We start from the raw sequence: 57,671 nt of genomic DNA, 5'->3' as shown, positions 1-57,671 counted from the left end.
AAAATTAATCGATTTGAACTATATAGAATAGGGCTATACTTTTGAGGCATCAATTCAGCAGAAATCTCAAAAACCCTTACCTATATGAGCAACGAGAATCCATATCAGAAACTGACCACTGCCTCTGGCAAACCTTATTACGAGCACGAAAACAGCATGACAGCCGGTCCACGTGGCCCGATCCTGCTCGAAGATTTCATCCTGCACGAGAAACTGGCGCACTTCAACCGCGAGCGTACACCAGAACGTGTCGTACATGCCAAAGGCTCCGGTGCCTACGGTACCTTCACCGTTACCCACGACATCACCAGATACACCAAAGCCAAGCTGTTCAGCGAGATCGGCAAAGAGACACGCGTGTTCCTGCGCTTCTCCACAGTGGGCGGAGAGAAAGGCAGTGCCGACTCGGAGCGTGACCCGCGTGGCTTTGCTGTGAAATTCTATACCGAAGACGGTAACTGGGACCTGGTAGGTAACAACACACCCGTGTTTTTCATCAAAGATCCGAAGAAATTCCCCGATTTTATCCATACACAGAAGCGTGACCCACGCACCAACACCAAAAGTGCGACCATGATGTGGGACTTCTGGTCACTGAACCCGGAGAGTCTGCACCAGGTGGTGATCCTGATGAGCGACCGTGGCACACCGGCTTCCTACCGCCACATGCACGGTTTCGGCAGCCACACCTTCTCGTTCATCAACAAGGAGAACGAGCGCTTCTTCGTGAAATTCCACTTCAAGACACTGCAGGGCATCCAGAACTTCACTGACTCCGAGGCCACTGTCATGAAAGGTCAGGACCCAGATCAGGCGCAGCGTGACCTGGTGGAATCAATTGACCGCGGCGACTTCCCGCGCTGGGCGCTTAAAGTGCAGATCATGCCGGAGGCGGAAGCCGCTACCTACAAGTGGAATCCGTTTGACCTGACCAAGGTATGGTCTCAGAAGGACTATCCACTGATCGATGTGGGTGTGCTGGAACTGAACGAAAATCCGGATAACTATTTTGCACACGTAGAGCAGGCCGCTTTCGCACCGGCTCACCTCGTGGACGGCATTGGCTTCTCGCCTGACCGCATGCTACAGGGCCGCATTCTGTCGTACCCGGACGCGCACCGCTATCGCATCGGGGCTAACTACGAGCAGATTCCGGTGAACCGTTGTCCGTTTGCGGTGAATAACTACCAGCGCGACGGTGCCATGCGTGTGGACGGCAATGGCGGCAGCGCTCCAAACTACTTCCCGAACTCTTTCGACAACATCAAGGCGGACGAAAGTTACAAGGAGCCGGCCCAGAACTTAGGCACCAATGTGGTGGCCGACTGGTACGACCGCAACGCAGAAGGCGAGAACGATCATTATACGCAACCGGGTGACCTGTTCCGTTTGATGACGCCGGAGGAAAAGCAAAACACCATCAGCAACATCGTGGGAGCCATGCAAGGTATAGACGGACCGAAGCGGGCAGAGATTATAAACCGTCAGCTGTGTCACTTCTTCCGCGCCGACATCGGTCTTGGACTGGGTATAGCGCAGGGATTGGGTGTGGATGTGAGCTCCTTCGCGGGCGGCAGCGTACACGCTAACTAATACTGACACGTTCTATTTTGTGCTATGAAAAAGCCGGCCCTGTGCCGGCTTTTTCTGTTTTAGAGCCGGAACCTAAAGCGGATTAAAATTGTATTAAATTCTATACATGAATAAATGATCATGTATTCCAATTACCTATTATTTATACCTGCATGACCGACCTGAAAGTAAGGGTAGACAAAAAGAAGCTGGAGCGAACCGCCTATGTGCTTAAATGCGTGGCCCACCCGGTGCGCATCAGCATCATTGACCTACTGGAGCAGCAAGACCAGCTCACCGTAAGCCAGCTACAGGAAGTGCTGAAAATTGAACAGTCTTTACTCTCGCATCACCTCACCAATATGCGCGACAAAGGATTGGTGGAAACCCGCCGACAGGGCAAAAATGTGTTCTACTTTCTCACCGACTCCAGCATTTCCAATATCATAGCGTGCATCAAAGGCTGCAAGTCCACACAGTAAGCCCAGTATTCAGATATGAAAATATTTTCATATAATTACTCCCTGATTTGGAAACCGAATGTGTAGGAGTACCAAAAAATGCTCACTTTCGTTTATTATAACACAGGTTAATCCGTTATCCTTATGAAACTATTCTTAATAACCCTATTAGCTACCAGTCTGATGAGCTGCACCAGCCCACAACAGAGCGATGGCAAAGTCAAGACAATTTCTGCCACAGAATATAAAAGCCACCATGAAAAGATCGACAACCAAGAAGTTATGCTGGTTGATGTGCGCACTCCTGCTGAGTTTGAGGCAGGACACCTCCAGAAAACGCAGCACGCCGACTTCCTGAGCGGGGAGTTTGGAAAGGAGATGCAGACCTGGGACAAGGACAAAACCTACTACCTGTACTGTGCCAGTGGCAACCGCAGCGGGAAAGCAGCCAAACTCATGGAAGAAGCCGGATTTAAGAACGTCTATAACATAGGGGGTTATTCGGACCTGAAAGCCGCCGGCCTGCCGGTAAAAGAGTAATTATTTTATGTATTTGGTACAGCAGCATGAACGTCAGCTAGCATTTATGCGTATCTTTACATGATTTATCTGACTCAATGCTGCTAAAACCATTTCCATTCCAGACATTATATTCTTCTGATTTCTATAAGATAGAGATTGATAGGGAGAATAATCTGTTGCTGGCAGAATGGCAACGGGCTGTGAACAAGGACGAAATGATCGCGGGAGGCACTAAACTTTATGAAACCCTTCGCGATACAGGGATCACCAGAGCAGTGGCCAATGCCGAGCGTCTGACCATGCTGGATGCTCCCACAAAAGAGTGGATGTCCACCACCTTCTACGAACTGCTTTCTCAAACCCAGCTTCAAAAATTGGCCAGAGTGCTGCCAAGCAGCCTGTTCGCCAAGTTGGCCCTCGAAGCTGTTGCCACCCGTGCAGAGGCCCAGAACATCAACCAGTTTTTATTCAAGAACTTCTCTAGCCAGAAGGACGCACTGGCCTGGATCAACGAATAAGGCAGCTTCAGTTATACCTAATTCCTGAATTTTGGTCTGCCAACTTACTGTCATTCCTTCGTACCACCCTCTCTTTCAGTATCCGGGATTGACCCGCTTTATATTACTTACTTCCATTGGCTGCCAGATTGCTCTACTTTCTCTGCATTTGCTAAACCGGTTTTATATAGCAAAACCGCTATACCTGATCCGGAAAAAATTATATCACAAACTTGCAGTATAGGTATACCTTAATGTAACTTGTGGTGCAAAGGAGAAAGGAATAGGGATATGCGCGTACTACATACTTCAGACTGGCACCTCGGCCAGCGACTCGTTAACCTCGAACGAACCGAAGAACACCAGCATTTCCTGGACTGGCTCCTGCAAACCATTGAATCCGAAGAGGTTGAGGTACTCCTGATGGCCGGCGATGTGTTTGACACGGGTGTCCCCTCCAACACAGCCCTGCGCCAGTACTACAACTTTCTGACCAGGGTATGCGCAACCTGCTGCCGCCATATCATCATCACGGGTGGCAACCATGATTCTGTTTCTACGCTCAATGCACCCAAAGAACTCCTCGACTGCTTTAACATAAAAGTGATAGGCGGCGCTACTGCCGACCTGCTGGATGAACTGATTGAATTGCGCGACGAAAATGGGCAATTGGAGTTGGTGGTTTGTGCCGTGCCTTTCCTGCGTGACCGCGACGTGCGCCTATCCGTGCCCGGTGAGAGTTACGAAGAGCGCGAACAGCGCATCAAGCAAGGTATAGCTGCCCACTACGCTGCCTTTGTACCGCACGTGCATCCTTACAAAGATCAAGGTATACCCGTGGTAGCCATGGGTCATTTGTTTGCCGCCGGCGGCTCCGCATCTGATAGCGAAAAGGAGATTCACGTGGGTAACCTCGGTCAGATAGGTGCCGACCAGTTCCCGAAAGAGTTCGACTACGTGGCACTCGGTCACCTGCACCGTCCGCAGCAGGTCAACAAGGCGCACCACATCCGCTACTCCGGCTCCCCTATTCCGCTCAGCTTCAGTGAAGTGACGGATAAGAAAGTAGTCTATGTGCTGGACTTTGAAAACGGGCAGCTCACTGACCTGAAGGAGATCGCTATACCTGTGTGCCGTAAGTTGGTACGCTTTAAAGGATCGTTGGAAGAAGTAAAACAGAAAATTGCAGTCTACGATAACAGCAGCTATACCCTACCGGCCTGGGCTGAACTGCAGGTTGAGTTAGATGCCCCTATACCTGACCTGAATCAGCAGCTGGAAGAAGCGCTGCAACTGAAAAGTGACGAGTTGCAACTTCTGATCCACCGTCCGCCCCTCATCAAGACAGTCCGCAAAACCCTGGAGCAGGAAGTGCGCGAAGAAGTAGACCTCCATACCTTGAGCGAAAAAGAAGTATTCCTGAAGCGCTGCGAAAGTGCCTTTCCGGAGAGTGACCACACCGAGTTGCAGTCTACTTTCTCAGAGTTGCTGGAGCTGATGCGGCAGGAGGAGAACTTCTAAATTAAAATTCTCCACAGCATTAACCATTTCAGAGCTTGTATGCAAGGCTGTCGCATATGAAATGGTGAGTCAAAATGTTTTTAGTTTCTCACTCATTGAATGAATCAGAAGGATACTATTGCGATGAATAAAGAGTTCAGCACCCGGTTTAACTATAAATTATTTCTGTTATCACTAGTGCTTGCTCCACTACTTTTTGTTGCAGGTATTGGGTTACTCAAGCTAGTCAAAAACTTGCATGCTGGTAGAGCGATTGATGATCTTGGATTTACTCTTGTATTTCCTGCCATAGTTCTGGCCTTTGTTATCTACTCTATTTACTTCTATTGGATTAAGTCACCAAAAATCAGAATCAACGCAGAAGTCATTAAAATTGGAAATCAAGTCATCAGGACTATAGAAATTGATTCAATACAGATTCATAGTTACAGCAATAGTTTTTTCTTGTTTATAGTACCCTATACTTACGCTGAGGTAAGCTCTATCAAATTGAAAAATGGAGTAGAGTACAAGCTGTTTGTTGAGCATTATAGCAATGGGAGCAAATTAAGGGTTTGTCTTAATGAACTTGATAAATATCTTAGGGGCGAAAAAAGTGTATTTAACATCTCTGTTTCATCTAAAACAACTATTCATCAGAGGTACGATTTAGAAGAATTCACCACCTTCAAGAATTCTCCACTCAAGTCTTTCAATAATTGGTGCTATATCATTGTCATTTTGTTTTGTCTTTTAACACTGTTATTTGGTGGTATAACTTGGGCTGATAATCCATTAGCAAAATTTGGTTTACTATTCCTGATTTGCAGTATTTTCTACTTCGCACTAGTCTGGCAAAATCATTATTTCATGATTTCGGATAATTTCCTACTTGTAAAAAATGCTTTTTATCCTTGGAGGAAAAGAGCATTTCATCTATCTGAAATTGATGCCGTTTCTTCCCAGTTATTGCCAAAGCAGGAAACCTCTTTAAAAATAATAACCACAGATTACAGGATATACCGATACCAGTCTAGTTTATTAGATGATAAACAATTTCTGAGTCTGATAAGGAAGATCAGAAATAATAAAAGGCTTCTTTTAAAGCGAAAACTAAGTCTGGTATTTTAGATAAGAAAGCAGTACCATTATCCCGAAACAAGCTCAAGCTTTTAGCCCATGAAAATCCTCGCCGTCCGCTTCCTGAACCTCAACTCACTCAAAGGTGAGCACGAGATCCGTTTCGACCAGAGTCCGCTGGCTGATGCGGGGCTGTTTGCCATTACCGGTCCGACTGGGGCTGGCAAGACGACCATTCTGGATGCGATTACGGTGGGACTTTACGGACTGGCGCACCGGCACAGCAATGAGCGTCCGCTGGAGCTGATGACACGTCACACGGCGGAGTGCTATTCGGAGGTGGAGTTTGAGGCTGCTGGCAAGGTATACCGCTCCAAGTGGCACCTGCGTCGCAGCCGTGGCAAGGCAGATGGCAAGATACGGCCCGTGCACATGGAGCTGTACGACTTCGACAAAGACGAACTGCTGGACCTGAAACCGAGCGAAGTGCCTGCTATGGTGGCTGAGATCTGCGGACTTGACTACAGCCAGTTTCTGCGTTCCGTCATGCTGTCACAGGGAGATTTTGCCCGCTTCCTCAAGGCAAACCCAAACGAGCGCAGCAGCCTATTGGAAAAAATCACCGATACCGGCATTTATTCCGACATTTCGAAGTTCGCGTTTGAAAAGGCCAAGCAGGAACGACTGAAATACGAAAGCCTGGAGCAACTGCTCCAGCACACGCAGCTATTGCCAGAAGAGCAGCGTGCAGCCTATGAAGCCAGCATACAAGAGCTGTCGACACAGGAAGCTATACTGCAGCAAGATCTGATTACGCTGCAGGCCAAGGTGCAGTGGCTGCAGCAGGTGGCGCAATTGCAAACACGTCAGCACCAGCACCAGCAAGCCCTTGAGGTGCAAGAACAGAAACTCCAGCAGCTGCAACCCGACTTTGTAAAGCTCGAGCAGCACCAGCAGGCCCATCAGTTTGTGGGTGAACTAGCCGAGATCCGTAGTACTAACAGCAAGGTACTCGAAACGCAGGAGCAGCTGCAGACCCTGCAAAAACGGGTGCCTGCACTGGAGACCGAACTCGAGGCAGCCGGAAAACTCGCGATAGAAGCCACCAAAGCGTTTGAGCAACAGGAGGATGCGATTCAGAAACTGGACCCTGTCCTGATGCAGGTAGTTCGGCTTGACCATCAGCTCAACAGCATTCGTGATGCTTACACCAAGAATAAAAATAGCTATGTCACTTTTGAGCAGCAACTGCAACAGGAGCAGGCTCTACTGCAGGCCAAGCAAGCTGAACTGGAAAAGCTCACCCAGGAGGCGACAGGTATAAAGAACTGGTTGGAGCAGAATGCCAGACTGCAGGACCTGAAAGAGCATCTGCCTGAGTTCAAAGCTACGCTGCGCGACCTGCAGGAGGTAGAGCAGCGCATCCGGCGCAACCAGCAGGAACAGCAGGAACTAAGCCAGCAACAAACTAAGGAAACCAGGCAACTGACCGAGCTGCAGGAACAGCAAACAAAACAGCAGGCCTTACACGATCAGCTGCAGCAGCAGAAAGGAGAAAAGTTAAGCACCCTGCAAGGTATACTGGCCTCCAAAAGCATGGAAGAACTGGAGCAGTCTGCGCAGTCGCAGCCTGCTTTGCTGGCCCGCTTTGAGCGTCTGCATGAACTGGCGCAGCAGCATGCCTTGCAGCAGCAAAAACTACACGTCAGCAACGAGCAACTGATACAGTTACAGCAGCAGTACAAGTCAGCAGACAACACCCTTCAGGAGCATAAAAACAGGTATAGCCAGGCAAGCGAGCACCTGCAGGCACTCCAGAAACTCGTGCAGCTACAGCAGCAGATTCAGCAGTACGAGGAAGCCCGCCATACCTTGGCACAGGACGAGCCATGCCCCTTGTGTGGCTCCACTCACCACCCTTTCGCTGAGGACGGCTATACCTTTGACCTGCCCGAGGAAGTGCAGAAGCGTGATAAGCAGCAGGAACTGGTAAAAGAGTTGGAGAGAAGCCTGCAGCAGCTACAGGTACAACTCAGCTCGCTCGAACAAAAGCAGCAGTTGGAGCAAACATCTAGAAATGAGGCTGAAACAGAAGTTCAGCGCCTATGCCATACCTTTGCGCAAGTGGCCGAAGGTATAGCACAGGAGCTAAGTATAGACAACTTAGACCAATTAGCGCAGCTGCTGCATACCCAGCAGGAAACCGCTACGGCATTGCAGCAGCAACTGGCGCAGGCCCGGGCGCTGAGCCGTGAGTTGGAAGGTATAAACCAGCAGCTGCAACAAGTTCGCGAAACACAGGTACAGTCCCAGTCGGCATTGAACCAGCTGCAGGCCTCTGACAAACTCCTCAGCACACAGCTCCAGAAACTGCAGGCAAACTTGGCCGATGAGCAGGAGCAACAACAGGCGCACACCGAAACGGCCGAATCCTTTGCAGCCACTTTTGGCTTAGTTTACAAAGCAGAGGAACGTCATATTCTCTTACAAACATTAGAGCAGCAGGCAATTTCCTATACCCAGAAGCAGCAGGCACTGGAGGGTATGCGTGAACGATACATCGAATTGCAGCAGTTGGTAAAGAACCTCAGGACAAACGAAACGCAGAAGCTTAAAGAGCTGGAAGAGCGCAAACAACACCTGAAGGAAGAGCACGAACAGCTGACCAAACTTAAGGGTGAGCGCTATACCTTGTTTGGCGACAAAGACCCGGACAAAGAGCGCAGACTGGCGAACGAGGAGCTGAGCGCCAGGGCCAGGCAGGCGGAAGAGGCACGCCGCAGCCAACTGCAGAAACAGCAGGAGCTGCAGGAAGCACGTACCCGCCAGACCGAATGTCACCAAAAACACCAGCAGAACAGTTCGGTGTTGGAGGAACTGCGACAGGGTTTATTGCACGTGCTGCACCAGAAAGGCATTGAAACGATCGAAGCGCTGAGCCAGATGCTGCTGCACCGTGACGAAGCCGACCGCCTGGCCAACCAAAAGGCACAGACCGAAAAGCAACTGACCGAGCTCCGCAAAAGTCTGAGCGACGTGCAGCAGGAATTGGAGCAGCTTCAGCAAAAACAGCTGACTGACGAAGGTATAGAACCCTTGCAAGAACAGCAGCAACAGAAAACTACTCAGCAGCGGGAGCTGATCTCGCAACGGGCACGGCACCAGCAAATCTTGGAGCAGGACACCCAACAGCGCGAAAAGAACAGAGAGCTGGCCGAGCAACTGAAAACACAGCAGCAGGTATGCCACCGCTGGAGTCAACTGGCTGACCTCATTGGCTCCGCCGATGGCTCCAGGTTCAGCCGCTTTGCGCAGGGACTCACGCTGGCCCGCCTTGTAGAGCTGGCCAACCGGCACCTGCTCAAGCTCAACGACCGCTACCGTATCCTCAAGTCACCGGACGAGGACCTGGCTTTGCAGATCGTGGACACCTACCAGGCAGAGGCAGTGCGACCGATGAACACCCTGTCCGGGGGCGAAAGCTTCCTGGTAAGCCTCGCATTGGCCCTTGGCCTTTCTGACCTGGCCGGTCGCCGGACCCAGATCAACTCGCTCTTCATCGACGAGGGCTTTGGCACGCTTGATGCAGACACGCTGGAGGCTGCCATCACCACACTGGACAACCTGCATGCCGCCGGCAAAACGATCGGTATCATCTCGCACGTGGAGGCACTGAAAGAGCGAATCAGTACTCAGATTGTGGTGACCAAAAAGCCGGGTGGGGTGAGTACGGTGCACGTGGTCAGCTGATTTTGCTTTTCAGCAGCTTTTCATAACATAGGATTACAATTGACTGAAACGGGCAGTTGCGCCCTCCTGTGGCGAGTAGCAGCACTTCGTTTAAAAGCTAATTGCATTTTTCTAAAGTGCCTTTATATTCCCGGATTCAGATTAGCATTTATAAACATTAAATCCTTATATTGCTCACTAATACTGAATTCATTACGGTAATTCTAACTGTAGAGAGGTGCCTATGCTTCTACTATTCCTGACTCGTCTATTCCTACTTATAAGTCTAACGCAGCCACAGCAAAAGATCCTGATACAGGATCTGAAAACTGAATTGGACCAGACTGAAGATGTGACCCGGAAGATAGAGCTGTACTGCGAACTGAGCAAGGTGCACAAAAGCATCAACCCGAAAACCACCATTTCCTACGGCAATAAAGCAGTAGCACTGGCCCAGAAGGCAGGCGATGACAAACTGCTGGCGCAGGCCTATAATGAAACCGGTTCAGGCCACTACCTGCTCGGCGATATCGACAAGGCCGTTCAGTTTTATTACATGGCGCTTCGCATTCGCGAGAAGTTGGGTGATCCCTCAGACCTGAGTGCCAGCTACAACAACATCGGCAACGTGTATGCCGACCAGCACAATCACAAAGAGGCGCTTCCGCTCTACAAAAAGTCACTTTCACTTGCCACTACGGCACAGGACACACTGCGCATGAGCAGTGCCCTGAGCAACATAGGCGGCGTATACCTGGACCAGGGAAAGTATGACCTGGCACTGGTCTATTACCGCGAAGCACTCCCGATTCAGGAAGGCCTGGACGATAAGCAGGGAATTCTGATTTCGCTGATCAACATTGGAGAAGCCTACAATGGCAAGAACGATTACCAGACGGCCCTCACCTATTTCAACAAGGCCCACCAGATCGCCAATAACCTGGGTAGTCCGCACGACGAGGTGTATGTGTTGCGGGGCAAGGCCGAATCGTACCTCAAAGCCGGTAAATACGAGAAAGCACTCGACAACGCCTTAGCCAGCATGGAGCTTGCCAAAGCCTACGAGGGCAAGTATGTGCTCAAGGAGAACGCTGCCATTCTGGACCGCATTTACGCAGCCATGGGCAATTACGAAATGGCCCACCATTACCTGACGTTGCACATGGCTTATAACGATAGTCTGCACAACGAGCGGGCGGCAGACCGCATTGCACAGGAACGTGTGAAATACGAAACAGCCCAAAAGGACAAGGAAAACCTGCTCCTGCGGGCAGAGCAGGAGCTGAACCTGCGCAAGCTGGAACAACGCAGTATCGTGCAGTACTTCACTGTTGCGCTACTGCTGTTGGTATGCGCCATGGCCTATGTGTTCTTCAGGGGAAGGCAGCACCAGAGTCGCATCAATAAACTGCTCACTCAAAAGAATGAGCTGATCATGCACAAGAACGAGGCGCTGAACCAGCATCAGAAAGCCCTGACGGAGCAGGCCCAGCAGCTCAACATTCAGAAAGAAAAACTCACTCAGCTTAACACCATTAAGGACAAACTCTTCTCCGTGATCGCGCATGACCTGCGTGGCCCGCTGGTGGCACTCAAGGGTCTGCTGCATGTAATGGCCATGGGCAAAGTTCCCGCCGATAAGCAGGAAGGGCTTTTCAACAGCTTGGTGAAAGGGCAGCAAAACGTGCTGTGGATGCTCGACAACCTTTTTGACTGGGCCAGGGCACAGATGGAGGGCTTTGAGGCTGACCCCAAACCACTGCCTTTGCGTGAGTTAGCGGACGAGAACATCCGCTTGTTACAGCCGGTCGCCAGCAGCAAAGAGATCGTGCTGGAAAACAAGATCGACCCCAACCTGACAGGTTGCGCCGACAAGGAGATGGTTCGCCTGGTGCTGCGAAACCTGATCTCCAACGGCATCAAGTTCTGTAAGGCCGGTGATACCGTGACACTTACTGCGAAGCTGAAAAATGACTTCGTGCTGGTATCGGTGAAAGACACCGGTATAGGTATTACACAGGAAGTGCAGAAGAAACTGTTTGGAGGCAGCAGCTACTCCAGCCGGGGCACCGCTAACGAAAAAGGGAGCGGGCTGGGCCTGGCGCTATGCAAAGACTTTGTGGAGCACAACGGCGGTTCGATCTGGGTAGAAAGCATGCCGGGCAAGGGCAGTACTTTCCTGTTTACCCTACCCCACACTGTAAAAGCAGAGGAAGACGAAATCAACACGCCACCTAGCTCAGAGGAGACGGAAGAAAAAACAGCCGAACAGCTGCAATTAGCCTAGTGCTTTTTTTTAAGAAAACTTCGTGAAGGCTGCTTCTGACAGGAGGCAGCCTTTTTTTGCAGCCGCAGGTAATAAAAACAAATACTTCTGTTTGCGGTAAAAGGAGAATAGCAGCACCTTTGCCCCATGAACAAGCTCATCTTATACCTGCTCGCACTCACCAGTCTGCTGGCTGCCCCCGGCTGCAAGCAGGACAACGAAAAAGCACGCGAAGAATTCCGCCAGCGCCGTGGGGCCATTGAGCACCCTGTGGAGCCGACCACCACAACCCAATCCGATGAACCAGAGAGGCCGGCTGTGGTTCCATCTGACAACACCCGGGCCACGCCTGATGACGAAACACCTGCTATACCTGGTGACCGTGTAGTCGGTGTAAAAGACGGTGACACCTTTGAGCTGCTGCGTAACGGGCAGACCATCACGGTGCGTTTACTGGGAGTCGATACACCAGAGAAAAACCAGGCTTACGGACAGCGGGCGAAGCAATTTGCCTCAGACCTGGCCTTCGGTAAAAATGTGCGACTGATCGAGCACAACAAAGACCGCTACGGCCGCACCGTGGGCACGATCATACTGCCTGATGGTCGCAACCTGAACGAGGAACTGGTGCGCGAAGGTTTTGCCTGGCACTACACCGCCTATTCCAAAGACAAAACACTGGCCAACCTGGAGGCCGACGCTCGACGCTTTAAAAGAGGCCTCTGGCAAGACCCGAATCCGGTAGCCCCCTGGGATTTCCGCAAGCAGAAACCTGAGCCCGTGGACAACAGCAAAGCCGCTATACCTGCCGGGGCCACCAAACGACAGGTATACCTCTGCGATAGCTCCGGCTCGGCGGTTTATCATTACAGCAAAGACTGCTCCGTGCTGAAGCGCTGCAAAGAGCAGGTGCTGACAGTGACAGAAGCCGATGCGATCCGCCAACACAACCGACGGGCTGATAAAACTTGCAGCCCTAAATAATTCCGCTTATTTTGGATTCCGCATTCTATTCAACGCATCACTTTATGTTAAAGAAAACCCTGGCAGGTATGTGTGGCCTGCTCATCTCACTGGCTGCCTGCCAGTCACCCGACAACACACAAACAGAACAAACTGAAACACAGGAGACAACTGCAACTGCTGACACGACACAGCAGGCTCGTCGACCGAAGCCTGAAAACTACTCTTTTAAGGGAGTGGAGAAAAAACGCGTCTACATTTGTATGGACCCAACGGATGACCTGTTTCACCAAAAGCACGACTGTCCGGTACTGATTAGTTGCGCAAGTACTTTCCGCAACCTGACGCTGCCGCGTGCCGTGGAAGCTTTTGACCGCTACAACTGCGAAACCTGCAGCGCCGACCTGGCTTACGTATTTGATGAAAGTGCCGTGCGCATGGAAACAGGGCTTGGCGATAATTAGAGATAACTGACAGTACATAAAAAAGCGGCAGCCCCGAAAGAGGCTGCCGCTTTTTTTATGTACTGTATACCTTATTTTATTCCTTTCAATACCAGCAAAGGTACTGCTGCCTGGTAGGTCATTTTCTCGGCCAGGCTTTGTGAGAAGAGCTCCCGCAGGAAACCTTTTTCACGTCGCAGGATGGCAACCATGTCGGCTCCTGAGGAGTCGTAGTATTCCTTTATACCGTCGGTGCGGTGTTTGCTTACCACTTCTTCAAAATGGATAGGTGCGCCTGGGAACGCATGCTCCATCTCCCGCACAAAACGATCTTTCTTGTCACCGCTTGTGCGTCCTTCTTTGTTCACATGCACTACCTCTACGCTGGCTCCGAACATGCTGGCAAAATCCAGTACTTCGCGCAAGGTTGCTATATCGTCTTGCGCGTAGTCAGAGGCATAGACAATCTTATTGATGCGCGGATACTCTGACGTGGAAGGTATAGACAGCACCGGACATTTTACCTGTTCCATCACTGCCTCGGCATTGCTGCCGATCAGCAGTTCTTCCAGGGCATTGCCACCACCAGTGGTGCCCATCACGATTAAGTCGTAGCCGCTGGTTTTGGTGAGGTGCTCCGTTATATCGGTGAGCAGCGCTTCTTTCAAGATATAGTCGCAGGTGAATTCCCCAGTCCGGTTTGCTCCATGTTGCTCCTCTATTTCGCGGCAGAGGTTTACCAGTCTTTCTTCAGCATCCCGCATTTGCTCACCCAGCAGTTCGCTGGCCACTAGGGCGGTTTCAGAAGTATCGACAATTGGCAGGTGTACGACATGCAGCAGGGTCAGGTGGCCTCCGGACTGGCGGGCGATCAGCACAGCATAGTCCAGGGCTTTGGCAGCTGTTTTAGAAAAGTCGGTCGGGCAAAGAATTTTTTTCATGGTGTCTGGTGGTTGCGCAAGGCGTCTATATCAAAGATTTACTATGTATACGTATCGAAGCAAAAATGTGCTTTAATCCCGATAATAAAAATGACCTGCATCACCTCCGGCAAAATCCCTTTCGCCCCTTTGGCTAATCTCCGGGAGGTTAAGCCAATCGCTGTCTCCGGGGGTAGGGGCCACTACTGATCGCAACATGCTAAAAAGGGTTTGCAAATCTTTAAAGCTAGATTCTGCAAATTAAAACTGTCCCCTTGAGGACAAACGAGAACGCGAGTTCGAAGATCGCGACCGTAGGTAAAAAGGGGGGTTCTATAGGCCGAAGACCATTCAGAGCAGAAACCAAATAGCACAACAGCAGCCTTTTACACCCCTATGGTCCCCTCAAGGGGACAGTTTCGCTTCTTGTATTCAGCCTCAATAGCCAGAAAACAATACTTTCACAGGTTTAAAACAGTAGTGGGTAAGGGCACACTTTCACCAAGATTCTGACAGGACGACAAAAGTTGAAGACCAATCCTGCAGAGAACTGCTGTCCTATTTGCCTATCTCCTTGTTCAGTCCTTTTACTTCATCCCAGGTCCAGAAATGCTTCGGGGCTATAATGGCGTACTTCTCCCGGAAGTAATCCACTACTACTTGCTTCATCTGATCAGCAGGTATAGACGAGACGTAAATTTCGCGGGTGGTTGGATGATCATAGCGCTCCATACGCGAGAGGTCCTTTCCTTCGAGGCGCAGCAGCGGGCCGGTTTCTGTTAGATTGTCTGCCGTCCAGGTATAGCCGGATGTTTCCAGGGCATTGAGCTGTTCCGCCAGTGGCTTCAGGCTAATACGGGGCAACGTCGGCCGAGAGGCAAAGTCTATCCAGGTGGTATATTTATACTCCAATTCGTAACGGTTGCCTTCGTAGCAGCTCAGTACCATATCAAAACCAATGGTGCGGCTGAAGAGGGCATAGTAGTGCACCGGACGCTGGGTGTCAATCACGATTAGGCCCAAGTCAGGGTAGCGATGCAGTTTGGTGTCTGGCTTGTACATGTCACGGTAGCCCAGCAGCACATCTGCCACCTCCTCTTCCCAGACCGGCTTTTCCCAATCAGGATCCTGGAGCACACGGCCAAACTCCCGCAGAAAATACCGGAACTTATCGACACAACGCTTCGCTTCTTTTTCTTCGGACTCGTCTGCTGCAAAAGGGGCATAGAACATGTCGCGCTCCCGTGTATTGAGCCAGCAGACCAGTTTCAGCGCCTCCCCTGCCAGCGGGTGGTTCAGGTCGAGTTCACGGAAGTCGCCGATATGGGCCATCAGGCGCAGCAGTTCCTCATTCTCCAGCGCCAGCTCCGGATTCAGCAGACTCCATACGCCCACAAATCCGTCGACATCGAAATGGTTAGCGGTGACGTAAGGCAGCTCCAGACCAGGCAGGTTAAGCCGCAGGGCATGCAGCACCATGGCAGCACTGGTATCGTCGCGCACTTCAGTCGGCGAGGGGGCTCCGAGCCAGTGTGAAAGCACTAGTCCGTTAGGGTGCATGCTGTCCACAATGATGGCTTTTTTATCTTTTACTTCGCTAAAAGGTATAAACTGTCGCTTTATCATGCGCTAAATATAGCTAAATCTGATGTCATCCTTTAAATTCGGGCATTCAACAAAACAGGACAAGAATGACCGGGTTCTCAGGTTGAGCAATTTCTTCATCCCTAGGCTGACGGGAAGAAGTACTCGTAGCGCATAGGCACCACATCCAATTGTGTCCTCTTTCGTTCTTTCTACTGACTATCTTATCACAAGCAAACATGAACAACACCCTCCAGCAACTCTACCGCAGCTCCCTTTCGCTTCTGACCGACCTGTATCAGCTCACCATGGCTTATGGCTACTGGAAAGAAGGTATAGCAGAGCGTGAAGCCGTATTCCATCTCTATTTCCGCAAGTCACCATTCAAGGGGGGCTATACTGTGGCAGCAGGACTGGCGCATGCGGTGGAGTACCTGCAGCAGCTGCAGTTTACGGCGGAAGACCTGGCCTACCTAGGCAGCCTGCGCGGTAGTCAGGGCGAACCGTTGTTTGAGCAGGCTTTCCTGGACTATCTGCGTGACCTGCGCTTTACCTGCGACGTGGACGCCATACCGGAAGGCACCGTCGTGTTCCCGAGCGAGCCACTTATCCGGGTTCGTGGACCATTACTGCAGGCGCAGCTGGTAGAGACGCCCCTGCTTACGATCATGAACTTCCAGACCCTGATCGCCACAAAAGCAGCCCGCATAAAGGATGCTGCCAAGGGTGATATCGTGATCGAGTTCGGTATGCGCCGTGCCCAGGGTATAGACGGATCTTTGGCTGCTACCCGGGCTGCTTACGTGGGCGGTATAGATGCGACTTCCAACCTGCTGGCCGGCAAACTCTTCGACATACCAGTGCGTGGCACGCATGCCCACAGCTGGGTGCAGGCATTTGAAAGCGAAGAACAAGCATTTGAAGCTTACGGGCAGGCTTTCCCGCACGATTCTGTGTTCCTGGTGGATACCTACAATACACTGGAAGGCGTGCGCCACGCCATAGAGGTAGCCAAAAAGCTGGAGCCGACCGGCTTTAAGCTCAACGGCATCCGACTGGACTCCGGCGACCTAACTTACCTGAGCATCGAGGCCCGCAAGCTGCTCGACGAAGCAGGTATGGGCTATACCAATATTGTGGCCAGCAACGACCTGGATGAAAGCATCGTGAATAGTCTGAAGCAGCAAGGCGCCAAAATCAATGTGTGGGGAATCGGTACGCAACTGGTGACGGCCTACGACCAACCGGCGCTGGGTGGTGTGTACAAACTGGCTGCCTTCAAACAGGAATATGGGGAATGGAGTTACAGCCTGAAACTATCGGAGCAACTTGAGAAAACTTCCAACCCAGGTATACAGCAGGTACGCCGGTACTTCGACGAGCAGGGTTACATAGCAGACATGATTTACAACGAAGCGGTATCTCTGTCTGAAAAAGTACTGATTGTGAGTCCGCTCGACAGCACCCGCCGCAAGTCAGTACCAGAGGACACCCTTTACAAAGACTTGCTTATACCTGTGCTGAACAATGGAAAACTCGTAGCGGAACTGCCCGACCTGAAAACCATCCGCAAACACCGCGAAGAAGAGCTCAGCAAACTGCACGAAAGCATCCGCCGCCTGTTGAACCCGCATAGCTATCCAGCCGGTCTGGAGGCAAGCTTCCACCAATTCAAAACCGACCTGGTGCTGGCAATACGCGAGAAAGGTGAGGCTGCCATGCAAGAACGGCTAATGCAACAGAAGCAATCAGACTAGCGCCTGCGGCCGCGTCTGTTGGAGATGCGCTCAATGCGCTTATTGCGCACCCACTTGAGGTACTTTTGCATATCTTCTGCTTCTTGTAGAGCAGGGATGGAGTTGTACAGGGTAGCCAGTTCACGGTTGCTGAAGGTCAGGTGCAGGGTGCTGTGGCAGGGCTGGCAAAGTTCAGCTGTGGCTCCGTAGCGGCCTCCCTCCTCACGGGGCACGAGGTGGTGCCTGGTGAGGTACTGCACCTCCCGGCCACATAGTTCGCAAATCAGTTGCTCTTCTTTCTTTGCCATACAAGATTTTACTTTTCACAGGGGCTCTCAGTTACAGCTGAAAAGATTGCATCGTTCTGACACCCCTCTTCAGAGCACAAGGACCATTATGTTCTGACTATCATGGTCAGTTCCTGGAAATCCAGTCAGGAATACTGAAACGGAGATTATCCTATTGAGAAAATCATTTTGCTGGAACCTTGCAGCCATGCCCTCAGAATTCGATTACCGTATTATATTTCCAGGCACTTTGACTTAAGCCTTGTCCGATGCACTGGTTCTTTCTTAACAGCACCGCCTATTTACAAATCACACCCTTATACTTTCATAAAACATTTGTTCCGCTCGCAAGTTTACAATCCTTGCGCACTGCTACAATTGCTCACTCTTGTTGGCATTTTCTCAGAGAAACTAACCAATTGAAGGATCTGCTGAAGGAGTAAGGCGCTCGGTGAGCAAATCACGTATACCCAAAGTTCTTTGATTAGTCCGGGCATTATTTGGAGAACTATTCTGAAGCATGAACAGAAATAAAATTTACCTCCAGCCGTCGCAAATTATTTGTACATTGGCGCCCTGTTTTGATTTCAATGTTTAAACTATGAATAGATTTCAGGATAACAATCCTGCTTCGATAAGTGCTCCGGTACAGGAGCCATTGGTTCCTAAAGCTCAGATTCGGGAGGGACTGCTGATCTTTTTGCTGGCGGCGATCCAATTCACGCACATGATGGATTTCGTGATCATGATGCCGCTTGGGCCACAGCTGATGCGGGTGTTCAGTATCTCGCCCCGTGAGTTTGGACTGCTGGTGTCGGCCTATACCTTCAGTGCGGCCATTGCTGGTTTTGTGAGTGCCCTGTTCATCGATCGGTTTGACCGCAAGCATGCTTTGCTGGCGCTATACCTGGGTTTTATCATAGGAACATTGGGTTGCGCCATTGCCCCTAACTATGGTCTCTTGCTACTTGCGAGAGTAGTGGCTGGCGGATTTGGTGGTGTACTGGGTGCGCTGGTGCTAGCCATAATTGGCGATGCTATACCGGAGCAGCGCCGTGGTGCGGCTACTGGTCGCGTAATGGCGGCATTTTCAGTAGCATCTATCGCCGGTATTCCGATCGGGCTTTACCTGGCCAGCGAGATGAGCTGGCATGCTCCGTTTTACCTGCTGGTGGGCTTGAGTCTGCTTATTTTGCTGGTGGCGGTGCGTTTTCTGCCAGCCATGCGCGGGCACCTGACCAATGCAAAACGTGGCAATCCATTCCGAGCGCTCAAAGCGATGGTGGTGCAGCCCAACCTGCAGTGGGCGATGGCACTTACCGTTACGCTCACGATGGCTGGCTTCCTGGTGGTGCCCTTTATCAGCCCTTACATGGTGGCCAATGTGGGGTTTACGGAGCGTGACCTGAGCTACATCTATTTATTCGGAGGACTGGCGACGGTCTTCACCTCTCAGTGGGCGGGCCGACTGGCGGATAAGTATGGGAAGCAGTTTATCTTTCGATGGGCCGCCATCCTTTCTATTATCCCGATCGTGCTGATCACCAATCTGCCGCCTGTAGGTATGGTGCTGGCGCTCACGGTTTCTACGATCTTCTTCATCTTCTTCGGAGCCCGCTTTGTGCCGGCCATGTCGCTGATAACTTCCAGCGTAGAGCCGGAGTTGCGCGGCAGCTTCATGAGCATCAACTCGTCGGTGCAGCAGTTGGGCGCAGGTATAGCCGCCTTCGTGAGTGGGCTCATCGTGCAGGAAACGACCCATGGTACCTTGACTCACTTCAACTGGGTGGGCATCATGGCGAGTGTGGCCACCCTTGTGGCTGTGTGGGTGGTAAGCCGTATTCGGGCAGTTGGCTGACAAGCATGAAAAAAGCCGCTCGTAAGGGCGGCTTTTTTTATTTTATCGTAACGTGAAAAAATTCTGAGAGAAGACGGGATAGTGCGTCTTACCGTTTCGGAGCAGTTGGAGTACTTCCCGAAGCTCCTCCGGATCGGCGCTCTTGAGCAGGTAACCGTGTACACCCTCATCAAGCAGTTTCCTAACAAGCTCTTCCTCTCCGTACATCGAAACGACCAGAATTTTAACTGTAGGGTATTTGCTGAGTACGTAACGGGCCACGGCAATTCCATCCATATCAGGCATTTCGAGGTCCAGCATGATGATATCGGGAAGATTGGCCTCGATCTTTTCCAGCAGCTCTACACCGTTTGCAGCGTCACTTATCACAGTAATCTCCTCAAAATTCTTTAGAATTTCAATTACGCCCTTCCTGAAAAGGGTATGATCATCAGCGATCGCTAGTGTAAGTGGCTGCAGCTCCATATAGTAAAGCTTAGTTTAGCAAACCAAAGTTATAAATAATAATGATAATATATGCAACAGGGATCACTATTTCAGCTTTGATGCCCGCTCCTAACTTCGAAAAGAAGTTAATAGCACCATTTAGCAGGTCCACACGGCTCTGCAGATTTTTCAGGCCTAGTCCACCGCCTGCACTTCCTGTATCCAGGGTGGCGTCGTAGTTAAATCCTTTGCCATTGTCAGTATAACGCAGGGTCAGCTTATCGTCTTCCCGATGCAGGTTGATCGTAATCTGGGTAGCCTCTGCATACTTTAAGGTATTGTTTACGAGTTCTTGTAGGATACGGAACAGCAGCAATTCCTGCCGGGCTTCCAACCGAAAATTTTCAAGATTGTGGGTAAACTTCACTTCCAGGCCACTATCAGGCGGCACAGAATGCACTAGGCTGTTGATGGCCTGCACTAATCCCATCTTATCAAGTACGACGGGTAGCAGGTCATGTGAGATGCGGCGTACGCTCTGGATGGCCTCGTCAAGTAATGCTTTGGAGCGATGAGCCGTTTCGGCAGCCGCTTCATTTTCAGCACACTTGCGCTCTACCTGGCCGATGTTGAGCCGGATCAGGGCCAGCATACCGCCTACTTCGTCGTGCAGGTCACGAGCTACACGGCGGCGCTCTTCTTCCTGCGCTTCCAGGGCTGCCTCCAGCATTTGCCGCTGGCGCAGTTCCTGCAACTCACGCAGGTGCTCCTGGTGCTGCAGCATGCGCCGCTGGTAGGCAAACACAAACACGATAATGCCGATGGCCAGTACCAGCAACACTGGCGTGATGATCAGTAAAGGGGTTAAGGTTTCTATCATGCGGCCATTCTCTTTAGGATAAATGCCTGGCTACTGTAAAATAGTACATTCAGCACGAATATGATAGCTAAACATATGCGTGCCGTGTCGTAAGAAATAGCCAGTGCTTCATTAAAAATGGCATAGGACATACTTGTACCAGCATAATAAATCAGGATCGCACAACTCAATAAAAACATGGGGTCGCGATCGAGGTAAATGATCTTTGCATTGTTTGCGACTTTGTAGAAATATGTGATGGCCATGAGAATCAGCATCGCATTAGCCGCTATTCTTGACACCGAATTCATTTTCATGATTCCATCTGCGATGAAGGCATCATAGTAAATCAACACGCAAAGCCCGACTATCCCACCGATAATGGCTCTTTTTAATAGAAGCTTATCGAAACTATGATAAAAAATCCCTGCCAGTACACTGAAGCCAACCAAAGTATACACATGACCGATCCAAAGATTATTTTTGGTGCCTGACCATACTGTAATCAATGAAACTGCTTCAGTCAACACGCCAATGGTTATGAATAAAAGCAGCAACATGAATTGCTTGTTCTTTTGCTTCCTAATTAACCAGAGGCCAATCACAAAAGGCAAAACAGGACTCAATAATGATATCCATTTTAACCAGGGGTAAATATGTCCTATAAAAAAGTCCATTAACCGGCTAACTCGCTATTTACTGAACAATCTGGAGGGCAGGGACTAGATAAATCTAGAATCAGGCCTTCCGTCAGATCATTTCCTTCTGCGTCGGTACCTACCAGCAGTAACTGCTGCTCTCCGTTATCATCTAAAGCATAATAGATTCTCATTGCCACACATCCCTCCTGATCAAGAAGCTGCTTTACTGTTTCACCTCCAAACAAATGTGAGTTGGTTTTCCCTCTGCCACTTGACCTATATCTTGCTGTCCATTTCTTTGCCTGAGCACGGTCAATTGGCCCGCCCTCTTTTCCTGTGATCTTCATGTAGTCGTTTTGTTCGTAGGTAAGATTAAATGTAAATATAGAGAATTTTAGATTAAGCAATTTATAGTATTTTTATCTTTTAAATAATCTTACACTTCACAAAAAAAGGGATGGAACAGGAATATTTTGAAGCGAACAGACAAGCCTGGAATCTGCGCACGGCTGTGCATAAAGATTCGGCTTTTTATGACGTCGCCAGTTTCAAGGCAGGGAAGTCAAGCCTCAACGCCATAGAGTTAGAAGAGCTGGGGCCAGTGGCTGGCAAGCGTCTGCTCCACCTGCAATGCCACTTCGGTCAGGACACCCTCTCCTGGGCCAGACTGGGAGCCGAAGCCACAGGTATAGACTTGTCGGACGAAGCCATAAAAGAGGCAGAGAAACTAAACGACGAGCTTGGCTTGAACGCCCGCTTTGTGTGCTCCAATGTGTATGATCTGAAAGAAAACTTGCAGGGGCAGTTTGATATAGTGTTTACGTCCTACGGGGTGATTGGCTGGCTACCCGACCTAAACCGCTGGGCCGAAGTGATCGCACATTTCCTGAAGCCGGGCGGCACCTTCTACATGGTCGAGTTCCATCCGGTGGTGTGGATGTTCGACAATGACTTCACGCAAGTGCAGTACCCTTATCACAACACCCCAGAGCCAATTGTAGAGGAAAGCACAGGCACCTACGCCGACCGGGATGCCCCGATCCAGTACAAAGAATACTCCTGGAACCACAGCCTGAGCGAAGTGATCACAGCGCTGCTGAACCAAGGCCTGAAACTAGAGCTATTCTACGAATTCCCCTACTCCCCTTACAACTGCTTCAGCCACACTGTGCAAGACCCCGACGGCTATTGGCGCATCAAGCATTTGCAGAATATGATTCCGATGGTGTACTCGCTGAAGTGTACCAAGGTATAGGTTCTGTTCCGGTTGAATAAAAAAAGGCGCTTCGCTGGCCGGATTGGCTGAACGAAGCGCCTTTTTCTTGCAAGTAAGCCGACATATTGGACATATGTATGCCACAAGGGGACTTTTAATTCTACAAAGCCTTGTACAAAAATCCCTGTCATTCTGTTAAGAAACTTGGTCGTATGGGTGATAAGCCGCTGCTACTTGCGGGGGCAAAGGCTCTCTTCACCAAGATCCCTACGGGATGACAAATAAAGCAGAATGAAATGGGCCTACCCTTAGAGGGGGAATTTGGCTTTTTCAGTTTACAAATATTGGGGCTTAAGTTGGTGCTCCAGATGCCGGTGTCCAACCACCCCTGCCCCTCCTTATCCAAGGAGGGGAGCCTATAACTGCCAGTCCTTTAGTATAAGCCTTGTAGTGACTGCAACACACCACTGGCAGGTATAGCAAGACCAAGCCGACACGCATTGAAAGACTAACTCGCACGTTGGCTATGAAACAATCAGCAGTGCCAAGTGCACCAAATGACACTCCACTGTTCGAGCGTTCAGCGAGTTTGGAGCGTCTTGACTTTTTTGCTTACTTTTTGTGTCAAGACAAAAAGTAAGGCCCGCCCGGCCAGGGCAAACAGTGCCCGCCGCACAGGCGAAAAGCCAACTATGCAATAGCACAAGTCCCTACACCAGTAAAACCATTTTCTTAAAGGCTGAAACCATCTAGATTTCTCAATTCTTTCGAAATGACAAAAATTTGAAATGGCAAAGAATTGAGAAATAACTAAGAAGTAGCTTAAACTACTATTATGGATTCGCATTAAACGACTGCATCCAGGGTATCAAATCAGTAAGCATCGGAATCAAACTACCCCCATGATTACCATTCTGAATAGGTATAAGCTCCAAATTCGGAGCACCAGCCGCTTTCATCCGCTCATAAGTCTGCTTAGAATTAGCATAAGGCACAATCACATCGGCGGTACCATGGTACAATCGCGTCGGACTCTGCGGCACCCAATTGTTAAAGCTATTATCCTGCAGGGCCTTTTTAAGCACCTGCTCACCATTCCCACGGAGCCCTTCCAAGAAAGTAGCTGCAAACAGATTCTCCGTCTGAGTAGTCAGTTCCTTGTTGATGGCACTGCCACTATGCTGGCCATTAACCAAGCTAGCTAGCCGGGTAGCGTAAGGCTCCTGGTAAAAATCAGAAAGCGGACGGTTCCACTCGTAGGTCTTGTTGTAGCTCATCAGCACATAAGCCAGGTAGGCTGGATAGGTATAAGGCTTGCCCGCCACCACATCGGCCAGCATCTCAGTGAGGTCATAGCCACCAGCTCCTGCACCGGAGGCGGTGATTTTCAGACCATGCTGTGGATTCGTCTCAATCTCCTTTTGTGCAGCCAGTGTTACGTAGCCGCCTTCAGAGTAGCCCGCCAGAAACAATTGTCCATTATCAGTCATACCTTCTTGGGCGTATAGTGACTTGGCCGCCTTGATCATATCGACCACGGCTATACCTGAAGACTGCTGGTGATAGTAAGGGTGTAGGAATTGTTTAGAAGCCCCGAAACCTAAATAGTCAGGTATAAGCGTGATATAGCCACCGGAGGCAAACACTTCAAAACCAGTAAGGCCACCACTCATGGCGGAGGGCGCCTCGTCATGCTTGAAGATCGTGCCGTGCTGCACACTCAGCACAGGTGCAGGCGACGTTAGGTTCATCGGCAGAGCGACTAAGCCGGAGGCTACTGTTTCGCGGCCCTGGAAAGTGGTACGGTAGTTTACTTTGTAAATCGCTACATCATATTTGATCTGATTCTGGAAGCTGCCGGCATAGGCACCTGCCAGTTGCTTGAGCATAGCGGCCGGCAGGGTGCCTACCTTTTCTGACGACACGAGCAGTTCGCGCTCCGCTACGTTTTCAGGTACGGCCGCATCACTTTTGCTGCATGAGTTGAGCGGGAAGGTGGTTGTTACCAATAGGATGGCAATCGTCAGAGAGCTGAACCAATGTCTCAGCTTATATTTTAGGTTCGTCATGTTAATCAGGGAAAAACTTGTCAGTACAATAATCACGCCGCACCTACTATAGTTCCCGGTTAGTAGACAAACCAAGTATAGCACCCTCTACTCTGCAGTTAAATGCCTCGTCCCTGGTGTAATTTGCAGTGTCATCACTCGAAAGGAAATCGGAGACCTGTGCTAGCCTCCTTGCAGCTTTTTAGTGTCAGCGGGTTTTATCCTTTAGCTTTGCACTTCGTAAAAACAATTAAACAATAGAGCTATGGCAAAGAAATCATTCGCTGAACTGATCAAAAGCCCGGGCATGCCGGTACTCGTGGACTTTTACGCCGATTGGTGCGGCCCCTGCAAAATGATGAACCCGGTAGTGGAGCAGCTGGCCAAGGAGTTTTCAGGGAAGCTGAAGGTCATCAAAATAAATGTGGACAAGAACCAGGCTGCCGCTCAGCAGTACCGTGTGCAGGGTGTGCCTACTTTTATGCTTTTCAAAAACGGCCAGGTCGTCTGGAAACAGGCCGGTGCCGTGCCGGGGCATCAGCTAAACCAAATCATTCAACAGAACCTGTAGGAGTTAATAAGGAGTAGTGAGTAATTTATAATTTGTAAGAAAGAGTAGCGGAAGCTGATATACCTAAGCTTCAGCTGCTTGGCACTTCCACTCAACGTTTTCCAAACCATTCTTAATTACTCACTACTCATCATTGATTCGAAAGATCAGGCTGAAGGTGGTAGGACCGCCTGGGGGGCTGCTGACACGTATAGTGCCTCCATGTTGGCGCATGATTTGTCTGGAGAGGCTGAGACCTATACCTGAGCCCTGCTTTTTGGTGGTAAAAAAAGGAATAAAAATCTTATCCAGGTCTTCAGGAGCAATCCCTGTCCCGTTGTCCTGCACATCGATCCGAAAGCGACCTCTGTCCTGCTCTTCCTGATAGGCGATCACATCCACACAGGGTCCTGCTGTCTGCTGACATGCTTCCATCCCGTTCTTGATCAGGTTGATCAGCACCTGTTCGATCAGCTCCGGGTCTAGCTGCAGTTCAGCCTTATCATGGCGCAGGTAGATGGAGAGCTTTATTTGCCTAGCCTCCATTTCAGGCTGCAGCAGGGTCTGTACATTTTTGAGCAGGTCCTTTACTTTAACAGTCTGAACTTCTGGCGTTGGCACCCGCATCAGGCGGCGATAGTTCTGCACGAAGTGGAGCATCCCGGTACTTCGTTTCTCAATGGTTCTTAATCCCGCCTGTATATCCTCCAATGCCTCCTCCTCTGGCATTTCTCCGGCGACAGCCTTTGCGACCACCTCCTCTTCTACCAAATCCGAAACAGTAGCCGTGAGGGAGATGACCGGTGTGATGGTATTCATAATTTCATGAGTGAGCACCCGGATCAATTTCTGCCAGGTTTGCAGCTCCTGCTCCTCTAACTCTGATTTGATATTCTGGCATGACACAATCTTCAAGGTACGCCCCTGCGAGAACAGGGTGGTGGCATGCAGGGCCAGCTGCAGTTGCTCATCCCGTACCTGAAGGCTAACAAGCCTTCTCTCGTTATGACCGATGCTGTGCAACGTTTCCACCAGCTCCTCACTGATGCGGCCCAACGATTCTATGTGCTCCAGGTGAGGCGTGTGCAGTACTTCTTTCAACACATGGTTGACCAACTCCACACGTCCATTCTCCTCAAAAGAAACGATACCTACGCCAATGTGCTCCACAATCGCCTGCAGGTACAGGTGGTGTACCTGTTTATCCGTTTTGATGCGCTGGAAGGCATCTGCTACATCATTGAACGACTGATAAAGCTCCTTGTAGGTCGGATTGCCACCTTTTATTGCGAAGCGTTGTGTAAAGTCTGAGTGCTGAATAGCTTCCAGAAAGCTTGAAATATCGCGGTTGGTTCGTTCTACAAAATGCACCAGGTCATAGAGCTGAAAAAGCAGCAACAATCCCATGCAAATGGCTGTCATGTACCATTCAGTGCGGTATAGAACCAGAGTGATCCCGGCAATGCTGATGATCAACAGCATCACCCGCAACAGTAGGTTAACTCTGAAGCGGTTATAAACCATGTTTTTCTATGCGGCGGTAAAGTGCTGTTCTGGTGATGCCGAGTTCCCTTGCTGCATGGGTAATATTGCCGGCGTGTTTTACAAGGGCTTTCTGCACCATCATTTTTTCCAATGCCTCCAAGGTATAGTCGTTTTCCAAAACAGGCTCCTGACCGGTGACCTTAGCCGATACATCGTCCGGGGCAAAGTAAAAATCCTCTGGCTGCAGCTCCTGCTGATCACACAAAATCACGGCTCGCTCTAGGGCATGATCGAGCTCCCGGATATTGCCCGGCCAGCGATACTCTGTCAGCCGGCGGATGGTGCCAGGGGCTATACCTAGTCCTTCACGTTCATATTTCTGACTGTATACGCGCAGGAAGTGCTCCGCCAGCAACCGGATATCCTCACGACGCTCCCGCAACGGGGGCAGGTATATCTCTACGGTGTTCATCCTGTAAAGCAGGTCCTGCCGGAAAGTGCCATCCCGCACCATGTCGTAAAGCGGCATGTTGGTCGCGCAGATCAGGCGGATATCGATGGGTCGAGGTTTGTTGGTGCCGAGCCGGATCACCTGTCGGTTTTGCAGCACAGACAGGAGCTTAACCTGAAGTGGCAGCGACAGATTGCCTATTTCGTCCAGGAACAAGGTTCCGCCATTTGCGGCCTCCATCCGGCCCATGCGCTCTTCCTTGGCATCGGTAAAGGCGCCTTTGGCATGGCCGAACAACTCACTTTCAAACAGCGTTTCACTAATAGCTCCCAGGTCTACCTTCTCAAAGACCTTATCGGCCCGTTTCGACTTACGGTGCAGGGCACGTGCTGCCACTTCCTTGCCTGTGCCGTTTTCTCCGAGTATCAGCACATTGGCATCAGTACCGGCTACTTTTTCTATCGTCTGGTATACCCGCTGCATGGCCGGTGATACGCCAATAAAACCGGCATAGTGGAAGGAGGTCTGGTTTTGCTCGGCTGTTTCCGCACTGCGTTTGCCCACTCCCCTATTCTGCTGGCAGGCAGTCTTGAGAATAGCTACCAGCTTATCGTTCTGCCAAGGTTTTAAGACAAAATCGGTAGCCCCTTCTTTGAGGGCACGCACTGCCAGTTCAATATCGCCATAGGCCGTCATCAGAATTACCTTGACTGCCGGTGCCAGTTTCAGGATCTGTTTCAGCCAGTGCAGACCTTCCTTGCTGGAGGTGGCGCCGGTGCTGTAATTCATATCCAGCAGCACCACATCAAAACGATGCTCCTGCAACAAAGCCGGAATACTGTAGGGGTCCGAAGCCGTCACCACCATAGCAAAGTGCTGCTTGAGCAGCAGTCTGCTTGCCAACAGGATGTCTTCTTCGTCATCTACCACCAGTATTTTACAATCGGTTTTCCGCATGAGCTGCAAGGACTTTACAAATTCTTCGGGGTAAAGAAATACTTTCTGTTTCAGAATACCAAAAGTTATCCCCCTATGGCCCGACGTAAAATCAGAAAGAGAAAAACAGTGTATTTTTACTCGTGTGTTCAAGTGTTCGCATACAGACAAAGTAGTGTACGATACCGAACAGTTTAGCTCGACATCACCTGTCAAACAATGCACAAAACACTGTTATACAGCATTTTAATCACAATGGCACATTTATTGGCAATCCTTGTGCAGCATTACACAGAAACTCTTTCCCCGCTATGGATCGCGTCATAGAAAAGAAAAAATATACCCCTAAGAAAATCGCTGCTGCAGTCGGTGCTGCCCTACTGTTGGTGGTGATTCTATACAATCTACTTTTTGCAGAACACTCCTCTAAACTCAACGTTGACAGCAAGCGCATTACCGTAGGCACAGTAGAGAACGGCGTGTTTCAGGAGTTCATCGCCATCGATGGTGCGGTGGAGCCTCTCAAAACATTTTACCTGGATATATCAGAAGGTGGCCGTGTGGAGAAGATCTACACCGATGACGGCCGCATGGTTGAAAAGGGAGATACTATTCTGAAGCTTTCCAACACGACGCTCCAGATCGACTTCATGACCCGTGAAACGCAGCTCTACGATCTGATGAATGAGCGTCAGAACTCTGAGATCACCATGAAGCAGGAGCAGATCAGGCAGCTGAACCAGTTGGCCGAGATCGAATACAACCTGGCAACCGCTGAGCGGGCCTACAACCGGAATAAAGTACTGTTTGAGGAAAAGGTGATCTCGCAGGAGGAATTCCAGGCATCGAAAGAAGAGTACGAGTACCTCAGAAAACGCAAGATCCTTGGCGACCGCTCCGTGAAGCAGGACGCAAAACTGTTGGATGACCGCCTGCGCCAGCTGGATGAATCCATCAGAAGAATGCAGGCCAATATTAACATGGCTCGCAACACGCTGAACAGCTTGTATGTGACAGCCCCTATATCCGGCCAGCTTTCTACCCTGAAGGCCCAGGTTGGTGAGTCTAAAGGTGCCGGCGAGAACATTGGACAGGTAGACGACATGAGCGGCTACAAGGTGAGAGCCTCTATAGATGAGCACTACATCTCCCGCATTTACCCTGGGTTGGAGGGCAACTTCGACTTCAACGGACAGAACTATAAACTGAAAGTAGCCAAGGTATTCCCTGAAGTGCAGGGCGGCACTTTTCAGGTAGACCTGGAATTTGCCGGGGACGCCACTCCGCAAGGTATACGCCGTGGTCAGACATTGCAAATCAGGTTGAACCTGAATGATGGCGGCAAGGCCGTGCTCCTGCCACGCGGCGGTTTCTACCAAAGTACGGGAGGCAGCTGGATATTCGTGGTGGATAAGTCGGGTGACCATGCGACCAAGCGTTCCATCAAACTGGGTCGTCAGAACCCAAAGCATTACGAAGTACTTGACGGCCTGAAGCCAGGCGAGAAGGTAGTTCTCTCCTCCTATGAGAGCTACGGCGACATAGACCGGCTGGAATTAAAATAAAGGCTAAAACAACAATTTAACAATCATCAATCAACAATATAGAAACCATGAGCAAGGAAGATTTTATCATCGAAACACAGCAGTTAGAGAAAAAATACATCACCGACACGGTTGAAACGACTGCCCTGGCGGGTGTGGACCTGCGCATCGCCAAAGGCGAATTTGTGGCGGTGATGGGTCCATCCGGTTGTGGCAAGTCCACGCTGCTGAACATCCTCGGTTTGCTTGACAGTCCTTCGGGCGGCACTTTCCGCTTCCTGGGCCAGGACATCAGCCATGCATCGGAGCGCCAGCGTGCCAAGATACGCAAGCATAACCTGGGCTTTGTGTTCCAGAGTTTCAACCTGATCGATGAGCTGACGGTGGAGGAGAACATCGGTTTGCCACTAGCTTACCTGGGTATACCGCGTGCTGAGGCTGACAAACGTGTGAAAGAGGCCATGGAGCGTATGGGCATTGCCCACCGCCATGCGCACTTCCCACAGCAGCTTTCGGGTGGTCAGCAGCAGCGTGTCGCCATTGCCCGTGCTACAGTATCCAACCCAAGCCTGATCCTGGCTGACGAACCGACTGGTAACCTGGACTCAGTTCATGGCCGAGAGGTGATGTCGCTGCTGTCTGAGCTCAATGATGCAGGCACTACGGTAGTGATGGTAACGCACTCTCCTTCTGATGCTGAATATGCACACCGCATCGTGAATCTGTTTGACGGTCAGATCGTGACAGAGAGCCTCAACGCCAGAAAACACGCTGCCGAACTGCTCTAGGGCTGATAGCAGAAAATTCTTCTGCCTCATGTGATGACAGCACATCTGCAAAAGCAGAGAGGTGCTTTGCATTAATGTGAGCGGTGGCCCCGGCAGTGTAACGGTACTGCAGGTATAGCCATGGAATATTGACCAAATGAAATGAGTGACTAAAGCAGTATAATCCATGCTCAAGAATTACCTTCTCATCTTCTGGCGCAACATGACACGAAACAAGGTGTATGCTACCATTAATATTATGGGTCTGGCCATCGGTATTGCCTCCTGCATCCTCATATACCTGTATGTGCAGCATGAACTCAGCTACGATAAGGCCTTCTCGAAGCATGACAGGATATACCGCGTTGTCAACGACCTGATTGTAGAGGATGAAGTTGAAAAAGCCTCTGTTACCCATGCGGCCCTAGCCCCTGCCCTGGCAGCAGACTTCCCCGAAGTGGAAGCTTCTACCCGCATGATCAACCGTGGCAAGCAGGTGCTTCGCTTAGATGAAAAAGCCATTACCATCGACTATACCTTTTGGGCAGACAGCAATTACTTTCAGCTCTTTGACTACAAAATGCTGGAGGGCGATCCTAAATCAGCCCTGATGGAGCCAAACACGATGGTGCTATCAAAAGATGTGGCGGCGAAGTTCTTTAACGACCCGCTGGATGCCATGTTCAGTACCCTCCGCATTGGCAGCCAATCTTATAAAGTGACAGGTATATTCGAGCCTGTGGACGCGGCCCATATGCGCCCCAACGTGCTTACCTCCTTCAGCACCATACCTGCAGAGGCTCGCAATAACATGCGCACTAACTGGGGCAACACAAATAGCTATACCTATGTGCTGCTTAGAAACACTGGCGATGCCTCGTCACTTCGGTCACAACTACCCGCTTTTGTGGAGCGGCGCATATCACCGGGGCGCCCCAACACGACAGAACGTGTGAAACTGCACCTGCAAGCGTTGCCAGACATCCACCTGAATACCGACTACCTGTGGGAGGCGTTTCCGGTTGGAAAAAAATCCTACATCTATATTTTCTCATTTGTTGGTCTGTTCATCCTCCTGATCGCCTCCATCAATTACATGAACCTGGCGACGGCACGTGCGACCAAACGGGCAAAAGAAGTAGGGCTACGCAAGGTGGTAGGAGCTAATCGCTATCAACTCATCGCCCAGTTCCTGAGCGAGTCAGTGCTGCTCACACTGCTGGCAGTGCTACTGGCCCTGGTAATGGTCGAACTGATGCTGCCCACCTTCAATGCACTGGCTGACAAAAACATACCCGGCACTTATTTCCTTGATCTTTCCTTTGCGCTGACGCTACTCGGCATTGGCCTTTTCATCGGCTTGATTGCAGGTAGTTATCCGGCACTCGTGCTGTCACACTTCAAGCCGGTTGATATCCTGAAAACAGGCAAAATGCCAACAGGCAGTGGAGCCTTTTTACGAAAGGGGCTTGTGGTTCTGCAATTCACCATTTCGCTGGTACTGATCATCGGCACGGTGGTCGTGTACAGCCAGATGCATTACCTCAAGACGCAGGACCTTGGCTTTAATAAGGAACAAGTGCTGGTGGTGGACATTCCCAGCGGCGATACAACGCTCGTCAACAAAATGCCTGTCGTGAAGTCCGAATTGCTCAAGCACCCGAATATTACCAGCGCGACTACCAGCGCCATGATACCGGGAGCGAGCACAGGCGTTATCATTTTCAATGTGGAGCGTGACAACCAGATGGTAGAGAAAACTTTTAATACTATCTGGGTAGATTATGAGTTCTTCGACCTGATGGCTATACCTGTGGTAGCAGGCAGAAACTTCTCAAAAGACATGAGCACGGACCTGCAGTACGGTATCATGGTGAATGAAGCGGCCGCCAAAGTGATGGGCTGGACTGACCCCGTTGGCAAACGCATTGGTGGCTCCGATACCACCCGGGCCAAGGTAATCGGGGTAGTGAAAGACTTTAACTATACCTCGCTGCACAGCCAGATAGAGCCGCTTGTGATCATGCTCGCCCCGCAGAACAATGGTTACCTGATGGCACGCATTACCCCTGAAAACATGGAGGCTACCCTCGCGCATGTGGAGAGCGTTTGGCAGCGCCTCGCTCCTACTCACCCGATGGACTACTTCTTTCTGGATAACAGCTTCAACGAGCAGTACCGCGCGGAAGAAAAAATGCTGACCATTTTCGGCTATTTTACATTCCTCACCATCATCATCGCCTGCATGGGCTTGTTTGGGCTGGCCTCCTTTACAACAGAACAGCGCACCAAGGAGATTGGAATACGCAAGGTGCTCGGCAGTTCGATCTCAGGTATAGTGGTGCTATTAACCAAAGACTTTGCCGTGCTGGTGTGCCTCGCCGTTCTGATTGCGAGCCCACTCGCCTGGTATGGCATGCAACAGTGGCTGCAGGACTTCGCTTACCGCACGCCGATCAGCATCTGGGTATTCTTAATCTCGGGACTGTTGGCCTTGCTGATTGCTATCCTGACCGTCAGCTTTAAAGCCACACGAGCCGCGCTGGAGGACCCGGTGCAGGCGCTGCGCATGGAGTAATCAATACAAAGTATGCAAATGCGCTGACCATGACTTGTCAGGCGCAATAGGTATAAACAGTACATCCTTAACCCCTTCGTATGACCAAGAATTACTGGCTTACTTCCTGGCGCAACATAACACGAAACAGGGCACATGCTGCCATCAATATTATTGGTTTGGCTGTAGGTATAGCTTCCTGCATACTCATCTACTTATTTCTGCAACATGAGCTGAGTTACGATCAGAGTTTTAGTGATGCTGACAGGCTGTATAGAGTTACGAGCGATATGAGCCTAAACGGACAGGCTAAGAAAACCGCACTCAGCCACGGCCCGATGGCTCAAACCCTGACCGAAGAGTATCCGGAGGTAGAGCAGGCAACATTTCTCCTGCAAATGGGCCAGAACTCGCTCCGCTCAAATGAAAATGCCCTCACCGTAGGCATTTCCTACGCTGACAGTAATTTTTTCAAAGTCCTGCCTTTTCCCTTTGTAGCTGGTGATCCCGCCTCTGCCTTGCAAAACCCATTTTCAGTAGTCCTGACCGAAGCGTTGGCCCGAAAGTATTTTGGCAGTGCCGACTCTGCACTAGGCAAACCACTTACTTATATCGCCAGAACTTTCCTGGTGACGGGGGTAATCTCACATCCACAGCCGTCGCACTTACAGATCGATGCTGTCTTGCCATTGCACTATGATACCAACACAGAATACATGTTGAACCAGTGGCAGATGGTAGGTGGCTATACCTATCTGAAACTATTTAAAGCTGAGCAGGCGGGTGCGTTGATGTCAAAATTGCCGGAACTGTATAACCGGAAAGCAAAGCCAAACCAACAGATGGATGGTATTGCTGTTACCGGGTACAGCATTCAACCTATTACAGACGCTTACCTGGATAAAGACCTGGAGTATCCGGTTGGAGAAGTAGGCAATATTACCTACATCTATATTTTCGGAGTCATAGCAGTGTTTATCCTGCTCATCGCAGCTATCAATTACATTAATCTGGCCACAGCACGATCTGCCAAACGCTCTAAGGAAGTGGGCTTACGCAAAACAATCGGAGCCAGCCGCAGTCAGCTGGTCAAGCAGTTTTTAGCTGAGTCCTTCATGCTTACTCTCATTGCTGTTGTAGTAGCGCTCGCCATAGTAGAGTTAATACTCCCCTTGTTCAACAGCCTAACCGAAAGAAATATTGACACCATCTTTATTCTGAAGCCCGAAGTAGGTCTGTTCATACTCGGCATTGTCATTTTTGTAGGCTTTATGGCAGGTGGATATCCGGCCTTATACCTGTCAGGCTATAAGCCGGTTGAAGCCCTAAAAGCAAATGCTACCCCCAATAGCGGCAACGCCAGGCTTCGCAAAGCCTTGGTCGTGCTGCAGTTTACCATATCCCTTATCCTGATTATAGGCACTGTAGTAGTATTTAACCAGATGCAGCATTTGAAAGATGTGAATCTTGGCTTCCAGAAAGAGCAGGTCATTTCTGTTAAAATACCATCTATCGGCTGGGTGAAGCAGAAGGAAAAGCTGGCGCTCCTCAAAAAGGAAATGCTTGAGTTACCACAAATTGCCTATACCTCCAGTGCCCAGCAACTGCCAGGCGAAGATGCCCTCACTTCTGACTTTCAGGTAGAGATTAATCACAAGATGGTCACGCGGACGATCAACCATATTGGCGTGGATTACTCCTACATAGATCTGATGGGCATAAAGCTAGCCGAAGGACGCGGCTATTCACGCGAAATTCGCACCGATGAAACCCATAGCTACCTTATAAATGAAGCTGCCGCCAGAGAGTTTGGCTGGACAGATGCATTGGATAAACGCATTAAGCTCCCGGACGATACGCTCACAAGCAAAGTGATCGGCGTGGTAAAAGACTTCAACTATAAATCACTGCATAGCAAGATTGAGCCACTCATTATCCGATTGGAGCCGCACTTCGGGAGGTTGCTGACGCGTGTAAACGCTGAGGCTAACCTTTCTGCCACCTTAGCGGATATGGATAAGGTATGGAAAAAACACTTCCCCGAATTTCCGATGGATTACCAGTTTCTGGACGAGAGCTTTCAGCAGCAGTACCGTGCGGAAGAGAAAATGCTGGTCATCTTTACATATTTCACCATCCTGACTATTGTCATTGCCTGTTTAGGTTTGTTTGGGTTGTCAGCCTACATGGCCGAGCAACGCACCAAGGAAATAGGTATCAGGATCGTGCTCGGGTCATCAGTTTCAGAAATTGTGCTACTGCTCTCCAGAAGCTTTGCGCTACTGGTTCTTATTGCCATAATAGTGGCTATACCTATTGCCTGGTATAGTATGGATAAGTGGTTGCAAAACTTTGCGTACCGCATCGAGATTAGCTGGTGGGTATTTGTGACAACTGGATTAGCCGCTATGACTATAGCATTAGCCACAGTCAGCTATCAGGCCATGAAGGCAGCACTGGCAGACCCTATAAAGGCACTGCGCACGGAGTAATATAATTGAGTTTGTGTTTGTATTGTTAATTAAAGGTGAATTCAGCGGGTTGTCAAAAAAAGATACCCGCTGAAGCATCCTTTACCCAACAAAATGCATCATTAAAAATAAAAACTATGACAAAGCCATCTACTATCTTTTTTGCTTCACTTGCCGCTGGCGTCCTGAGCATGCTTGACCTGCGCCCTGCCGCCTCTACTAGTCTGCGCCTTATTACCGGTGTGGAAGTCATGCAGCAGGATACCGTGAAGGCAAAGAAGAAAAACAACAATGTCCGGATACAGGTAGGTGGCAAAGACGGTAAGAACGGGGAGCAGGTATACATTAACACAGATAACAACAAGCGGGAAGAACTGAAACGCCAGGGAACTGTCACCCTCACTGATGACCTGAAAGATATTAAAAGTATCTCTCCAAACGGCTACATCAAGTACATGCGTTCTGTTAATGATGATACGAAGCGACTTGAGATCACGAGCGATGCAAACGGTAACCTGACCCGCACTTACACAGAGAATGGGAAAAAGGTGGCTTATGAGCCAGCTGGCAGAGAGTGGCTGCAGCAGGTGATGCCGGACCTGATGGCCAACACCGGCATAGGTATAGCCGAGTTAGTAAAAGACCTTTACGGTAAAGCAGGTGCGAAAGGAGTACTTGCTGAGGCTGAGAAAGCAGGCAGTGAACATGCAAAGATGCGCTTTGTGCATCACCTGTACCAGCAGCCCGACCTGAAGCCTGCTGAACTGAAGCAGTCGTTGCAGTTTGTGGACAAGCACGTATCTTCCGACTATGAGCGCCGAAAAGCTTTGGGTACGGTAACCGCTGCACATCTAAAAAACAAGGATGTGGTGAGCAGCTACCTACAGGTGAGTGACAAGATCAATTCTGACTACGAGCGTCGCAAGGCATTGCTTTATTTGCTGGAGACGCCGGATATGGGCAAAGAGAGCATGGCCATGGCGCTGGAGCAGACTGGCAAAATATCCTCTGACTACGAAAAAGCCAAAGTACTGCAGCAACTGACCAAACAGGCTGATTTTATCCAGCACAACTACAAACCGACCTTTTCCATCATTGATAAATTTTCATCAGACTACGAGAAGGCAAAAATCATCAACGCTGTTGTAAAGAACCATAAACTGTCACAGGCCCAGTATAAAGAGCTCCTACCGGTCGTAAGCCGCATAAGCTCCGACTATGAAAAGGGCAAAGTGCTCCGCAACATTGCGAGTGCTATACCTGCCGATAATAAAGATCTGCGTGCGGAAGTGGAGAAAGCAGCCAATACTATTGGCTCTGATTATGAGAAAAACAAAGTCATCAGTGCTCTCAGGTAACCTATGACAAGGAACGCCTTCGCTTTTTTTCGTCGTCATAAAGCCTACGGGGTGGTGTTCCTGCGTTTTGCCATGGGCATTTTTCTGATCTATGGCGTACAGGACAATGTGTTTAGTTGGGAGCGCATGCTCGAGTTCCGGGATTTTCTGCAGGCGCATGGGGTACCCTACCCGCTGGTGGCCGCACATCTTTCGGTCTATACCCAATTTCTGATTGGCCTGATGCTCCTGCTAGGCTGGGGAGTCCGGATAGCGGGCCTGTTGCTTATCATCAATTTCACGGCAGCCATTTTCATCGTACATATCGGGCAGTCGTTTCCGCAATACTATCCGGCAGCTGAGCTTATTTTCGCAGGGTTCTTTTACCTGTTCAACGGTGCCGGTCCCCTTTCTGTCGATTCTTTTTTAGAGAAAAGGCAAGTACAAACCCAAAAGCAGCCCGTGACCGTTAACTAGGTTGTTAACTCACGTCCGCACTACATGAAATTAACCAAAACGATCCTGCTCCTGCTGCTCAGCCTTCATTTCGGATGCTCCTCGGTTGCTACACAGTCGAGTTCAGAACCTCGCTATGCCGTCACGATCGACCTGACCCAGGTGAAAGGTGATAGGGTACCGGTAAGCCTGCGCCCACCGGCTATCAAGCAAGGCGAAGCAATCTACAACATGCCCAAGATTGTGCCCGGCACCTACTCCGTATCTGACTTTGGCAAGTTCGTGTCAGAGTTTCAGGCGCTGGACAAGCAGGGCAAGCCGCTGCCTGTGGAGCGGATCGATACTAACCGCTGGCGCATCACACAGGCTCAGAACCTGGACAGAATCACCTATTGGGTAGACGATACATTTGATGCCGAAAGACGGCAGGATGTGGTGTTTGAACCGGGCGGCACCAACATCGAGGAAGGCAAAAACTTTCTGCTCAATCCGTTTGGCTTCGTAGGTTATTTCGACGGACTAAAGCAGGTACCTTACGAGCTCACGGTTACCAAACCCGCCGGTTTTTATGGCTCCACGGCACTGCAGGCTACGTCCAGCACAGCCACTGCCGACACCTATACCGTAACCAATTATGTGGAGTTGGCCGACTCGCCGCTGATGTATAACCAACCTGACACGACTGTACTGAATTTGGGTGGGACTGACGTGCTGGTGTCTGTATATTCCCCTACCGGCCGGGTGACATCCAAACCTATCGCTGACAACATCCGCGATATTCTGGAAGCACAGCGTAGCTACCTCGGCGGCACCTTGCCGGTGGATAAGTATGCTTTTTTGATCTATGTGCCGGAGCGACCAGGCAAGTCGGGTTCTTATGGGGCACTGGAGCACTCCAATTCTTCCGTTTACTATCTGCCTGAGATGCCGGAGGAGCGTTTCAACAGCACCATGCGCGACGTGGCGGCCCACGAGTTTTTTCATATCGTGACGCCTCTTTCCATTCAGTCTGAGGAAATACATGACTTTGACTTCATCAACCCCCGCATGTCGAAGCACTTGTGGTTGTATGAGGGCGTAACAGAATACTTTGCTTCGCATGTGCAGGTGCACGAAAACCTGGTCTCAGTAGACGAGTTCATGCAGAAGATCCGGGAGTATATTTTCAACTCCATGGCTTTTAACGATACACTGCCTTTCACGGAGATGAGTGCCAAAGTGCTGGACCAGCACGAAAACCAGTATGGCAATGTCTACCAAAAGGGAGCTCTGATCGGGATGGCGCTGGATATACAGCTGCGCGACCTGTCAGATGGCAAGTACGGACTGGTAGACCTGATGCAGGACCTGGCCAAAACCTACGGCAAAGGCCGTCCTTTCAAAGACGACGAGCTGTTTGACAAGATAGCCGAACTCACTTACCCGGAGATCCGCACCTTCTTCGCCCGCTATGTGGAAGGCAGTGAGCGCCTGCCCCTGGAGGAACTGCTCAACAAGGTAGGAGTTAAATACGAGCCTGTTTCGGTGCAGCTGGTCAATTCCTACGGAGGCTTTGTGCCAGGCTATGACCGCGAAGCCGACAAGATCACGGTGGCTGAGGCGGATGACATGGACGAGTTCGGAAAGCAAATGGGCTTTAAGGAAGGCGACCAACTGCTGGCTTTCAACGGTAGAGAGATCACGCCCATGAACATCCGAGACATCATAGGCGAAGAACTGCAACAGGCCGAGCCGGGCAGCAAAATAGAGATCACCGTAGGACGCAAAGACGCTAAGGGCAATGTGAAACCAAAAAAACTCACCGGAAAAGTAACCGCTGTCAAACGGGAAGTGCTTCACCTGCTAGAGCCGGTTGCCTCTCCATCGGAGCGACAGCTTCGCCTGCGTGCCTCCTGGCTAAACGATACCATGCCTTAAGAATCCCTCCCTTAAAAGGAACATTTTGAGAATCGCGCTGTTTCATTAAAAAATTCTACTTAAGACGGCCTGATAAGGGTCGTTTTTCTGGGGCGGATCAGGTTATTTGTATGTACCTTTGTGCCTGATTCTCAAAGCCCCCGGTTTTAATTTTAGTTAGATGCGCTTACCAGCTTTCGCTGTATACATTATTTGTCTACTCAGTTTCCTTGCCCCTGATGCATTTGCGCAGAGCACCTACACCATCAGTGGCTACGTTCGGGGCACCGGCAGCGAAGACGCCCTGATAGGGGCTACTGTATCGGTTCCCGAGCTTCGTATCGGTGCTGCAACGGATGCCCGTGGGTTCTATACCTTGCAACTACCCGAAGGCAGCCATACCTTACAGGCCACTTACATCGGCTACGAAACTGCTACCCGTACCATCGAGGTTACTGACCGGGACCTAACTATCAACTTTGCCTTGTTGCCAGCTAACAGCCAGTTGCGTGAAGTTGTGATCGAAGCTAATTCGCTCCAGCAGAAACTCAATGCCAACCAGATGAGCGTTGAGACGCTGACCACCAGAGAGGCGAAACTCCTGCCGGCCATTTTCGGCGAAGTTGACCTCATCAAGGCGCTGCAACTGAAGCCGGGTGTGCAATCGGGCGGCGAAGGAGCCTCGGGCCTGTATGTGCGCGGGGGTGGTCCTGACCAAAACCTGGTGCTGCTCGACGACGCCGTGGTCTACAATGCCTCCCACCTGTTCGGCTTCTTCTCCGTGTTCAACCCGGATGCGGTTGAAAGTGTAGAACTCTACAAAGGAGGTTTCCCGGCGCAGTTTGGCGGCAGACTGTCGTCTGTGGTGGATGTAAAGATGCGGGAAGGCAACAAGGAGCGCATTGGCGTAACGGGCGGCATTGGCCTGATTGCTTCGCGCCTGACCGTAGACGGGCCTCTTGTGAAAGACAAATCCTCTTTTGTTCTGTCCGGTCGGCGCACCTATTTTGATGTATTCACACGCCAGATCAACCGCATACAGGAAGGCAAAGAGGACTACAATCCTATACCTGACTACTACTTTTATGACCTGAATGGCAAGGCAAACTACAAGCTTGGTGAGAAAGACGAACTGTTTCTGAGTGGCTATTTTGGTCGTGATTTCTTCGGGTTTAACGACGCGGACTTTCAGTTTGGCTTCGATTGGGGGAATAAGGTAGGCGCTTTGCGCTGGCAGCATAAGTTCAACCCGCGCTTTCAGGTAAACACGACACTTTCGGGTAGCAGTTACCAGTACAATGTCACCAACAAAATCGACGTGTTCAGCTTCAACCTGACCTCCGATATCCGTGATATTGCTCTTAAAACAGACTTCAGCCTGATCCTGGACAAAGGCCATACCTTGCAGTTCGGTGCTATGGCCACCCGGCACAACTTCACGATCGGCCGCCTCAATTTCGATTCAGACGATGACCGCATCAGCTTTGGGGCAGGCAATGACTACGAAGCCACGGAAGCCGCTGCTTATATAGCAGATGACTTCCAGGTAAGCAGCCAGCTTTCGCTTAACTACGGCCTTCGTATGTCGGCTTTCACTAGCGGTGGCAAAACCTACGGTGCTTTCGAGCCGCGGGCTTCTGCCAGGTATAGCCTCAGCGAGAACACCTCTCTGAAAGCCAGCTATGCCAGCATGATGCAGTACATCCACCTGGTAGCCAACTCAGGTGCTTCATTGCCAACCGACATCTGGTATCCATCCAATGACTACGTGAAGCCGCAACGCTCCCAACAAGTGGCCGCAGGTATAAGCCACCTCTTTGGCGGAGGCCGCTACATGGTCACCAACGAACTCTACTACAAGTGGATGCACCGCCAGATCGATTTCCGCGATGGGGCCAATCTCTTTGTGAATGACAACCTGGAAGGGGAGTTTCTGTTTGGCAAGGGCGAGAGCTACGGCAATGAGGTATACCTCGAAAAGATAAAAGGACGCACCACCGGCTGGGTAGGCTATACCTTGTCGTGGAGCTACCGCCAGTTCGACGACATTAACGGAGGCCGCCGCTTCCCGACCCGCTACGACCGCCGCCATGACCTGAGTGTGGTGGTGCTGCACGAGTTAAGCAAGCGCATCAACCTGACCGGTGCTTTTGTGTATGGCACCGGCAACGCCTATTCGCTGCCCGTGGCCCGCTTCGCCTTTCAGGATGTGCAAGGCAAAAGTGCTACCGTGGTGCCTGTATACAGCGACCGCAACAGCTTCCGCCTGGATGCTTTCCACCGGCTGGACCTGGGTCTGGTGCTTAAGCTTAAGCCCAAACGTGGCGAGGCCGACCTGACCTTCAATGCCTACAACGCTTATAACCGCCGCAACCCATACTTTGTGTATTTCGAGCAGGTAAAGGACGAAGATGACAACGAAACGCTCGGCTTCCGGGCCAAGCAGGTGTCGCTCTTCCCGGTTATACCTTCTGTTACCTATAATTTCAAGTTCTGATGAAGACCAGACGAGCGATCTATACCTTGCTGTTGCCCCTACTCTTTTTGCTCCTATCCTGTGACATGGAGCAGGAAGTGGAGATTAAGTTACCCCCTTACGAATCACAGCTCGTGGTTGAATGCTACCTGGAGCCCGGCAAGCCCCTTCGGGCCGTTGTGCTGGAGAGTGTGAGTTACTTCAACGAACCCGAATTGCCCCTTGTGCCAGATGCGGAAGTGTTCATCACCCACCAGGGCAGAACGATCAAACTGCCTTTCAGCCCCATTCAAAACAAGGCGACGGGCAAATACTATACTCATCGCAAAAACGAGAAACTCAACCTGCAACCCGGCGATGTGCTCACGCTGGAGGTCAAAGATAAGAAAGGTCGTCACGTGACCGGTACTACCACCATCATGGGACAGGTTCCGATTGAGGCTGTGGAGTGGAAGTTCAATGAAAGCAACAAGGCCTACCTGCTCACTTCTTACCAGGACAACCCGGATGCCGCGAACTATTACCGCTACATGGTGCACCGCGACAGCCTGTCCAACTCCTCCCAGCGGGATTTCGTATCCAGTGACCAGCTTACCAATGGCCAGCGTGTGTCCTACGGGTCGGGCTATGATTACGAAGAGGGCGATACACTGATCGTGTCGCTGTTTCACATCGAGAAGCAGTACTACGACTTCCTAAGCTCTATTTCGGATGCACGCAGGGCCAACGGAAACCCATTTGCCCAGCCTTCGCGCATTGTGTCTTCCGTGAAGGGAGGCATCGGCATCTTCACAAACCTCTCCTATAACCGCAAAACGGTCGTAATTGAGAAGTAAAATAAACGATGGAAGCACCTTTACCTCCTGACCGGGTTAGAGAGAACCCAAGCCCTCGCCCAAAAGAAACCGCACTGGCCTTCTGGCGTTTTCTGAAAGCTCCTAAACAGCTGGAGGCGCTGCATCAAAAGCCTGAGGAGGTATGGAGGCCACTGCTGCAACTGTTCTTACTCAAGCTCATCCTGAGCCTGGGTATAGCAGCCATCATATTCGGCCTGATCAAGCTGATGGGTTACAACCCATTCGCCAATCATCGCCTAGGCCGTTTCCTGGAGGAAAACAACCCGCTGCTGGTGCTATTGGCTGTAGCCGTGATCGGTCCTGCGATAGAGGAATTCTTCTTCCGTGCCCCCTTGCGCTATACCCGCATGCGGCTGTTTGTCGCTTTCCTGACCATCATTTTTTTTATACTCCCTACCCTGCTTGAGATGCTGCAGATCAGCACACTCCTGAGCGCCCTGATCTGGCTTGTGACTCTGATGCTGGCTATTTGGGTAGTACTTTCGGATATGCGTGCCTGGTATTTGAGGCGCCTCTGGGAAAAGCGTTTCCCAACGGTGTTTTATACCTTCACAATCGTATTTGGCCTGGTGCACCTGGCCAACTATGAAAACCTGCACCTACCCATCGCCCTTATACCTTTACTGGTGGTGCCGCAGTTTATTGGTGCCTTGTTCTGGGGTTATATCCGCCTTCGCTTCAGCCTGACCTGGGCTATCGTGTCACACGGCTTGTTTAACGCAGCGCTGCTAGCCCTCGCCTACCTGACCATGTAAAATACTGCAAACAAGCAGGGGCAGCCATCTGGCCACCCCTGCTTGTTCTTTTATGTGCTGTCGCACCTGTGCTCGGCTATTACTGCTGACGCACCAGTTCTTTGATCAGCATGGTCATGCGTGGCTCAGCTATCGCGGCTGCTTCCAGAATATCCGCCAGGATCACTTTCTTGATGCGATCCGGTGTGCCCATGTCCGTGATTACCGAAATACCGAAGATCTTCATGCCCATGTGGCGGGCGGCAATGGCCTCCGGCACGGTGGACATACCTACGGCATCAGCCCCGATGCGGGCGATATAGCTGTACTCTGCCAGTGTTTCCAGCATTGGTCCAGGCACGCTGGCATAAACACCTTCTTGCAGCTTGAAACCGGCATCCTCAGCAATCACCATCGCCTGGCGCACCATGCTTTCGTCGTACACTTCGCTCATATCCGGGAAGCGAGGCCCCAGTTCGTCCAGGTTCGGACCAATCAGTGGGTTGGATGGCTGCAGGTTGATATGGTCGGTGATCACCATTAGGTCGGATGTATTGAAGGCAGGATTCAAACCGCCACTGGCATTGGAAATGAAAAGCTTCTGTACGCCCAGCAGCTTCATCACACGCACCGGGTGCACTACCTGGTTCATGGTATAGCCTTCGTAGTAATGGAAGCGCCCCTGCATCACGATCACACGACGGCCAGCCAGCTTACCGAAAGCCAGTCGTCCGGAGTGGCTCTCTACTGTAGAAACCGGAAAGTGCGGGATGTCGGCGTAGTTGAGGCTATATTCAATTTCAATTTCTCTGATCAAGGCGCCCAAGCCCGTACCCAGGATAATGCCAAACTCAGGTTGAAAGTTGCCCGTGTGGTCCTGTATGTAAGAAGCGGACTCTCGTAATTGCTGCATCATATCGTTCATCGTTTTATGTTCTGTCTGTTAAGGTTCGCGAAATAGGTTATTTAATTTGAGAGAATAAATGACTTATATCATGTGTTCTTTCAAAGCTCATACCTTCTTCTTTTCCGCAATTTGCAAAAAATGGCTTGGACCTGAAACAAAAAGCCCACTGGTTTGCACCAGCGGGCTTTAGGGTACTTCACCAGCAGCAGGTTAGATCCTGCCAGTGCTGTTATTGGATTGTCAGTTCGTACGGCATGCGGGTCTGGATGCCCTGCATGTTCTCTACCTTCTTGTACATTTTGTACACAGGGTACAGCTGTCCAAGTTCGGCCTTCACGGCACGCTCTTTTACCTGCGAACCAGCTTCGCCGAACATCTCCTCAAAGAAAGACTTACGGCGCGGCAGTTCCTTGATGCGGTAGTCATCCTCTATACCTACACGGGCAGCGGCAATCTCGATGGCTTTTTCCAGACCACCATGCACGTCTACCAGGTTACGCTCCTTGGCTTCTATACCTGACCACACGCGGCCTGAGGCAAATTCCTTCAACTGGTCCTGCGACATGCCGCGGCCGTCGGCTGCTTTCTGGGTGAACACTTCGTAGATCTTGTTGATCTCACGCTGCACGATCTCTTTCTCAAACGGTGTCATGGCGCGGGTCACAGTCGGAAGGTCAGAGTGTTTGCCTGTGCTTACGCGATCCACTGTGATGCCTAACTTGTTCTTAAAGAAGTTTTCGAAGTTCGGCACGATGCCAAACACACCGATACTACCTGTGATGGTGTTCGGATGCGCCACGATCGTATCGCAGCCCATAGCCATGTAGTAACCGCCAGAGGCAGCCATGTCTGACATGGAAGCGATGACGGGCTTCACCTTGCGGGTCTCCTGAATCTCGCGCCACATGACGTCAGAGGCAAGTGCGCTACCGCCCGGTGAGTTGATGCGCAGTACAACAGCCTTCACATTATTGTCCATGCGGGCATTACGAAGAGCCTCAGCATAGCGCATGCTGCCGATTTCATCATCGCCGCCTTCACCATCCACAATGTCGCCTTCGGCGTAGATCACAGCGATGCGGTTTTTAGCAGAGCCGCTCTTCTCAGTGTCTTTCACTTTCTTATACTTGCCAAGACTCACCAGCTGCAGTTTCTTGTCTTTATCAACACCCATCTGCTCTTTCATGTAGTCGATGGCCTCATCATAGTAACCAATATCAGTTGCCAGACCATGGGTTTTGGCGTCTTCAGCTTCACGAACAAGCACTTCATCAGACACTTTTTTCAGTTCTTCGTAAGTTTTGCCACGTGCCTCCGCAATTTTGCGCAGCTGGTAGTCATTGATCGAGTTCAGGAATGAGGTCATCTGCTGACGGTTGGCATCGCTCATCTTGTCAAGGAAGAAAGGCTCTACCGCGCTCTTGAACTCACCTACTTTGAAGATAGTCGGCTCAATGTCCAGTTTCTCCAGTGTGCCTTTGAAGAAGAACACCTCAGAGCTGATGCCGTTGAACTCCAGCGTACCCATCGGGTTCAGGTAAATTTTATCAGCCACGGAAGACAGGTAGTAAGCCTTCTCGTTGGTCATGTCGCCATAGGACACGATGAACTTGCCAGACTCTTTGAAGTCGATCAGTTCGTTGCGTATCTCTTCCAGCTTGCCCATACCGGCATCCACGAAGCGCATGTTCAGGAAGATGCCTTTTACATTGTCATCTGTTTTGGCCCGGCGAATAGAGGCTTTGATCTGATCAAGACCATCATTGCTGTTCATCGAGAAGAAACCGATAGAGAAATCGCCAAAAGGATTCTCCTGCTCACGCTCTACAATAGACTTATCAAGCTTAAGCTCCAGCACCGAGTTTTCGGTGACGGTGACATCGCCTTTGGAAGCTGATGCCGCAATGATGCCTACCATGATCAGCAAGCCCAGGAAGAAGAATATGAACAGGCCAAGAATGGTAGCCAGCACATATCGGAGGAAATTCAGCATAGGTTCTATTTAATGTTTAGGTTCTGTTTTTTTAGTGGCGGGAAATATAGGTCCCTGCATACAATAAACAAAAATAGCGCTTAAAGTTCAATACTAAGCCCCAATAAACCGCAATTTCGACCAATCGGTCCATTTCATAGACTAACTTAGCTGTTGAATTATTGATGGTTGAACTGCTGATTGTTGTTTATACACGAGTTAGTGTATCACCAGCACGATTGAGCAGGGCGCGACTGAACTCTTTGAAGATTAGATTTCAGCTTACCTTCGCTTTACCTGCCTGACATTAAGCTTTTATTTTCTTGTGAAGTATTTAGGAATATCACTGAGATCGCCGCCCCAATAAGGCTTCATGTCCAGAAAGCGCCTGCGGAAATAGAGTAGCACGATTCCTGAGAGGAAAACATACGCCCCACCGTAATTGTAACCCAAGTGCCGCCAAACAAAAAAGAATACAACTTGCAGCACCAATAAAATTACATAAACGGTTCTGTTCACTTCTTCTATTTTATAACTCTTAAACTACCCAACTGACTAGTACCTGTACTTCTTTCCCCACTGCGCCTGCAGTTGCTTGAGCATGTCGCGTTCGCGGGCATTGTTGCCGGGCTGGTAGAGGGCGGTGTTGCTGAGCTCCTGTGGCATAAACTCCTGCGCTACAAAATTGCCTTCGTAGTCGTGGGCGTATTTGTAGTTGTTGCCGTAGCCGATCTCTTTCATCAGCTTGGTTGGGGCGTTGCGGATGTGTAGTGGCACGGGCAGGTTGCCCGTTTGCTGCACCAGCTGCCGTGCCTGCTTGATGGCTTTGTAGCTGGCGTTGCTCTTCGGGGAAGTGGCCAGGTATACCGTGCACTGCGACAGGATGATCTCCGCTTCCGGATAGCCGATCATCTGCACCGCCTGAAAACAGGAAGTCGCCATGAGCAGGGCGTTGGAGTTAGCCAAGCCGATATCCTCAGAAGCGGCGATGAGCAGGCGACGGGCAATAAACTTAGGGTCTTCACCACCCTCGATCATGCGGGCCAGCCAGTAAACAGCCGCATTAGGGTCAGAGCCACGGATGGACTTGATGTAGGCCGACACCAGGTCATAGTGCATCTCGCCCGACTTGTCATACATCACGATATTCTGCTGGGCTACCTGCTTCACCAGATCATTGGTCACGACCACTTCATCGGCTTTTATACCTTCGGCCACGATCTCGAGCAGGTTGAGCAGTTTGCGGGCATCACCTCCCGATATGGTCAGCAAAGCCTCGTATTCCTCTACCCTTACCTTGCGGTGGCGCATCCATTCGTCCTGCTCCAGCGCCTTGTCCACCAGTTCGATCAGTTCGTCTTTGGTGAGGTGCTTGAGGATGTATACCTGGCAGCGGGAAAGTAAGGCTGAGATCACTTCAAAAGAAGGATTCTCGGTTGTGGCGCCCACCAGAGTTACCGTACCCTTCTCCACAGCTCCGAGCAAAGCGTCCTGCTGGGATTTGTTAAAGCGATGAATCTCGTCGATGAACAACACCGTGCCCTGACGCTTCTTAGCCTGATCAATTACTTCACGAATGTCCTTCACGCCCGAGTTAATGGCACTCAAGGCTACAAAAGGCACCTTCATCTGGTTAGCGATGATGTTGGCCAGGGTGGTTTTGCCCACGCCCGGAGGCCCCCAAAGGATCATGCTGGGTATCACGCCGCCCTCAATGTAGCGACGCAGGATCCCGTCTGGCCCTACCAGGTGTTTTTGTCCGTAATATTGATCTAAATTGTGCGGCCGCATGCGCTCGGCCAAAGGTATGTTCGGGTGATTCATCTGCTCTTTTCTTTCTCAGGATTCGGTCTAAACAAAGTTACGAATTTGAAGGCAAAGCAGGAAGGAAGCTACAAAGCAGTCCCTATACCTGTCGGTTGGGCAAACAGCTACTGCCGATGCCACAGTCCCAGATCATCCGCTTACCAACAGTACGGTCTGTATGCTATTCTTTTGGCTTCTCCTCTTCCCCTTCATGGGGTGGTTCTATGTCATTTTCCTCTTCTAGTTGGCGGCGGACGGCCTTTGTATCCCAACGCAGCACAGGTATAGCCATGGGGCTCAGGCCAGGCCGCTCGTCTCCGAAGAGCACACCCCACTGCTTAAATTGGTCGGTGCGATCAAACACCACTTTGAGCATGGCAATAATGGGAAGCGACAGGAGCATACCTGTTATACCTGCAATCTCTCCGCCCACAATTACCCCGACAATAGTAGCCAGCGCATTGATCTTCACCTTCGAACCCACAATCCGTGGCATCAGGATGTTATTATCCAGAAACTGCACAGCGGCGATCGTACCCAGCACGGCCAGCACTGGCCATAGCTCCTCCGAAGACGCCAGTGTCAGCAGCACGCCGATGATGTTGCCCAGCAGCGCCCCCACATAGGGTATCAGGTTCAGAAAGGCGAAGATCACTCCGATGAGCAGCGCATGCTTGATCCCGATAATCATGAGCAGGCCTCCCAAAAGCACGGTCATGTAGGTAATCTGTATGAGTAGTCCGAAGAGGTAGCTTTTGATGATGACCTGCATTTCGCTCAAAGTTTCTTCCACTTTTTCATGCCGCTCACGGGGAAACCAAAGGAATACGAAGCGCAGCAACAGGTTTTTGTAGAACAACAGCAGGAAGATGTAAATGGGCAGCAAACCGATAAACACCACCGTACCAGTCACACCGCCAGCCACGCCGCCCAGGAGGTTACCCGCGTAAGTGAGCAGGTTGTTGCTTTGCTCTTTTATAAAACTCGTCTGCTCTGCTGTCGAAAAGGGCGTTTTGCTGCCGATCCACTCACTCAGGGCGGTCAGGTGTTTCATCACGTTCTTCTGGATCATCGGAAAGTCCTCTATCAGCACCCGCATCTGGGAAGAAAAGAACCAGATGATGCCGCCCAGTACGACGATCAGCGTGAGCAGACTGATGCCGATGGCTACGGCGTCGGGGAAGTTTCGCTGCTTAAAAAAGCGGTAGATAGGCAGCAGCATGATGCTGATGAAGAAAGCGACGAGCAACGGAGCCAGCAGGTCACGGCCCAGTACAATGATCCAGCCCAGAAAAAAGAGCCCGGTTACCTCGATGGCCCGACGGACCGTAAGCGGCATTTGATTCATGCAATAGTGTGGTTTGAGCGTACAGGTTTTAATTGCCTCTCCTTATACGGCACAAACCGAATAAGCACGTAATTTTGCAGCATGAATAAACAGGTACAGGTGCATGCCTCGCTTTTTCTGGTGGCACTGATCTATGGTAGTAATTACAGCATCGCCAAAGAGGTGATGCCGGAATATGTAGGTCCTTTCGGTCTGATCCTGATACGGGTGGTGTCGGCGGCGCTGTTCTTTGGCATATTTGCCCGGCTGGTGGTGAAAGAGAAAATTGTGGGACGTGCTGATAATATCCGCGTGATCCTCTGTGGGGTGACCGGAGTGGCTGTGAATCAGCTGTGCTTCTTTGCCGGGTTGAATCTTACTGCGCCCATCAACGCGGCGCTCCTGATGGTCATCGTGCCGGTGGTAGTTTTGGTCTTTTCGGCCTTGCTGCTGCGGGAGCGTATCGGGAAGCGTAAGGTTTCAGGTATAACTCTGGCCTGTGCGGGTGCTTTTCTGCTTATCTATACCTCCCGTGGAGAGCAGACTACCGGCAACATGTGGGGTGACCTTCTTATCATTCTGAACGCTACTTCCTTTGGCCTATACCTGGTACTGGTGAAGCCACTCATGCAGCGGTACCAGGCTATCACGATTGTGAGCCGCATTTTCACGGTGGGAGCCGTGCTGGTGATTCCGTTTGGCTGGCAGCAGTTACTTAGTCCTGACTACAGTACTTTTCCGATGTCTATCTGGCTGGCAATCCTGTTTATGGTATTCGCTGTTACGATCATCGCCTACCTGCTCAATACCTGGGCACTGCGCTACGCCAATCCCTCACTGGTAGGTGCCTACATCTACCTGCAGCCGGTCATGGCTATTCTGATTGCAGTTGCGGTGGGCAAGGATGTATTTACGCTGGAGAAGGCTTTTTATGCGCTCCTGATCTTTGCTGGCGTATACCTGGTGAGCCGAACGAGGCAACATGTCGTGCAGAAAGCTGCTTAGGGCATGTAACTGTCCTCGGGTAGTTCGTCAGCACTGTGCGAAACGGGCAAACGGCGCAGTAAGGTATACTGAAAGTCCACGGTATCGCTTTGCACAGGCTGGGCATGCATGACTGTGATGCTGTCGCCTTCATGCAGGGTATAGTAGAAGTTGCCCCGTCCGGCCCACCAGCCGCCGGAGGCTGAAAGTGCCTGGCGCGGCACACCGAATGAGGTATACATCTGCGGAGCAATGACGGAGCAGGTATACACCGTGTCAAGCACGTACTGCATCTCCACCTGACTCAGGTATACCACCGCCAGCGGGTTGTCCTCGTCAGCGCTTTGGATCTCCTCGCACTGCAGATCGGCTTTCACCCAGCTGTTTGGGTCAGACACTGCGACTTCCTGATCGATCCGCTCGTACTGCTCTTCCTCTTTTTGGTTGCAGGCTACGAGCGTGAATAGGCAGAAGGCAAATAAAAGGCGAAGCTTCATGTGGTGGTGCGGCTTTGTCGAACTCAAAGGTATAAAGAGAATCGCTTCAGGCAATATCTCTTTTCATCACGACCATGCCGCGGTATATTTCCTTCATCTGCTCAAAATCGAGCTCATCAGTGCCCCATCTCACAAAGCCGTTTTGCTCATAGAAGTCAACAGAGCGACTGCTGTCCATGGCTTTGAGCCAGATAACGCTTTTATTGCTTTCCAGCGCATACTGCACGGCAAAATCCACGGCCCATTTGCCTATGCCTATACCGGAGGCACGATCGACCAGGTATAGCCGCTCGAGTTCAAGGCATTCAGCATCTGTGTAGCCCTCCAGTGCTTTGTCTTTGTTGAACTTCATAAACCCAACCGGTTCGTCCTTGTATTGGATAAGGAAATAGGCGGCATTGGGATTGGCCATGTCATCGCGTAGGGCCTCCTCTGTAAAGCACCGTTCCACATACCAGTCCCCTCCGTCGTGCCAGAGGTAGGTGTAGTGGTCGTTGTAAGCTTCCACGGCTATGTCCCGCAATTCGGTCAGGTCGGCAAGTGTACAGGGCGTAATGGCTATGTCGGTCATGGAAAATCAGAGATAGAAATTGCTCAGACCAATATACTGTACAGACGCCGCTTTTGTGCAGACTAATCGCTGAAATTTCTTTCAAATACTATCACTCACCTTTCCATTTCAGCAGAACGGCCCGACTAAGCCAATCTAAAATTGTACTGATTTTGAGCACATCACAAACAATGACTCAGCAAACAGCGTATAATACTCGCTTAAATTCAACAAGTTATGAAACACATAAGAATATTTTCATTTGCCATATTATCAGCATTTCTACTAGGTGGATGTGCTGGTTCCGATAACTGGAGCAGTAAAAAGAAAGGCGCTGTGATAGGCGGCACGGCTGGCGCAGCTACAGGTGCTGCGGTAGGTGGTACTTCTGGTGCCGTTATTGGCGGTGCGGCCGGCACAGTGGCCGGTGGTGCCATTGGCCGTAAGAAAGATAAAAAGAAGGAACGTAAACGAAATCGGGATAACCGTGAAAACCGGGAACAGTTGCAGCGGTAAGGTATAGCATACCTGCCTTAAAGGACAAACGGCTATCGGTTTCTCCGATAGCCGTTTGTCCTTTAAGGCTTATAGCTCCAACCTACCCTCTAACAGCAATTATCTCTCTTTCTCTCTTAGCTTTTGCCCACTCGTGTTATAGCACTTGAGTTTCTGCAGCAGCTCTTCAGACACTCACAGGCCTAGAAGACACTGTGAGGTCTAAGCTTACCTCCTCCCCCGTTTTCCTTTACCTCCTCTGCCTGAAGGCTTGCGCTTGTCATTTTTGGCAGACGAAGAAGCAGCAGCTTCCATAAAATCCTGCGCCGTGAGCGGGTATGGGTGCTGGTCTACCACAGGTATAGCCTTGCCGGTGAGGTTTTGAATGGCTATTAGCAAAGGCGTTTCGCTGGCGCCGCAGAAGGTGATGGCGATGCCTGCAGCACCTGCCCTGCCCGTGCGGCCTATGCGGTGCACGTAGGTTTCAGGCTCAAAGGGCAGCTCGTAGTTGATGACGTGCGAGAGCTCCTCCACATCGATGCCCCGGGCAGCCACATCGGTTGCGACGAGTACTTTTGTTTCGCCATTTTTGAAGCTCTGCAGCACACGCTCACGGTCACGTTGGGCACGGTCTGCATGGATGGCTTCGGCTGCTATACCTGCGGCACTGAGTTCCTTGGCCAGTTTATCGGCCCCCTCTTTGGTGCGCATAAACACCAGCGTGCGGTCTATACCTGCGTGCTGCAAGAGGTGCAGCAGCAAAGGTGTTTTGTTGGCCTTCTTCACATAATAGAGCTCCTGACGGATGGTGCCTGCCGTCGAGGAAACTGGCGTCACTTCCACATTTACAGGCTCAGTCAGTATCTTCTTCGCCAGTTTGCTCACTTCCGGCGCCATGGTCGCCGAGAAGAACAGCGTCTGCCGTTTTTCAGGTATAGCCTGCAGCACCCTCCGGATATCCTGCAGAAAGCCCATGTCGAGCATGCGGTCAGCCTCGTCGAGCACCATTAACTGTACCTGCTCCAGACTCACAAAGCCTTGGTCCAGCAGGTCGAGCAGGCGGCCGGGCGTAGCTACGAGGATGTCTATACCTGCCTGCAGCGCTTCGGTCTGTACCTTGTAGGGCACGCCGCCATATACCACCAAATGCTTCAGTCCGGTATACCTGCCATAAGCTGCAAAACTGTCGCTTACCTGGCTGGCCAACTCGCGGGTGGGCGTGAGCACCAGCGCACGGATAACCTGTGGCTCAGGTATAGCCTGCCCGTGCAGGAGCTGCAGAACAGGCAGCGCAAAAGCTGCTGTTTTGCCTGTGCCTGTCTGGGCCGTAGCCATCAAGTCGCGGCCCTGCAACACTTCAGGTATAGCCTGCGTCTGGATAGGTGTTGCCTGGGTATAGCCTTCCTCTTCCAGCGCCTGCAGGATGGGGTTGATCAGGTTTAGGTCTTTGAATGTCATGTGCTAAATGCAGTGTTGGGGAATTAAACCGTAATGCTGCCTACTTTTCTAAAACTGCATTAATCAGAGTACGGCTGTAGTTGCCCCTTAAATACGCTTATCTTCTGAAAGATGGTTTTGCTGCAAAAGTAGACCTATGCCCACTCAGTTCCTAAAACCCGCGTCTATAAACTCAAAAAGGCAGGTTTAGCACCTGCCTTTTTTGCAATTTTCAATCGAAGCTATTTCCCCTTCCCAGCTTTGAGCTCTTGGTTTTCAATTTTTGAAATCCCTGCCTCCACTACCTGAAGCTTATCATCACCTGTCTCATACTTCAGTTTAATCCAGCCTGACTTATAACCATCGCCATCTTTTAACCGGATGGCAACATATGGGGTAATTTCGCTGGCTGCCGGACCTTCAAAGTAAGTGAACACTTCATCTGGCTTCCGAATATTCAAAAGATAGGCTCTGTCAGAGCTCCACACATGGTTTGAAGATTTGTCTTCGAGAACTGTCCCGCCCTCCTGCAAACCTACATGCTAGTGTCCGATATGCGGCTTCATGGGTTGTTCGTCTAAGAGTATTTAGTTACCGTCCAGGGAGTTTATGTAAAACAGATTGTGTGCCCCACGGGCATCATACACAAGCACGTTACTGAACACAAAGTCATTTCTTCCATCCTTGTTTACATCCAGATAAAGGGGCGCATCAAGTTTAAAGGATTGGTTGATGGTCACATGCTCAATAGCAATCGGGTCTACTGTTATTTCTTCTTTGTCGCAAGACGCAAGCGCTAAAGTTACAAGCGCAAAGGGGAGTAGTTTCTTCATAGTTTTATTTATTTGACAAGTGTATTGCTGGTATCACATGTTGTTGCTTCACTTAACCAAAAGGATTAATCGCCGCAATTTTCATCGCATAATCAAGTACTGTGCCAAATATTAAATAAAACCTATATTGAAGATATTTTAATCCATATAAAAAAAGCCTGCCCGAATTTGCTTCGAGCAGGCCCTCATTTTTCTTTTCTATTCAAAGCCATCACCTCGTTCAGGTTAGTCTAAGCCATCACCTCGTTCAGATTCGGCAGACGCAGTCGCCCGAATCGATGCAGGGTGTTCAGGTGTGATCGCACAGCCTGCAGGAAGGTTTTGCTCTCAATATAAGTGAGGTTAAACTCGGATGCAGTTTGCTTCACGATATCCGCGATGGCCGGGTAATGCACATGGCTGATGCGTGGAAACAGGTGGTGCTCGATCTGGAAGTTCAATCCGCCCACATACCACGACAACCACTTGCTTTTGCGTGCGAAATTAGCGGTAGTGCTCAGCTGGTGGATAGCCCAGTCGTTTTCGATCACACCAGTCTCGCTCGGCAGCGGATGATGCGTGCCCTCCACCGTATGCGCCAATTGGAACACCGTGGAGAGAATCATGCCCGCCACAAAATGCATTAAAAAGAAACCAAGCAACACTTCCCAGAAAGGTATACCGAATATAAGCGTCGGGGCAACCAGAATAGAGAAGAAATAAAGCAGTTTGAAAGCGACAATCTTGGAGAAAGCAACCGTGTTATCTGATTTGGAATTAGCGTTCACGCCACTTTTGATATACTTAAAGAACTGTACGAAATCCTTTATGATAACCCAGTAAAGCGTGAGCAAGCCATAAAAGAAAAAGGCGTATGCCCACTGCAGCTTATGATAAAAGCGCACATTGGTGTGAGGTGAAAAACGCATGAACACCATATCGTCAATATCCTCGTCCATCTCCACCACATTGGTATAGGTATGGTGCAGGATGTTGTGCTGCAGTTTCCAGTTAAAAGCCGAGGCACCCAGCAGGTTCACGGAGTGTGCCATCAGGTAGTTCATGGTCTTGTTCTTGGAAAAAGCGCCGTGGTTGGCATCGTGCATCACACTCATGGCCACACCGGCCACACCTACACCCATCACCAGCCATAGCACTAAGCTGATAGCCACATGCGGTGTGAAAGTAAGCAGAACCGCAAAGGGCACTACATAGAGCAGCATCAGGATAATGCTTTTGATAAGTAAGCGGGAATTACCCGATTTGGGCAGGTTATTCTCTGAAAAATACGCGTCCACACGTTTGCGGAGCGTCGGGAAAAACAAATTTTTGTCTTTGTTAACGAATTTTACTTTGCCTTTAAGCTTCATTTAATCTACTTGATATTCTTATAAAGTACTCACACTCTGAAAGCTATTTAACGGTTCTGCAGGTTATGTGTTTTACACATCCTTAGTTAAATGTTAGTTGCATCCACTCATAAACCCGAATGGAAAAGCTTTCAAATCAAACCCAAAGTGCATCGCTACACAAAGAGGCTGCAAATATAGAGGTGAAACAGGATACTATAAGCGCTTGCTGCTTATTTGATTTTTTAACCGATGGCCTCATTCAGGCCCGGCAGTCTGCCAAAGCGGTGCAGTGTGGCAATATGTGAGCGCAGGGCCTGTGCAAAAGTCTTGTTTTCCATATAAGGAACTCCAAACTCTTCGGCCGTTTCTTTCACGATCTCAGCAATGGCCGGGTAGTGCACATGACACACACGCGGAAAAAGGTGATGCTCAATCTGGAAGTTCAGGCCGCCCACATACCAGGACAGGATCTTGTTATGACGCGAGAAGTTAACAGTGGTGTTCATCTGGTGTATCGCCCAGTCATTCTCTATGATACCATGCTCGTCTGGTCTCGGGTGACTTGTACCCTCTACGGTATGTGCCAACTGGAAAACAACCGTCAGCACGATGCCTGCTACAAAGTGCATCACTAAAAATCCAAGCAGCACCTGCAAAAACGGAATTCCAAAGAAAAGCGTCGGCACAGCGAGAATGATAAAAAAGTAAGTGGCTTTCATAGCTACCAGTTTCATAAACCAGTTTCTGTTCTCGGCTGCTGAATTGTTATTCACACCATTCTTCTTGAAAAGCGCATACTGTACAAAGTCTTTTGCCACTACCCAATACAGCGTGAGCAGACCATAAAACACAAAGGCGTATACCCACTGCAGCTTGTGGAAAAACTTTACCTTGGAATGAGGGTTGAAGCGTAGCACCAGCCTGTCCTGAATGTCTTCATCCATCTCTACTACATTGGTGTAGGTATGGTGCAGGATGTTGTGCTGCAGTTTCCAGTTAAAAGCCGAACCACCTACCAGGTTCAGGGTATGGCCCATCAGATCGTTAACCCGCTTACTGTTAGAGAAAGCCCCATGATTGGCATCGTGCATCACGCTCATACCTATACCTGCCACTCCCAGGCCCATCATAAACCACAGAAGCAGACTAAGCGGGAAAGCAGGCTGAAATGCCAGCAGTAACACGAAAGGAAGCAAGTAGGTTAGCAGCAGCACCACACTTTTCACAATCATGGCGGTGTTGGCGGTTTTTGGAATGTTGTTCTCTGTAAAGTAGGCGTCTACCCGTTTCCGGAGGGTAGGAAAGAATAGGCTTTTGTCTTTGTTGACAAACTTGACTTTGCTCTGCAGCTTCATAGTTTTAAGGTGATGTGTGAAAAATTAGAACTCACACGTAGGGACAAAAGGCACAGAGAGTGAATCGCGGATACTTATTAAAATGTAATCAGGAGGTTATAAGTTCAGATATCCAACGACTTTCATGTATCTATACCTACTTATGTATAAATACTTATTATCTGGCCGAATGCTACATTATACTTGTCGTACACTCCCTACTTAGCTTGCAATTTAGATAAAAAGTACTGGAAAATTATCTTCTCTCGATATATTACAAAAAATATACTTCGCTCGAAAACGCTGGGTATACGACTTAATTTACTAGAAACAGAAAGGCCTGACCGAAAATACGGCCAAGCCTTCCTACAAGCCAGGCTATCTACGAGCTCTATACCTGAACTACCGTCCCGAGCTTTATTTTGAAGCGCTTCACACCATCAAAGAGTTCTTCCATCTTCAGTACTTCGTGTGTCTTCTTACTTATCCAAAAGGTGCCGTAATTGGTATCGCTGTAATCTATCCGTAGCATCCAGCAGTCGACGGAGGTGTTGTTGACTGTAAGCAGCTTTTCCGAGCCCGTTACCTTGTAACTGTAGTATTGCGGTGCGGTTTTGCTGCCCGGGTGGTAAAAATTAATCAGGTATACCGTGTTCGCCTTCAGTGGCAGGCTTTCGAACGTCTCCATATCCAGCTCCCAGTTGAATGTAGCCGCCTCAGCAGCTATACTGAATCCTTTGAAGCCATTATTCAATACAGTATCGGCACCGACAACTCTATCGGGCTCAAAATTAAAAGCCGCTGTACCTCTGGCGGAGGTACCTGTATGGAAAACAGGTTTGAAGTCCTTCTCGCAGATAGAGTAAAGTTGCCTATTGGTGAGGGTGTCCGCCCCTACCCAGTTTTGCCGTATGACCAGCTTTTCCTTGCCCGCCACTTCCTCAAAGCTCACATTCCGGGTCCAGAGGCTCTGCCTGAGCACCTTGGGGTTCGCTGGCGTCTGTACAGTAACTAAGTATTGTCTTGTACCTGGTTTTAGTTGCTTTACTTTCAAATGTTTGGATGTGACCCTC

48 protein-coding genes (1 of these 48 cut by a window edge) are annotated in these 57,671 nt (G+C 50.3%); 26 read left to right on the top strand and 22 right to left on the bottom strand.

The genetic code is table 11. From position 1 onward, the window contains the following. The first annotated feature begins 84 nt into the window (after positions 1–84). From Q1A54_RS11975 to Q1A54_RS11930, 10 genes are all read left to right on the top strand, one after another. Entirely contained in the window at positions 85–1,593 is a 1,509-nt protein-coding gene (locus tag Q1A54_RS11975; RefSeq protein ID WP_299988306.1) for a catalase, read from the top strand. Positions 1,594–1,745: 152 nt separating this feature from the next. Continuing rightward, positions 1,746–2,054 (top strand): metalloregulator ArsR/SmtB family transcription factor, encoded by a 309-nt coding sequence (locus Q1A54_RS11970; RefSeq protein WP_196115223.1) that lies wholly within the window; start codon positions 1,746–1,748, stop codon positions 2,052–2,054. A 123-nt stretch (positions 2,055–2,177) separates the two neighbouring features. Next, on the top strand, positions 2,178–2,573 hold the full coding sequence (locus Q1A54_RS11965; RefSeq protein ID WP_299988302.1) for a rhodanese-like domain-containing protein: 396 nt from the start codon (positions 2,178–2,180) through the stop codon (positions 2,571–2,573). Positions 2,574–2,650: 77 nt separating this feature from the next. Beyond that, positions 2,651–3,073, top strand: coding sequence for a hypothetical protein (locus Q1A54_RS11960; protein ID WP_196115221.1), 423 nt, complete (start codon positions 2,651–2,653; stop codon positions 3,071–3,073). 270 nt (positions 3,074–3,343) lie between these two features. Then, positions 3,344–4,573: an exonuclease SbcCD subunit D C-terminal domain-containing protein gene (locus tag Q1A54_RS11955; RefSeq protein ID WP_299988298.1), complete on the top strand. Its 1,230-nt coding sequence runs from the start codon at positions 3,344–3,346 to the stop codon at positions 4,571–4,573. Positions 4,574–4,672: 99 nt separating this feature from the next. Beyond that, positions 4,673–5,683, top strand: a complete 1,011-nt coding sequence (locus tag Q1A54_RS11950; RefSeq protein WP_299988295.1) for a hypothetical protein — start codon at positions 4,673–4,675, stop codon at positions 5,681–5,683. A 48-nt stretch (positions 5,684–5,731) separates the two neighbouring features. Next, on the top strand, positions 5,732–9,382 hold the full coding sequence (locus Q1A54_RS11945) for an SbcC/MukB-like Walker B domain-containing protein (RefSeq protein WP_299988293.1): 3,651 nt from the start codon (positions 5,732–5,734) through the stop codon (positions 9,380–9,382). Positions 9,383–9,605: 223 nt separating this feature from the next. Continuing rightward, positions 9,606–11,648, top strand: coding sequence for a tetratricopeptide repeat-containing sensor histidine kinase (locus tag Q1A54_RS11940; protein WP_299988290.1), 2,043 nt, complete (start codon positions 9,606–9,608; stop codon positions 11,646–11,648). A gap of 126 nt (positions 11,649–11,774) precedes the next feature. Beyond that, positions 11,775–12,611 (top strand): thermonuclease family protein, encoded by an 837-nt coding sequence (locus Q1A54_RS11935; RefSeq protein ID WP_299988288.1) that lies wholly within the window; start codon positions 11,775–11,777, stop codon positions 12,609–12,611. A 44-nt stretch (positions 12,612–12,655) separates the two neighbouring features. Next, on the top strand, positions 12,656–13,054 hold the full coding sequence (locus tag Q1A54_RS11930) for a hypothetical protein (protein ID WP_299988285.1): 399 nt from the start codon (positions 12,656–12,658) through the stop codon (positions 13,052–13,054). 71 nt (positions 13,055–13,125) lie between these two features. Here Q1A54_RS11930 and Q1A54_RS11925 read toward each other — a convergent pair whose 3' ends face one another. Together Q1A54_RS11925 and Q1A54_RS11920 are read right to left on the bottom strand one after the other, a co-directional pair. After that, positions 13,126–13,974: a universal stress protein gene (locus Q1A54_RS11925; RefSeq protein ID WP_299988282.1), complete on the bottom strand. Its 849-nt coding sequence runs from the start codon at positions 13,972–13,974 to the stop codon at positions 13,126–13,128. Between the two features lie 537 nt (positions 13,975–14,511). Next, a complete protein-coding gene (locus Q1A54_RS11920) occupies positions 14,512–15,579 on the bottom strand; it encodes a DUF6687 family protein (protein WP_299988278.1) in 1,068 nt (355 codons plus the stop codon). Positions 15,580–15,776: 197 nt separating this feature from the next. On the opposite strand from Q1A54_RS11920, the gene Q1A54_RS11915 reads away from it, so the two are divergent. Then, positions 15,777–17,294, top strand: coding sequence for a nicotinate phosphoribosyltransferase (locus Q1A54_RS11915; protein WP_299988276.1), 1,518 nt, complete (start codon positions 15,777–15,779; stop codon positions 17,292–17,294). On the opposite strand, the gene Q1A54_RS11910 is transcribed toward Q1A54_RS11915, so the two are convergent. Beyond that, entirely contained in the window at positions 17,291–17,581 is a 291-nt protein-coding gene (locus tag Q1A54_RS11910) for an HNH endonuclease (RefSeq protein ID WP_299988272.1), read from the bottom strand. The two genes, Q1A54_RS11915 and Q1A54_RS11910, sit on opposite strands and share 4 nt — an antisense overlap. 580 nt (positions 17,582–18,161) lie before the next feature. On the opposite strand from Q1A54_RS11910, the gene Q1A54_RS11905 reads away from it, so the two are divergent. Further along, the gene (locus Q1A54_RS11905; RefSeq protein WP_299988270.1) at positions 18,162–19,418 is read left to right on the top strand and encodes an MFS transporter; all 1,257 of its coding nucleotides are present in this window, start codon (positions 18,162–18,164) and stop codon (positions 19,416–19,418) included. Between the two features lie 42 nt (positions 19,419–19,460). Here the strand turns inward: Q1A54_RS11905 and Q1A54_RS11900 are convergent, their stop codons facing one another. The 4 genes from Q1A54_RS11900 to Q1A54_RS11885 are packed head-to-tail and all read right to left on the bottom strand — an operon-like array spanning position 19,461 to position 21,691. Then, positions 19,461–19,883 (bottom strand): response regulator transcription factor, encoded by a 423-nt coding sequence (locus Q1A54_RS11900; RefSeq protein WP_007660740.1) that lies wholly within the window; start codon positions 19,881–19,883, stop codon positions 19,461–19,463. A gap of 10 nt (positions 19,884–19,893) precedes the next feature. Further along, positions 19,894–20,724, bottom strand: coding sequence for an ATP-binding protein (locus Q1A54_RS11895; protein WP_299988265.1), 831 nt, complete (start codon positions 20,722–20,724; stop codon positions 19,894–19,896). Next, positions 20,721–21,380 carry a hypothetical protein gene (locus Q1A54_RS11890; RefSeq protein ID WP_299988262.1) on the bottom strand — a complete coding sequence of 220 codons (660 nt, stop codon included), beginning with the start codon at positions 21,378–21,380 and terminating at the stop codon, positions 20,721–20,723. The genes Q1A54_RS11895 and Q1A54_RS11890 overlap by 4 nt, the downstream gene beginning before the upstream one ends. Further along, the gene (locus Q1A54_RS11885) at positions 21,380–21,691 is read right to left on the bottom strand and encodes a hypothetical protein (protein ID WP_299988260.1); all 312 of its coding nucleotides are present in this window, start codon (positions 21,689–21,691) and stop codon (positions 21,380–21,382) included. Before Q1A54_RS11885 ends, Q1A54_RS11890 begins: the two co-directional genes overlap by 1 nt. A gap of 110 nt (positions 21,692–21,801) precedes the next feature. Here Q1A54_RS11885 and Q1A54_RS11880 point away from each other — a divergent pair, with 110 nt between their 5' ends. Next, positions 21,802–22,599: a class I SAM-dependent methyltransferase gene (locus tag Q1A54_RS11880; RefSeq protein ID WP_299988257.1), complete on the top strand. Its 798-nt coding sequence runs from the start codon at positions 21,802–21,804 to the stop codon at positions 22,597–22,599. Between the two features lie 794 nt (positions 22,600–23,393). Here the strand turns inward: Q1A54_RS11880 and Q1A54_RS11875 are convergent. Next, the gene (locus Q1A54_RS11875) at positions 23,394–24,629 is read right to left on the bottom strand and encodes a lipase family protein (protein ID WP_299988255.1); all 1,236 of its coding nucleotides are present in this window, start codon (positions 24,627–24,629) and stop codon (positions 23,394–23,396) included. A 244-nt stretch (positions 24,630–24,873) separates the two neighbouring features. On the opposite strand from Q1A54_RS11875, the gene trxA reads away from it, so the two are divergent. Next, positions 24,874–25,179, top strand: coding sequence for a thioredoxin (gene trxA / locus Q1A54_RS11870; protein ID WP_196115180.1), 306 nt, complete (start codon positions 24,874–24,876; stop codon positions 25,177–25,179). A 123-nt stretch (positions 25,180–25,302) separates the two neighbouring features. Here trxA and Q1A54_RS11865 read toward each other — a convergent pair whose 3' ends face one another. Then, positions 25,303–26,682, bottom strand: a complete 1,380-nt coding sequence (locus Q1A54_RS11865) for an ATP-binding protein (protein WP_299988251.1) — start codon at positions 26,680–26,682, stop codon at positions 25,303–25,305. Next, a complete protein-coding gene (locus Q1A54_RS11860) occupies positions 26,672–28,051 on the bottom strand; it encodes a sigma-54 dependent transcriptional regulator (RefSeq protein WP_299988248.1) in 1,380 nt (459 codons plus the stop codon). The genes Q1A54_RS11865 and Q1A54_RS11860 overlap by 11 nt, the downstream gene beginning before the upstream one ends. Before the next feature lie 290 nt (positions 28,052–28,341). On the opposite strand from Q1A54_RS11860, the gene Q1A54_RS11855 reads away from it, so the two are divergent. The 10 genes from Q1A54_RS11855 to Q1A54_RS11810 all read left to right on the top strand — a co-directional run bounded on the left by Q1A54_RS11855 (position 28,342) and on the right by Q1A54_RS11810 (position 43,146). Continuing rightward, positions 28,342–29,595, top strand: a complete 1,254-nt coding sequence (locus Q1A54_RS11855; RefSeq protein WP_299988245.1) for an efflux RND transporter periplasmic adaptor subunit — start codon at positions 28,342–28,344, stop codon at positions 29,593–29,595. Positions 29,596–29,642: 47 nt separating this feature from the next. After that, positions 29,643–30,362 carry an ABC transporter ATP-binding protein gene (locus Q1A54_RS11850; protein WP_196115175.1) on the top strand — a complete coding sequence of 240 codons (720 nt, stop codon included), beginning with the start codon at positions 29,643–29,645 and terminating at the stop codon, positions 30,360–30,362. 166 nt (positions 30,363–30,528) lie between these two features. Next, positions 30,529–32,919: an ABC transporter permease gene (locus Q1A54_RS11845; RefSeq protein ID WP_299988236.1), complete on the top strand. Its 2,391-nt coding sequence runs from the start codon at positions 30,529–30,531 to the stop codon at positions 32,917–32,919. An 80-nt stretch (positions 32,920–32,999) separates the two neighbouring features. Continuing rightward, positions 33,000–35,390: an ABC transporter permease gene (locus tag Q1A54_RS11840; protein WP_299988233.1), complete on the top strand. Its 2,391-nt coding sequence runs from the start codon at positions 33,000–33,002 to the stop codon at positions 35,388–35,390. Positions 35,391–35,506: 116 nt separating this feature from the next. Beyond that, on the top strand, positions 35,507–36,727 hold the full coding sequence (locus Q1A54_RS11835; protein WP_299988230.1) for a hypothetical protein: 1,221 nt from the start codon (positions 35,507–35,509) through the stop codon (positions 36,725–36,727). 3 nt (positions 36,728–36,730) lie between these two features. Continuing rightward, a complete protein-coding gene (locus Q1A54_RS11830) occupies positions 36,731–37,183 on the top strand; it encodes a DoxX family protein (protein ID WP_299988227.1) in 453 nt (150 codons plus the stop codon). Positions 37,184–37,207: 24 nt separating this feature from the next. After that, positions 37,208–39,079, top strand: a complete 1,872-nt coding sequence (locus tag Q1A54_RS11825) for a peptidase M61 (protein ID WP_299988224.1) — start codon at positions 37,208–37,210, stop codon at positions 39,077–39,079. A gap of 160 nt (positions 39,080–39,239) precedes the next feature. Further along, the gene (locus Q1A54_RS11820; protein ID WP_299988221.1) at positions 39,240–41,555 is read left to right on the top strand and encodes a TonB-dependent receptor; all 2,316 of its coding nucleotides are present in this window, start codon (positions 39,240–39,242) and stop codon (positions 41,553–41,555) included. Then, positions 41,555–42,370: a DUF4249 domain-containing protein gene (locus Q1A54_RS11815; protein ID WP_299988218.1), complete on the top strand. Its 816-nt coding sequence runs from the start codon at positions 41,555–41,557 to the stop codon at positions 42,368–42,370. Before Q1A54_RS11820 ends, Q1A54_RS11815 begins: the two co-directional genes overlap by 1 nt. 8 nt (positions 42,371–42,378) lie before the next feature. After that, complete coding sequence (locus Q1A54_RS11810) at positions 42,379–43,146, top strand: CPBP family glutamic-type intramembrane protease (protein WP_299988215.1); 768 nt, start codon at positions 42,379–42,381, stop codon at positions 43,144–43,146. A 79-nt stretch (positions 43,147–43,225) separates the two neighbouring features. Here Q1A54_RS11810 and Q1A54_RS11805 read toward each other — a convergent pair whose 3' ends face one another. From Q1A54_RS11805 to Q1A54_RS11790, 4 genes are all read right to left on the bottom strand, one after another. Further along, a complete protein-coding gene (locus Q1A54_RS11805; RefSeq protein WP_299988213.1) occupies positions 43,226–44,041 on the bottom strand; it encodes a purine-nucleoside phosphorylase in 816 nt (271 codons plus the stop codon). 220 nt (positions 44,042–44,261) lie between these two features. Further along, entirely contained in the window at positions 44,262–46,025 is a 1,764-nt protein-coding gene (gene sppA, locus Q1A54_RS11800; protein ID WP_299988210.1) for a signal peptide peptidase SppA, read from the bottom strand. Positions 46,026–46,559: 534 nt separating this feature from the next. After that, a complete protein-coding gene (locus Q1A54_RS11795) occupies positions 46,560–47,828 on the bottom strand; it encodes a replication-associated recombination protein A (RefSeq protein ID WP_299988207.1) in 1,269 nt (422 codons plus the stop codon). Between the two features lie 163 nt (positions 47,829–47,991). Further along, positions 47,992–49,158, bottom strand: a complete 1,167-nt coding sequence (locus Q1A54_RS11790) for an AI-2E family transporter (RefSeq protein ID WP_299988204.1) — start codon at positions 49,156–49,158, stop codon at positions 47,992–47,994. A gap of 81 nt (positions 49,159–49,239) precedes the next feature. Here Q1A54_RS11790 and Q1A54_RS11785 point away from each other — a divergent pair, with 81 nt between their 5' ends. Further along, on the top strand, positions 49,240–50,142 hold the full coding sequence (locus tag Q1A54_RS11785) for a DMT family transporter (protein ID WP_299988201.1): 903 nt from the start codon (positions 49,240–49,242) through the stop codon (positions 50,140–50,142). Here Q1A54_RS11785 and Q1A54_RS11780 read toward each other — a convergent pair. Both Q1A54_RS11780 and Q1A54_RS11775 read right to left on the bottom strand, forming a co-directional pair. Next, a complete protein-coding gene (locus tag Q1A54_RS11780) occupies positions 50,139–50,645 on the bottom strand; it encodes a hypothetical protein (protein ID WP_299988198.1) in 507 nt (168 codons plus the stop codon). The two genes, Q1A54_RS11785 and Q1A54_RS11780, sit on opposite strands and share 4 nt — an antisense overlap. Positions 50,646–50,664: 19 nt before the next feature. Next, positions 50,665–51,189 carry a GNAT family N-acetyltransferase gene (locus tag Q1A54_RS11775; RefSeq protein ID WP_196115149.1) on the bottom strand — a complete coding sequence of 175 codons (525 nt, stop codon included), beginning with the start codon at positions 51,187–51,189 and terminating at the stop codon, positions 50,665–50,667. A 216-nt stretch (positions 51,190–51,405) separates the two neighbouring features. On the opposite strand from Q1A54_RS11775, the gene Q1A54_RS11770 reads away from it, so the two are divergent. After that, positions 51,406–51,684 (top strand): glycine zipper domain-containing protein, encoded by a 279-nt coding sequence (locus Q1A54_RS11770; RefSeq protein ID WP_076422288.1) that lies wholly within the window; start codon positions 51,406–51,408, stop codon positions 51,682–51,684. Between the two features lie 207 nt (positions 51,685–51,891). Here Q1A54_RS11770 and Q1A54_RS11765 read toward each other — a convergent pair whose 3' ends face one another. The 6 genes from Q1A54_RS11765 to Q1A54_RS11740 form a co-directional block, all read right to left on the bottom strand. Then, positions 51,892–53,121 carry a DEAD/DEAH box helicase gene (locus Q1A54_RS11765; RefSeq protein WP_299988189.1) on the bottom strand — a complete coding sequence of 410 codons (1,230 nt, stop codon included), beginning with the start codon at positions 53,119–53,121 and terminating at the stop codon, positions 51,892–51,894. 221 nt (positions 53,122–53,342) lie between these two features. Next, positions 53,343–53,561, bottom strand: coding sequence for a hypothetical protein (locus Q1A54_RS11760; RefSeq protein WP_299988186.1), 219 nt, complete (start codon positions 53,559–53,561; stop codon positions 53,343–53,345). Between the two features lie 126 nt (positions 53,562–53,687). After that, complete coding sequence (locus Q1A54_RS11755; RefSeq protein ID WP_299988183.1) at positions 53,688–53,933, bottom strand: hypothetical protein; 246 nt, start codon at positions 53,931–53,933, stop codon at positions 53,688–53,690. A 230-nt stretch (positions 53,934–54,163) separates the two neighbouring features. Beyond that, on the bottom strand, positions 54,164–55,282 hold the full coding sequence (locus Q1A54_RS11750) for an acyl-CoA desaturase (RefSeq protein WP_299988180.1): 1,119 nt from the start codon (positions 55,280–55,282) through the stop codon (positions 54,164–54,166). Positions 55,283–55,506: 224 nt separating this feature from the next. Then, entirely contained in the window at positions 55,507–56,619 is a 1,113-nt protein-coding gene (locus Q1A54_RS11745) for an acyl-CoA desaturase (protein ID WP_299988177.1), read from the bottom strand. 370 nt (positions 56,620–56,989) lie between these two features. Continuing rightward, positions 56,990–57,671: the 3' portion of a hypothetical protein gene (locus Q1A54_RS11740; RefSeq protein WP_299988174.1), read on the bottom strand. 71 nt of this gene lie beyond the right edge of the window; only the last 682 of its 753 coding nucleotides appear in the window; its start codon lies off the right edge, out of view; the stop codon is at positions 56,990–56,992.

The sequence above is a fragment of the uncultured Pontibacter sp. genome (assembly GCF_947502515.1).
Taxonomy (GTDB): domain Bacteria; phylum Bacteroidota; class Bacteroidia; order Cytophagales; family Hymenobacteraceae; genus Pontibacter.
Note: the sequence above shows the minus strand (reverse complement) of the source record. Positions and strands in the feature narration are given on the sequence as shown.

What these genes read in the sequence shown, in the direction of transcription:
- Q1A54_RS11920 (WP_299988278.1), bottom strand. Translation starts at nt 15,579, where the DNA reads ATGATAAAGCGACAGTTTATACCTTTTAGCGAAGTAAAAGATAAAAAA.
- Q1A54_RS11795 (WP_299988207.1), bottom strand. Translation starts at nt 47,828, where the DNA reads ATGAATCACCCGAACATACCTTTGGCCGAGCGCATGCGGCCGCACAAT.
- Q1A54_RS11930 (WP_299988285.1), top strand. Translation starts at nt 12,656, where the DNA reads ATGTTAAAGAAAACCCTGGCAGGTATGTGTGGCCTGCTCATCTCACTG.
- Q1A54_RS11765 (WP_299988189.1), bottom strand. Translation starts at nt 53,121, where the DNA reads ATGACATTCAAAGACCTAAACCTGATCAACCCCATCCTGCAGGCGCTG.
- Q1A54_RS11810 (WP_299988215.1), top strand. Translation starts at nt 42,379, where the DNA reads ATGGAAGCACCTTTACCTCCTGACCGGGTTAGAGAGAACCCAAGCCCT.
- Q1A54_RS11790 (WP_299988204.1), bottom strand. Translation starts at nt 49,158, where the DNA reads ATGAATCAAATGCCGCTTACGGTCCGTCGGGCCATCGAGGTAACCGGG.
- Q1A54_RS11830 (WP_299988227.1), top strand. Translation starts at nt 36,731, where the DNA reads ATGACAAGGAACGCCTTCGCTTTTTTTCGTCGTCATAAAGCCTACGGG.
- Q1A54_RS11850 (WP_196115175.1), top strand. Translation starts at nt 29,643, where the DNA reads ATGAGCAAGGAAGATTTTATCATCGAAACACAGCAGTTAGAGAAAAAA.
- trxA (WP_196115180.1), top strand. Translation starts at nt 24,874, where the DNA reads ATGGCAAAGAAATCATTCGCTGAACTGATCAAAAGCCCGGGCATGCCG.
- Q1A54_RS11805 (WP_299988213.1), bottom strand. Translation starts at nt 44,041, where the DNA reads ATGATGCAGCAATTACGAGAGTCCGCTTCTTACATACAGGACCACACG.
- Q1A54_RS11970 (WP_196115223.1), top strand. Translation starts at nt 1,746, where the DNA reads ATGACCGACCTGAAAGTAAGGGTAGACAAAAAGAAGCTGGAGCGAACC.
- Q1A54_RS11860 (WP_299988248.1), bottom strand. Translation starts at nt 28,051, where the DNA reads ATGCGGAAAACCGATTGTAAAATACTGGTGGTAGATGACGAAGAAGAC.
- Q1A54_RS11915 (WP_299988276.1), top strand. Translation starts at nt 15,777, where the DNA reads ATGAACAACACCCTCCAGCAACTCTACCGCAGCTCCCTTTCGCTTCTG.
- Q1A54_RS11940 (WP_299988290.1), top strand. Translation starts at nt 9,606, where the DNA reads ATGCTTCTACTATTCCTGACTCGTCTATTCCTACTTATAAGTCTAACG.
- Q1A54_RS11925 (WP_299988282.1), bottom strand. Translation starts at nt 13,974, where the DNA reads ATGAAAAAAATTCTTTGCCCGACCGACTTTTCTAAAACAGCTGCCAAA.
- Q1A54_RS11755 (WP_299988183.1), bottom strand. Translation starts at nt 53,933, where the DNA reads ATGAAGAAACTACTCCCCTTTGCGCTTGTAACTTTAGCGCTTGCGTCT.
- Q1A54_RS11785 (WP_299988201.1), top strand. Translation starts at nt 49,240, where the DNA reads ATGAATAAACAGGTACAGGTGCATGCCTCGCTTTTTCTGGTGGCACTG.
- Q1A54_RS11840 (WP_299988233.1), top strand. Translation starts at nt 33,000, where the DNA reads ATGACCAAGAATTACTGGCTTACTTCCTGGCGCAACATAACACGAAAC.
- Q1A54_RS11905 (WP_299988270.1), top strand. Translation starts at nt 18,162, where the DNA reads ATGAATAGATTTCAGGATAACAATCCTGCTTCGATAAGTGCTCCGGTA.
- Q1A54_RS11845 (WP_299988236.1), top strand. Translation starts at nt 30,529, where the DNA reads ATGCTCAAGAATTACCTTCTCATCTTCTGGCGCAACATGACACGAAAC.
- Q1A54_RS11960 (WP_196115221.1), top strand. Translation starts at nt 2,651, where the DNA reads ATGCTGCTAAAACCATTTCCATTCCAGACATTATATTCTTCTGATTTC.
- Q1A54_RS11885 (WP_299988260.1), bottom strand. Translation starts at nt 21,691, where the DNA reads ATGAAGATCACAGGAAAAGAGGGCGGGCCAATTGACCGTGCTCAGGCA.
- Q1A54_RS11820 (WP_299988221.1), top strand. Translation starts at nt 39,240, where the DNA reads ATGCGCTTACCAGCTTTCGCTGTATACATTATTTGTCTACTCAGTTTC.
- sppA (WP_299988210.1), bottom strand. Translation starts at nt 46,025, where the DNA reads ATGCTGAATTTCCTCCGATATGTGCTGGCTACCATTCTTGGCCTGTTC.
- Q1A54_RS11900 (WP_007660740.1), bottom strand. Translation starts at nt 19,883, where the DNA reads ATGGAGCTGCAGCCACTTACACTAGCGATCGCTGATGATCATACCCTT.
- Q1A54_RS11890 (WP_299988262.1), bottom strand. Translation starts at nt 21,380, where the DNA reads ATGGACTTTTTTATAGGACATATTTACCCCTGGTTAAAATGGATATCA.
- Q1A54_RS11935 (WP_299988288.1), top strand. Translation starts at nt 11,775, where the DNA reads ATGAACAAGCTCATCTTATACCTGCTCGCACTCACCAGTCTGCTGGCT.
- Q1A54_RS11895 (WP_299988265.1), bottom strand. Translation starts at nt 20,724, where the DNA reads ATGATAGAAACCTTAACCCCTTTACTGATCATCACGCCAGTGTTGCTG.
- Q1A54_RS11835 (WP_299988230.1), top strand. Translation starts at nt 35,507, where the DNA reads ATGACAAAGCCATCTACTATCTTTTTTGCTTCACTTGCCGCTGGCGTC.
- Q1A54_RS11855 (WP_299988245.1), top strand. Translation starts at nt 28,342, where the DNA reads ATGGATCGCGTCATAGAAAAGAAAAAATATACCCCTAAGAAAATCGCT.
- Q1A54_RS11745 (WP_299988177.1), bottom strand. Translation starts at nt 56,619, where the DNA reads ATGAAGCTGCAGAGCAAAGTCAAGTTTGTCAACAAAGACAAAAGCCTA.
- Q1A54_RS11910 (WP_299988272.1), bottom strand. Translation starts at nt 17,581, where the DNA reads ATGGCAAAGAAAGAAGAGCAACTGATTTGCGAACTATGTGGCCGGGAG.
- Q1A54_RS11875 (WP_299988255.1), bottom strand. Translation starts at nt 24,629, where the DNA reads ATGACGAACCTAAAATATAAGCTGAGACATTGGTTCAGCTCTCTGACG.
- Q1A54_RS11955 (WP_299988298.1), top strand. Translation starts at nt 3,344, where the DNA reads ATGCGCGTACTACATACTTCAGACTGGCACCTCGGCCAGCGACTCGTT.
- Q1A54_RS11775 (WP_196115149.1), bottom strand. Translation starts at nt 51,189, where the DNA reads ATGACCGACATAGCCATTACGCCCTGTACACTTGCCGACCTGACCGAA.
- Q1A54_RS11950 (WP_299988295.1), top strand. Translation starts at nt 4,673, where the DNA reads ATGAATCAGAAGGATACTATTGCGATGAATAAAGAGTTCAGCACCCGG.
- Q1A54_RS11815 (WP_299988218.1), top strand. Translation starts at nt 41,555, where the DNA reads ATGAAGACCAGACGAGCGATCTATACCTTGCTGTTGCCCCTACTCTTT.
- Q1A54_RS11770 (WP_076422288.1), top strand. Translation starts at nt 51,406, where the DNA reads ATGAAACACATAAGAATATTTTCATTTGCCATATTATCAGCATTTCTA.
- Q1A54_RS11825 (WP_299988224.1), top strand. Translation starts at nt 37,208, where the DNA reads ATGAAATTAACCAAAACGATCCTGCTCCTGCTGCTCAGCCTTCATTTC.
- Q1A54_RS11965 (WP_299988302.1), top strand. Translation starts at nt 2,178, where the DNA reads ATGAAACTATTCTTAATAACCCTATTAGCTACCAGTCTGATGAGCTGC.
- Q1A54_RS11880 (WP_299988257.1), top strand. Translation starts at nt 21,802, where the DNA reads ATGGAACAGGAATATTTTGAAGCGAACAGACAAGCCTGGAATCTGCGC.
- Q1A54_RS11975 (WP_299988306.1), top strand. Translation starts at nt 85, where the DNA reads ATGAGCAACGAGAATCCATATCAGAAACTGACCACTGCCTCTGGCAAA.
- Q1A54_RS11750 (WP_299988180.1), bottom strand. Translation starts at nt 55,282, where the DNA reads ATGAAGCTTAAAGGCAAAGTAAAATTCGTTAACAAAGACAAAAATTTG.
- Q1A54_RS11945 (WP_299988293.1), top strand. Translation starts at nt 5,732, where the DNA reads ATGAAAATCCTCGCCGTCCGCTTCCTGAACCTCAACTCACTCAAAGGT.
- Q1A54_RS11865 (WP_299988251.1), bottom strand. Translation starts at nt 26,682, where the DNA reads ATGGTTTATAACCGCTTCAGAGTTAACCTACTGTTGCGGGTGATGCTG.